Below are 55,570 nucleotides of genomic sequence, written 5' to 3'. Positions count from 1 at the left end.
GTGGAGGGGCTTATGCTCGAACTCGCCGAGCAGAAGATGTCGATGATGATCGTCACCCACGACATGTGGTTCGCCAAGCGCATCGCCACCCGCGTGATCTTTTCCGCCGATGGCCGGATCATCGAGGACGCACCGCCTTCAAAGATGTTCACCAATCCCGCCGAGCCGCGCACCGCGGATTTCCTGAAAAAGGTTCTTCACGTCGAGACCATTTCCTGAGGAGTGGAGACGATGGGTCGTTATACCTGGGACTTCTCGGTCATCGCGGCGAACTGGGACCCGCTGATGGCCGGGCTCGCTGTCACGCTGCAGCTCACAGCGATCTGCGCCGTCATCGGCCTCGTCGGCGGCTTTCTCGTCTGCCAGATGGTGATGAGCCGCATCGCGCCGCTGCGCTGGGTGGCGATCGGCTTCATAGAGGTGTTCCGCTGCACGCCCGCGCTGGTCCAGATCATCTGGATTTTCTACTGCGTGCCGTTCTTCTTCGGGGTTTTCTACGATCCGTTCTACATGGCCATCCTCGCACTGGGCATGAACATCACGGCCTTCAATGCCGAGGCCTACCGCGCCGCGATCCAGGCCATTCCCTCTTCGCATTACGACGCCTGCACCGCGCTCGGCCTGTCTCCGCTGAAGAAGACACTGTTCGTCATCCTGCCGCAGGCGGTGCTGATGGCGATCCCCGTGCTGCTGACCAACACAATCGGCCTGCTACAGCAGACATCGCTGGTGGCGATCGTGGCGATTGCCGACCTCATGTATGAGGGCAAGACGCTGGCCACCCAGACCTACCGCCCGATCGAGATCTACACCACGGTCGCCTTCATCTATTTCGCGCTCTCGGTCCCTCTCTCGCAGGTCGTGGGCCTGTGCGAGCGGCGCCTGCGCTCGCGCCTGGCCTGAGGGGGAAGGACGACATGGATATCACCGCCGCCCTCGGCTTCCTGTGGGATTATCGCCTGGCCCTGTCCGTCGGCCTCGGCAACACGCTGCATTTCACCGCGCTCGGCCTCGTCTTCGGCCTCACCATCGGCTTCGTGGTGAGCGTGGTGCGCCAGGCCGGCCATCCGGTGCTGAAGGTGATCGTCACGACGTATGTGGAGATCTTCCGCGGCACGCCGGTGCTGATCCAGCTATTCTGGTTCTTCTTTTGCCTGCCGGCCATCCTCGGCGTGGAGCTGGGCAATGTGTTCTCCACCGTGCTGACCCTCTCTCTCTACATGGGCGCCATTTCGAGCGAGAGCTTTCGCGCGGCGCTCAAGGCCATCGGCGCGGAGCAGCGCGACGCCTGCGTCGCTCTCGGCCTGCCGGCGCGGGTGAGCGTGCCCTATGTGATCCTTCCGCAGACCGTGCTGCGCGCCGTGCCGACGCTGCTGTCCAATTGCGTGACGCTGTTCAAGGAAAGCGCGCTCGTCTCTGCCGTCGGCATGGCCGACCTGATGTATCAGGGCCAGATGATCGCCGACGCCACCGCCCGACCGATCGAGATCCTGACCGCCACGGCGTTGATCTATTTCGTCATCGCCTTTTCGGTGACGCGCATCGTTTCCTTCTACGAGCGCGGCTATCTCGCCCGCATGCGGCTGTAGATGCTCTCCCAAGCGCCGCCTCCCCGGCGAGCCGGCTTTCAGTCATGGCTAACTAAGCCGTTCCGCCCCGAACGGCGAAGCCGGCATCGACGCGCTGGACGATTTCCTCGATGCTGAGGAGCAGATTTTCCCGTGCCGCCATGAAGCTGTGCTCGTCTTCGCACCTGAGATAGGCGAAGACCTCGATATCCTTCGAGGAGGCGCCGTAGCCGACGAAGTGGACATAGGAAGAGTCGCCCACCACCAGCGGATCGGCGCTCAGTAGAGCGCGGATCTGGGTGAGCAAGAGGCGCATCTGCTCGGGCGCGGTGCCATGGCCGATATGCAGCAGGGTCTGCAAAAGGCGGGTGCGGCGCCCGGTGAAATTGTCGAGATGCATTTGCGAGAATTCGCTGTTTGGAACGGTGACCAGGCTCTGTTCCAAGGTGCGGATGCGCGTAGAGCGCAGCCCGATCTGCTCGACCGTGCCGAAATCGTCCCCGTAGCGGCAGAAATCACCAACCCTCACGGGCCGGTCGGCGAAAAGCGTCAGCCCGCCGATGATGTTCTCCAGAGTGGGCCGCACCGCCAGGGCGATTGCGAGACCGCCAGCGCCGAGACCCGCCACCAGGGGTGCGATCGGCAGGCCGATTCGGCTGGTCGCAGCGGCGACCAGCAGGATGATGAAAACAAGGCTGATCAGGCGGAACAGCATCCTTGTCATCGCGGCGTCGAGATGGGGGTGCCCGTCGGATCCGTTTCCCAGCCCGCCGATCGCGTCGGCGAGCCGGTTCGACAGCACGAAGACCAGCCAGGCGAGGCCCACCGCCTCAACGGCGAGGACCAGGAAGCTGATGATCTCCATAGGGAGTTCGAGAAGGCCGACGACATTCTCGGCGAGATTCTCAAACACCTCGGCCAGGCCGACGACGAGGATCAACGCGGCTGGCGTGCCAAAGCGGAGCCATGGGCTGGCCGAGCCTCGCCTGCCGTCCCAGTTGATGCCGGCCCGCATGATGAGCGCCACGAGCGGCAGGCACAGGGCCATCAGGACCGCCAAGGCTATCCATTGCCAGACGGCATGGCCGGCGGCGACGAAGATCGCCCAGGCAGGCAGCCTGTCGCGGAAGCTCTCGGGCACCCAGTCGCCTGGACTCGACAGCACGTCCTCATAGATGCCGACAAGAGCGTTGGGCCGGTAGGGAACGTCCTTGGCGAGGTCGTAATAGGTGCGAAGGTCCGCGACCGTTTCCTTCGAGAACAGATATTCGCCGGCGCGCGCCCCCTCGGTGATCTTCACGATCTCGAGCTTGGTATTGGGGATCACCCAACGCGTCAGTTCTTCGTCCTTGCCGGCCGCGAGATCGGCATCGCCGGGGATCTGCTCCAAGGGCGGGAGTTCGACCCGGTCGAGCACCTCGCTGAGCAGCGCCATGTCGATGAGGGTGGTGGCACTGTAGCCGAGTGTGGGAATCGCGCTGAAATCGATCGTGTCGCGTGCGCGCGCCAGTGCGCGGTCGATCACGTCACGGCTCTTGCCGCTGCGCCAGGCTTCCGCGCTGTTGCGAAAGTCCCGGATGAAGGTGCTCAGAGTGTCGCGTGGGCTGGACGTGTCGGCGGCCCGCAGCGGAAAGGACTCGTCGATCGCGTCCGGCGAAAAGGTCTGGGCCTCCGTCGAAGCGGTCTGGGCCGAAGTGACGGACGCTCCGCCAAGAACCAGAGCCCATACGATCAACACACGGCAGAACAGTCGCAGCCAGTTCAGGCCGGTCACATTATCTTCCGACTTGCGCCTGGAGGGCGCTTCCACATCCAGCTCTGGTCCGCGCCCCCGATGGTTCCGGCCGGCTTCCGGCACGGCCCCGGAGGCGACACACGCACACCGATCCTCCGCCGGCAGCACCGCCGCAACGATTTTGGATAACCGGCCGATTTGAGGGACACGAAGCGGCTGGATGTCGGCGCCGACCAGTCTCAATGCCGTGACCCCAAGGCAACGCTCACATTCCTTCATTGAAGAAGGCTGACCCAACCATCCGTTTTTTCGGCGGCGCCGGCAAGCATAGAGAGACCATCGGCGTTCCGAGGCCACGGGTGAACGTCGAAGAAGTGGGTCCAAGCCGACTATCTGCTTTCAGTCCGGCGCCGGCGCCTGGGAGTTCTTCCCGGGGCCAGGCACTCGGCAAGGCGTTAGAAAAGCGGGGTAAAATGAGGGGGCTGACGGCCGCGGCCGGCCGCTAATTCGTTATAGATCAATGCTTTGATAAAATATTTGGCGGAAGGGGTGGGATTCGAACCCACGGTGGGCTTGCACCCACGGCGGTTTTCAAGACCGCTGCCTTAAACCACTCGGCCACCCTTCCTTGCCTCGCACCGCCTCGATCGGGCCGGTCCGGGCGGCGATGCCGGTCGGGGACGGGCACCTGGGAGGTGCCGGGCACTCTCCCGGTTCCGGCCTGCGCCACGCCCGGTTGGGGCGGCGCTGGCCGGTGGGAGACCTGTCCTTCGATGGGCAAGCCCTGCCCGCTCGACCCCGCGCGCGATCGCTGGCGAGCCATGCCCCAGTCGGGCTCTGTTCGTCAAGATGGCGGGTGCCGATGGCGAGACTGGGCGCGGGCCGCGCGCCCTCAGTCCACCCGGCGGAAGACCATGCCGCCATGGTGCAGCGTGTTGGCGTCGACGAAGGTGCCGTCGGCGGTGAAGCCTGTGTCGTCCCAATAGTCGATATGCGTGCCACGCACTTCGTAGCGGCCGCGATAGGCGCTCTGCCGGGTGCCGCGCGCCTCATCATAGCGGCCATTGGGCAGGAGTTCGTGCCGGATATGGCCATCGGGCGTCACCCACATGCCGACATAGGGGTGGCTCTTGTCGGGCTGCGTCTGCGCGGCATGGGTCTGCGTCATGGCGGGATCGGCTCCGGCGAGGGACGGGAGGAAGGGTGACGCTATGAGCGCGGCGAGCAGCAGCGCCTGCGGAATTGGTTTCATCGCGTGCCTCCTCAGGTGCTGGCGGTGGGACGGACGACGATCTCGCTCACATCGACATCGTCCGGCTGTTCGAGCACGAAGCGCACCGCCCGGCCGATCGCATCGGGGGTCAGGGCGATGGCGCGATAGGATCTCATCGCCTGCGCGGCGGCGGGGTCGGTGATGGTGTCGGCCAGTTCGCTCTCCACCACGCCGGGATGGATGCAGGTGACGCGGAGCCGGTCGTTTTCCTGTCGCAGCCCGTCGGAGATGGCGCGCACGGCATATTTCGTCGCGCAATAGACCGCTGCCGTCGGCGCCACCGAGAGCGCGCCGATGGAGGCGATGTTGACGATGTGACCGGAGCCGCGTGCCGTCATTTCCGGCAGCACGGCGGCGATGCCGTAGAGCACGCCCTTGATGTTGACGTCGATCATCCGATCCCATTCCTCCACCTTGAGCGAGGCCATGAGCGAAAGCGGCATGATGCCGGCATTGTTGATGATGACGTCGACCCGTCCATAGCGCTGGCGGGCGGCCTCGACGAAGGCGGCGACGTCCTGCCGGTCGGTGACGTCGAGACGGCGGGTCAGCACCTCCCCGCCGATCTCGGCGGCCAGGGTGTCGAGGCGGTCGGTCCGTCGCGCGCCCAGCGCCAGCCGGGCGCCGGCCAGGCCGAGTTCGCGGGCGATGCCGGCGCCGATGCCGCTGGACGCGCCTGTAATCAGAACCACTTTATCGAGGCCCATCTCACTGCTCCTTTGTTGATCGCTTTCGCGTTGGTTTGGCGTTGGCAGGAAGGTAGCGAGTGGGCATTGTCGTGATAAGCCGCGCCTGTCGTGACACAGTGGAAAGGCTAACTTACCAATGACGGCGGATCTCAACGCGCTGGCGGTGTTCACCCTGGTGGCGCAGGAGCGCAGCTTCCGCGCCACCGCCGACCGTCTGGGCGTGACGCGCTCGGCGGTGAGCCAGACCATCGGTCGGCTCGAAGCAACGCTGGGCATGGCGCTCGTTCGGCGCACCACGCGCAGCGTCAGCCTCACCGAGGCGGGCGAGCGGCTCAACGCCGCGCTGGCACCGGCCATTGCCGAGATCCATGCCGCCGTGGAGGGCACGGGCGAGCTTGCCGGGCGGCCGCGCGGGCAGTTGCGACTCGCTGTCTCGTCCATCGCCGAACGGTTTCTCGCCGGGCCGCTGCTGGCGGGATTTGCCGCTGCCTATCCCGACATCCAGATCGACATCACGGTGACGGACGAGGAGTTCGACATCGTCGCCGAGGGGTTCGACGCCGGGGTGCGGCTAGGCGAGGTGATCGAGCAGGACATGATCGCCGTGCCGGTTTCGGGCCCGCAGCGCCAGACCGTGGTGGGCTCGCCCGGCTATTTCGCGCGCGCCGGCGCCCCCCAGCATCCGCGCGACCTCGCCGGGCATCGCTGCATCGGCTGGCGGCCGGCACCGAAAGTGGCGCCCTATCGCTGGGAGTTTACCGAGGGCGGGAAAGATTTCGCGGTGGCGGTGGCGCCGGAGATCACCACCAACGACATGGCGCTGATGATCAAGCTCGCCTTGGCCGGGGCCGGCATCACCTTCGGCATGGAAGAAACGTTCAGGCCCTTCGTCGCGCGGGGCGAGTTGGTGCCGATCCTGGATGCCTATTGCCCGCCTTTTGCGGGCTTCTATCTCTACTACCCCAACCGCGGCAATCTCGCGCCCAAGCTGCGAGCGCTGATCGATCATTTCAGGGAGAGAGGGGATTGAGGGCGTCGTTCCTCCCCTTTGCGTTCGCCTGCTGGCCTCGCGGCCGAGCCAGTGCCGGCGCGGTCAGCCGCCCTGGCGAGCGCCGGGCCAACTCGGCACTGCCCAGTCGGGAACAGACCAACTCGGCGCCGTCCACATCTTCGGCAGCGCTGGCACCGTTGCCCGGGGCGGCTGGGGGGTGGGTTCCGCCGCGCGGGGAGCGCGCGCCGTCTTGGGGGCCGTTCGTGCGACCTTCAGTCGGCTCGCTTTCCACTCGTTCATCCAACTGCCGGTTTCCTTCAGGATGAGCTCCTGCACCGCCGGGTGAGTGGGTAACTGCGCATGGTTGCGAAAGCGCGCGCCAGCGTCCCACGCGCTGATGTTGCGGGCGCCGCGCACCCGGGTGAAGCCGGGGCCGGCAATGTTCACGCAGCGCGGCACGGTGCAGGCCGGCGGGGCCGGCGCCGCGTCGATGGTGATGACCATTGGTGGCTTGTAGCCCGCGCGCGCCAGTTCGGTAGCGTAGCGCAAGGCCGTCTCGCCACCCATGGAATGGCCGATGATGACGTCGGGAACGATCCCCTTGGTCTTCATCATCAGATGCGAATCGGTGCGGGTCTGGAAGCCCTGGCGGGCCAGCGGTCGGGTCAGGGCGGAGACGCCGATATAGTCGCTCTCGACATAGACCCCGAGCCCGTCGAGCAACAGGACGACGGGCGGCGCGATGGCCGCGGGCGGCGCTTCGTCTGCATCTCCCGGCGGGACAGCCGGCACCGGCTGTGCCTGACGTCCCGGGGGCTGGCCGCCCGGAGACTGGGCGTGCGCCGGCAGGGCGACAAGGGTGGCGCCGACGGCAAGCGCGGCGAAGGCAGCAGTGACAGGCTTCAAGACGGTTGCTCGACGTTAAGAAACGCTCATCCCCGCTTGCACGCTTACCGCAAGGCTGCGGCCGCCGCCATCCGCTTTGGCGCGATGCGGGCGCGCGGGGAGCGCATAAGTCCCCCCGCCCCCGCCTGCGCAACCGATCCCCGCCTTACGCGGCCCGGCTCCAGTGACGCGCGTCATTGCGCAGATGGCAGGCCTCGGTCCAGGTGGAAAACGCGACCCAGGCATCGCTCTTCTGCTGCGGAATGCGGGCCGATTCCAGCTGCGTCAGCAGCATCTCCGCGAAACGGCCGAGCCGGTCGTTGCGCAGCGAGCGGATGAAGCCGATGGCGTCGTCCAGCGAGTCGATGGTGATGTCTTCCTGGCCGATCAGCACATGAACCGGCTCGGGGCGAAAGGCGGGTCCTTCAACAATGTTGGTCATGTAGAACCTCCCGTTTTCGGCCTTTTGTGAAACCCGTCGGGGTGGGGCCGTCTCCCTCCACGGGCAGGCACATCCTAGGCTGCCGATTTTGGCACTTAAATGACGCAGTCAAGAAGTATCTGGGCACGCTTGCGGCATAGGCTGCCGAATATGGCGTCTCATGGGGCGCACTTTTACGTGAAGGCGTGTTGTCCTCCATGAAGAATACGGAACATCGTACATGGAATGCGGCATTCCAGGATGCTGCCACTGGTAATCGCAGGGGCATCTCATCAGCTCAGATGCTTAGTGTTGCCGGTGGATGGTGTTTCTTCCCCTTCGTCACCCAAGGCGACCTTGATCGCGGCGACGGCGGTGCCAGGCGCGACTGGGAGGGGATGTGTATGTTGTCAATTACGGTTCTCTAGTAAAATCTATACTATAGTCGCTCGAAATATTTCGCTTGTGCGAATTCAGAGGATTATTCATGCTGCTTTGCAGCGTCGAATACCTCTTGCGTTTCCATCGTTACACCATGCTACGTTAGTCGTGGGCGGCAGAAGACCGTCCATGAGGAGGAAACGCCAATGAACATTCACAGCAGGTTCGTCGCGCTCGCCGCGGCGGCGAGCATTCTCAGTGTTGCCCCCGCCTTCGCGCAGGATGAGGCCGCGCATGTGAAGCCGGCGACGGCCTATGTGCAGAAGAGCATCACGCCCTGGCTCAGCGATCCGGTGGTGATCGCCGCCATCGTCGAGGCGAACAAGAAGCACAAGCGGCTGATGCAGGAAGACATCATCGCGCTGGACAAGGCGTGGGTCGCCAAGGACCCGGCGGTGGTCGATCCCGTTCGCAAGAACAAGCTGTCGGAATTCCTGATCGAGAAGAAGGAAGCGTCCGGCGGCGTGATCACCGAGGCCTTCGTGATGGACAATCGCGGCCTTAATGTCGGCCAGACCGACGGCACGTCGGACCTCTGGCAGGGCGACGAGGCGAAGTGGCAGAAGTCCTACGGCGTCGGCCCTGACGCCATCTTCGTCGACAAGGTCGAGGAAGATGATGGCAAGAAGATCGCCCAGGTCAGCGTCACCATTTCCGATAAGGACGTCGCGATCGGCGCTGTCACCTTCGGCATCGATGTCGACAAGCTGAAATAAGCCCTGTCCCGGAAGTGTCTCTCCAGGATATTGGCGGGCGGCGCGAGCCGCCCCTTTTTTTGTCTGTTCTTCTTCCGGCGTTCCGCCGCATCGACCTTGCGGGGCCATTGGGGTAAGTGTGCTGCGCCGGTCAACACAGGAGTGCGCCATGTTTCTCGCAATGAACCGCTTCAAGGTAAAGCTCGGGTCGGAAGCCGATTTCGAGACCGTCTGGCGTGAGCGCGACAGCCATTTGAAGACCGTGCCGGGCTTCAAGACCTTCCATCTGCTGCGCGGCGCCACCAAGGACGACCACACGCTCTACGCCTCGCACTCGCAATGGGCGTCGCGGGCGGATTTCGAGGCGTGGACGCGCTCCGAGGCATTCCGCAAGGCCCATGGCAGCACGGGTGCCAACAAGCCGCTCTATCTCGGCCATCCCGAGGTCGAACTGTTCGACAGCGTCCTCGCCCAATCGGTGGAAGATCAGGCGGCCTGAAAGCCCGCCTCGGGGGCGCGGCATGGCGGCCGCGCGCCCGGCGCAGTTGACGGATGGTGCGGCGTGCCGTAACGCCTCGCGATCCTGAAATGCCGGGTACCCTTCCGATCATGGTTGACATCGCGTCCCCCGACGCCCTCTCCCCCGCGCGCGGTGAGGCGCCGCGCATCTCCTTCGTCTCGCTCGGCTGCCCGAAGGCGCTGGTCGACAGCGAACGCATCATCACCAGCCTGCGCTCGGAAGGCTATGAGCTGTCGCGCCATCACCAGGGCGCCGACCTCGTGATCGTCAATACCTGCGGCTTTCTCGACAGTGCCAAGGCGGAAAGCCTCGCCGCCATCGGCGATGCGCTGAAGGAGAACGGCAAGGTCATCGTCACCGGCTGCATGGGCGCCGAGCCCGAGCAGATTCGCGACGTGCATCCCGGTGTGCTCGCCGTCACCGGGCCGCAGCAATATGAGAGCGTGCTGGCCGCCGTTCACCAGGCGGTGCCGCCGCAGCACGATCCCTTCGTCGACTTGGTGCCGCCGCAGGGCATCAAGCTCACCCCGCGCCACTATGCCTACCTCAAGATTTCCGAGGGTTGCAGCAATCGCTGCACCTTCTGCATCATCCCCAAGCTGCGCGGCGATCTCGTCAGCCGGCCGGCGGGCGATGTGCTGCGCGAGGCGGAACGGCTGGTGAATGCCGGGGTGAAGGAACTCCTCGTCATCTCGCAGGATACGTCCGCCTATGGCATCGATTTGCGCTACGCGCCGAGCCAGTGGAAGGACCGCCAGGGAGAGACGCGCGAGGTCCGCACCCGCTTCTTCGACCTCGCGCGCGAACTCGGCACGCTCGGGGCCTGGGTGCGGATGCACTATGTCTACCCCTATCCCCATGTCGACGAAGTGATCGGCCTGATGGCCGAGGGTGTCATCCTCCCCTATCTCGACATTCCCTTCCAGCACGCCTCCCCCACCGTGCTGAAGCGCATGAAGCGCCCGGCTTCCAACGAGAAGACGCTGGCGCGCGTCTTGGCCTGGCGGGCGGCCTGCCCGGACCTCACCCTGCGTTCCACCTTCATCGTCGGCTTCCCCGGCGAGACCGATGCCGAGTTCGAGGAACTGATCTCGTTCCTCGAAGAGGCGGAACTCGACCGTGTCGGCTGCTTCAAATATGAGCCGGTCGCCGGCGCTCCCGCCAATGAGCTGGGCGCGCAGATGGTCCCCGACGAGGTGAAGGAGGAGCGCTGGAAGCGCTTCATGGAAGTGCAGCAGCGCGTCAGCGCACGCCGCCTCAAGCGCAAGGTGGGCAGCCGCCAACAGGTCATCATCGACAAGGTCGGCCCCACCGTCGCGGTCGGCCGCTCCAAGGCGGACGCGCCGGAAATCGACGGCGTGGTCCATGTCGCGGCGCGCCGTCCGCTGCGCGTCGGCGAGATCGTCACCGTCAAGATCGAGCGCGCCGACGCCTATGACCTGCACGGCACGGCGGTGGGGTACTGAGCTCCCAGCGCTATCGCAGGAGGCGCCGCAGCAGGTCAGCGGCGCCCTCCCGTCTCACGGTTTCAGCAGATCCCGCAGCGTGGCTTCGATCACCTGCGTGGCGGCCTTGAGGTCGCTGATCCGCACATGCTCGTCGGCGGCATGGGCGTTGGCCTCCAGAATGGAGCGGGGCCCGGCGCCGTAGAGCACGGTCGGGATCCCCGCCGCCGTGTAGTGGCGTGCATCCGTGTAGAGCGGTACGGCGGTGGCCGGCGGTGTCTCGCCCAGCACCACGGCCGCGTGCTTCTGGATCGTCTCCACCAGCCGCTCGGTGCCCGGCAGCGTGCGCAGCGGCTCGGCGAGGATGATGCGGCGGCATTCGACCTCGATGCCCGCGCGGCCGGCGACCGCGCGTTCCACCAGCGCATGCAGTTCCGCCTCGACGCTCACCCCATCCTCTTCCGGCGTCAGCCGCCGGTCGACGCGCATGACGATGCGGTCGGGCACCACATTGGTGTTGATGCCGCCGGAGATCAGCCCCACCGTGATCTTGGGCGACCCGATTCCGGGCGTTGCGCTGGTGATGCCGTTGAGGCGGCGGCGCTCGGCATAGATCGCGTCGAGAATGCCGGTCGCGGCCTCCAGCGCGTCTGCCCCGGTCTCCGGCATCGCGGCGTGCGCCTGCTTGCCGCGCACCACGATTTCCAGGTGCAGGGCGCCATTATGGGCGATCACGACGGCATAGGAGAAGCCGGCCGAGATGGCGAGGTCCGGCTTGCTGATCCCGTGCTCCAGCAGCCATTGCGGGCCGACAAAGCCGCCGGCTTCCTCGTCATAGGTGAAATGCAGTTCGACCGTACCGTCGAGGTCTTCCGGCCGTTCCTTCAGCGCCAGCAGCGCGAAGGCATAGGTGGCAAAGTCGGATTTCGACACCGCCGCGCCGCGCCCGTAGATCGCCCCGCCCCGCTCTTCGGCGCCGTAGGGATCATAGGTCCAGCCCTCGCCGGGGGGCACCACGTCGCCATGGGAGTTGAGCGCGATCACTGGCCCGTTGCCGCTGCCGAAGCGCTCTCGGACGATGAGGTTGACGACGGATTTCATCCCATGCGCCAGCACATAGGGCTCCGGCACCGCGTGGCGTTCCACCTCGAAGCCCAGCTCTTCGAGCAGCCGTCCGGCAATCTCAGCATGGGGCGCGCAGTCGCCCGGCGGGTTGTCGCTGGGTACGCGCACCAGCGCCTTGAGGAAATCGACCTCGCGCGCCAGACTGTCGTCGTCGCCGGAACTGCTCACATTCGTGCTCCGCTTGTGCCGCCATTGAAAGGGGGCTGTTGAAATCGCTCGATGAAACGGATGAGCGCGGCCGCCGCCATCCCCATGTCCTCGGGCGACGCATATTCCGCCGGGTTGTGGCTGATGCCACCCTTGCAGCGGACGAACAGCATGCCGACCGGGCAGAGCTTGGCCATGGCCTGCCCGTCATGGCCGGCGCCGGAGGGCAGCAAGGGCGCGCGCTGGCCGAGCGTGGAGACGGCATCGCTCAGCCGCAGCTGAATATCCCGGTAGCACGGCACGGTCGCCACCTCGTGAAAGGCTGAAATGACCACGCCGAGGCCGCGCTGCTCGGCAATGCGGTGCGCGTCCCGCCCGAACTGCGTCAGCGCCGCGCGGCGGGAAGCGTCCGATGCCGAGCGCAGATCGACGGTGAATACCACGCGCGACGGGATGACATTGACCGAGCCGGGCTCGACATGCATGCGCCCGACGGTGGCCACCATGCCATCCGTGCCGGCGCGGGCGAGGCGCTCGATGGCGAGCGCCATCTCGGCGGCGCCGGCAAGCGCGTCGCGGCGCAGGCGCATGGGAACAGTGCCCGCATGGCCGGCCTCGCCGGTGACGGTGACGGACAGGCGCGAGGCGCCGGCAATGGCGGTGACGACGCCGAGCGGCACGCCCTCGGCCTCCAGCACCGGCCCCTGCTCGATATGCGCCTCGATATAGGCGAGCACGCGCGAGGGGTCATAGGCGCTCGCGGCGATGTCGTCGGGATTCGTGCCATAGGCCCGAAGCGCCTCGGCGAGGCTGATGCCGTCGCCATCCCGCGCGTCGAGGCTGGAGGGCAGGAACACGCCGGCGCAGGCGGCCGAGGAGGACAGCGTGGTGGGAAAGCGCGTCCCCTCCTCGTCGCCGAAGGCAAGCACGTCTATCCCATAGGCCGGCGCGAGCCCGCTCCGGGCGACGGCCTCGACGGCGAGAATGCCCAGAATGACGCCCAGCGAGCCGTCATACTTGCCGCCATTCACCACCGTGTCGATGTGCGAGCCGATGAGCAGGCGCGGCGCCTGCGGGCCGGCGGGATGCCAGGAGCCCCGCACCGTGCCGAGCGCATCCTCGCTGACCCCGAGGCCGGCCTCGCCCATCCAGCCGGCGACGAGATCTGCGGCGCGCCGGTGTTCGGGCGTCAGGAAGAGACGGGTGAGACTGTCCGGCGTCGAGGAGATCGCACCGAGCGCCTCGATCATCGCCGCCGCGCGGGCGCTGAGAGCCGCGATATCCACGGGGATCGTCATAGGGTCGACACTGCGCCTCCGGCCGCGCGGCCGGCCATGAGGGCCACGCTCCTGCACAAGCGCAATCGCATATGGCGCCACCTTTGGCAACGAGGGCGGCGTGGAGCCCACGCCGCCTGTCCGGTTCGAGTGTCAGGACCTGCTTAAAGGGCCTATTGGCCGGGCACCTTGTCATCGATGCCCTTCACGTACCAGTTCATTGAAAGGATGTCCTTGTCGGCCAGCGCCTCGCCTTCCTTCACCACAAGCGTGCCGTCCTGCTTGGAGATCGGGCCCTTGAAGGGGTGGAGCGTGCCCGCGACGATCGCCGCCTGCGTCGTCTCGGCCATCTTCTTCACGTCATCGGGCATGTTGGTGTAGGGGGCCATGACGACCTCGCCATCCTTGATCCCGCCCCAGACGTCGGAGGAGGTCCAGGTGCCGTCCAGCACCGCCTGCGTGCGCTCGATGTAATAGGGCGACCAGTCGTCGACGATGGCGGTGAGCTGCGAATCCGGGCCGAACTTGATCATGTCGGAGGACTGGCCGAACGCCACCACGTCGCGCCCCTCGGCCGCCTGCATGGCGGCGGGGCTGTCGGTGTGCTGGGCGATCACGTCGGCGCCCTGGTCGATCAGCGCCTTTGCCGCGTCGGATTCCTTGGCCGGGTCGAACCAGGAATTCACCCAGACGATCTTGATCTTCATGTCGGGATTGACCGACTGCGCCCCGAGCATCATCGCGTTGATGCCGGCAATGACCTCGGGGATCGGGAACGAGGCGATATAGCCGATCGTCCCGGTCTTCGACATCTTCGCCGCGATCTGGCCAATGATGTAGCGGCCCTCGTGGAACTTGGCGTTGTAGGTGGAGACGTTCTTGGCCCGCTTGAAGCCGGTGGCGTGCTCGAACATCACGTTGGGATGGCGCTTGGCCACCTTGAGAGTCGGCTCCATGAAGCCGAAGGAGGTGGTGAAGATCAGCTTGTTGCCGGCCCGGGCCAACTGCTCGATGACGCGCTCGGCGTCGGGGCCTTCGGCCACATTCTCGACGAACGTGGTTTCCACCTTGTCGCCCAGCGCCTTCTCGACCGCCTTGCGGCCCTGGTCGTGCTGGTACGACCAGCCGAAATCGCCGACCGGCCCGACATAGACCCAGGCCGCCTTCAGCTTTTCCGCCGCCTGTGCGGCTGGCAGGCCGGCACCAGCGAGGCCGAGCCCCGAGGCGATGGCCACCGCCATGGAGAGAATCTTGCGCATGAACGTCTCCGCTCCATCAATCGCGGCCGGAAGGATCACCAGCGTGCGCGACCGCCTCGCGCGCCGGGAGGCCGCCATGACGCGACCCGTATGTCGTGCTCAGCGATCGGGCACGAAAGGCACGCCGAGCGAGGCGGGAGCGCCCCGCCCATGTTTCAGCGCCGAGATGACGACCAGCGCGATGATCGTCGCCAGATAGGGCAGCGCCGACAGGAACTGCGAGGGAATCCCCAGCCCGAACCCCTGCACGTGCAGTTGCAAGATCGAGACCGCGCCGAACAGATAGGCGCCGGCCAGCAGCCAGAGCGGCCGCCAGGCGGAGAAGACGACGAGGGCGAGTGCAATCCAGCCGCGCCCGGCGGTCATGTCGCTGGCCCAGAAAGGGGTGTAGGCGAGGGACAGGTGCGCCCCGGCGAGCCCGGCGCAGGCGCCGCCGAACATCACCGCCAGCGTGCGGATGCCGCGCACCGGGTGGCCGAGCGCATGTGCCGCCGCGTGGTTCTCGCCCACCGCGCGCAGCACGAGGCCGATCCGCGTGCGCGCCAGCGTGTAGGCCACCGCCGCCAGCAGCAGGAACGAGACGTAGACGAAGGCGTCCTGCCCGAACAGCGCCTTGCCGACCACCGGCAACTCGGTCAGCCCGGCAATGTGCAACTGCGGGGCACCGTCGAGCTGGGTGCCGACGAAACCGGCGCCGATGAGCCCGGCGAGGCCGAGGCCCAGAATTGTCGTGGCGAGGCCCGACGCAACCTGATTGGTGGCCAGCCAGATGGCGAGGCCGGCGAAGACCAGCGACAGCGCCATGCCGGCCAGCACCGCCGCCACTGTCCCGAGGAGCAGGCTGCCTGAGCCATAGGCCGTGGCATAGCCGACCGCCGCCCCGACGATCATCATGCCCTCGACGCCAAGGTTCAGCGTGCCGGCGCGCTCGGCCACCAGTTCGCCGAGGGAGGCCAGCAGAAGCGTTGTCGCCGCCGCCACGACGCTGGCGAGAACCGCGCCTATGATCGCCGCGTCAAGCATGGGTCGTTCCCTCCACCCGGCGGATGCGGTAGCGCACCAGAATATCGGCCGCGAGGATGGCAATCAGCAGCGTGCCCTGGAACACCCGCGTCACGTCGAAGGGCAGCCGCATGGTGATCTGCGCCGCCTCGCCGCCGATATAGGTCAGCGCCAGCACCAGGCTCGCCACCAGAATGCCCACCGGGTGCAACCGGCCGAGCATGGCGGCGATGATGGCGGTGAAGCCGTAGCCGGGCGAGATGGTGGGCTGCAACTGGCCGATCGGTCCGGCGACCTCGATGATCCCCGCCACGCCCGCCAGCGCGCCGGAAACGGCGAACACGCCATAGGTCACGCGCTTTTCGTCAAAGCCCGCGAAGGCGGCAGCGCGCGGCGCCGAGCCGGCAAGTTCGATGGAAAACCCGATCAGCGTGCGGCCCAGCACGAAGGTGGCGGCGACCACCGCCAGCAGCGCGATGATGATACCGCCATGCAGTCGCCCCTCGCCCATCAGCAGCGGCATCAGCGCCACATCGTCGAAGGTGACGCTCTGGGGAAAGTTGAAGCCCTGCGGGTCGCGCCAGGGGCCACGCACGAGATAGTCGAGCCCGAGCTGGGCGACATAGACCAGCATGAGGCTGGTGAGGATTTCGCTGGCGCCGAAGCGCACCCGCAGGAAAGCGGGGATCAGCCCCCACAGCGCGCCGCCGATGGCCCCCAGCACCAGCATGGCCGGCAGCACCCACGGGCCGGCCTCGGTGCCCTGGGTGGCCAGCGCCAGCCAGGAACCCAGCACCGCCCCGGCGACATACTGGCCCTCGGCACCGATGTTCCAGCGGTTGGCGCGGTAGCAGAAGGCGAGCCCGATGCCGATGAGCAGCAGGGGCGAGGCCTTCACCACCAGTTCCTGCAGCATGTAGGCGTCGCCGAGTGGCTCGATGAAATAGATCGTGAAGGCGCGCAGCGGATCGTGCCCCAGCACGACGAACATCACCGCACCCACCACCAGCGTCACCAGCGCCGCGACGACAGGCGCCATCGCGTGGCGCAGCGGAGAGATGTTCTCCTGCCGTTCGAGCCTAAGCGGCATGGCTGCCCTCCCCGCCGGCATGGTGGGCGCCGCCCATGGCGAGGCCGATCGCCTCGCGCGAGGTTCCCGCCACCGGCACCGGCGTGGTCAGCCGGCCCTCGCTCATGACAGCGATGCGGTCGGCGAATTCCAGCAACTCGTCGAGGTCCTGGCTGATGACGAGCACCGCGCAGCCCTGCGCAGCGTGCTCGCGCAGCGTGGTGCGGATGAAGGCGGCGGCGGCGGCGTCCACGCCCCAGGTCGGCTGGTCGACGACGATAAGCACGGGGTTGCGCAGCACCTCGCGGCCAATGACGAATTTCTGCATATTGCCGCCCGACAGCCGGCGGGCCTTCGGGTCCTTGCCGCCGAAGCGCACGTCGAAGCCCTTTACGATCTCCTGGAAGCGGCCGAACAACGTCGCGCGCCGGATGATGCCGGCCTTGACGATGTGGCCGTCGCCATGGGTCGTCAGCAGCACATTGTCGGAGAGGCGCATATCCGGTGCGGCGGCATGACCCAGCCGCTCCTCCGGCACGAAGCCGGCCCCCAGGGCCCGCCGCTGCGTCGGGCTGAGACCGCCGGCCATCTCCCCGTCAATGACGATGCTCTCATGGTCCGTCACCTCGGTCTCGCCGGAGAGCACGTCGAACAGCGCTGTCTGGCCATTGCCGGCGACGCCGGCGATGCCGAGGATCTCGCCGGCATGCACCTCGAAATTGATGTCGCGCAGGGTCGAACCGCGCGAGCCGTCGCCGGCGACGTTGAGATGAAGCGCCAGCAGCCGCGGCGCGCCAAGGGCGTGGGCCGTCACCCGCGGGGTTCGGGGCACGTCGGCGCCAACCATCAGCCGCGCCAGGCTGCCGAACGTCTCCTGCTGGGGGTCGACTTCGGCAATGAACCTGCCGCCGCGCAGCACCGTCGCCCGGTGGCAGAGCCGGCGCACCTCGTCCAGCTTGTGGCTGATGAACAGCACCGCCCGCCCCTCGTCAGTGAGCAGGTCGACGGTGCGGAACAGGTTTTCCGATTCGTCGGGCGTCAGTACCGAGGTCGGCTCGTCGAGAATCAGCACGCGCGGGTCGCCGAGCAGGCAGCGCACGATTTCCACCCGCTGGCGCTCGCCAACGGACAGTTCGCCGACCCGCCGATAGGGTTCGACGCCGAGGCCATAGCGGCGGACGCAGTCGTCGATGCGCGCGGCAAGCACGGGCAGCGGCTGATGGCCGGGAAGCCCGAGAGCCACGTTCTCCACCACGGTCATCGCATCGAACAGCGCGAAGTGCTGGAACACCACGCCGACGCCCTTGGCGCGGGAACTGGCCGGGTCGTGGAAGACGATCGGCGTGCCCTCATAGAGCAGTTCGCCCGAATCGGCCTGCAGCAGGCCGCACATCATCTTCACCAGCGTGGACTTGCCGGCTCCGTTCTCTCCCAGCAGCGCATGGGTTTCGCCGGCGCGGATAGCGAGGCTGACCTGGTCGTTGGCGACCAGCGAACCGAATTTTTTCGTAAGCTTGACGGCTTCGAGCAGCGCGCGCGGCCGTTCCGGCACGTCCTCCATGCCGCTCACCCGCGCGGCCGCCGGCAGGCGCGGTCGCTGGCGCCTGTCGGATCGGAGTCTGGCCGGGAGCGGAGGGTCATGCGGACGACATTTCTGTGGCGGTACACCGGCAGAATGGCATGGACGATTGCGGGGGCAAGCCTAAAGTCTGGTCCATCCGGTCCGGAAATTGGCGCGTTTTGCGTCAGAATCCGGGAATGGGGTACCGTCACGGCAGGAGCACGGTCGACCCGGTGGTCCGTCGCGCCTCAAGGTCGCGGTGCGCGTCTGCGGCCTCCGAAAGGCGGTAGCGCTGGTTCACCGGAATCTTCACCACGCCGGAACTGACCACCTCGAACAGGTCGCGCGCATTGGCCAGCAGGTCGTCGCGCGTGGCGATATGGGTGATCAGCGTCGGCCGCGTCGCGTAAAGCGAGCCCTTCTGCGACAGAGCGAGCAGGCTGAAATCCTTGATCGCGCCGGAGGCATTGCCGAAACTGGCGAACAGGCCGCGCGGCTTGATGCAGTCGAGCGAGGCCGGATAGGTCGCCTGCCCCACCCCGTCATAGACGACATCGCACAGCGCGCCTTCGGTGATGTCCCTCACCCGCTCGACGAAGTTCTCCTCGCTGTAGTTGATGACATAGGCGGCGCCGCAGTCGCGGGCGATTTCCGCCTTCGCCGCCGAGCCCACCGTGCCGATGACGGTGGCGCCCAGATGCGTCGCCCACTGGCAGAGGATCTGGCCGACCCCGCCGGCGGCCGCGTGGACCAGAAGCGTGTCGCCCGCCTTCACCTTGTGGGTCTGGCGCAGCAGGTAGCGCGCCGTCATGCCCTTCAGCATCATGGCGGCGGCGGTCTCGTCGGCAATCGAATCGGGCAGTTTCACCAGCGGCGCGGCGGGCATGATCCGTTCGCTGCAATAGGCACCGAGCGCCGAGCCATAGGCGACGCGGTCGCCCGGCTTGAAGCCGCTCACCCCCTCCCCGACCTGCAGGACGATGCCCGCCGCCTCGTTGCCGGGAATGAAAGGCAGGCCGTTCGGCGGCGTGTAGAGCCCGCTGCGGAAATAGGTATCGATGAAATTGAGGCCAATCGCCGTATGGCGCAGCTTGACCTGCCCCGGCCCGGGTGCGCCGAGCGACACCTCTTCCAGGGTCAGGACCTCGGGGCCGCCCGTTTCATGGACGCGAATCGCCACCGCCATCGTGCTCTCCAGCCGTTTAGGGATGAGGTGAGGCGATCGCCGGCGCTCAGGGGCGCGGCTCGACCGCCCGCTTGCGGAAGGGGATCATCCCGAACAGGGTGAAATAAGCCGCGCAGGCGCACAACCCGACCGTCACCCACAGGCCCGGCCGCATGCCCTCCACCACCGCGACCACCGCCAGCACCGCCCAGAGCGCCAGCAGCGCGAGGGTAACGAGCCTCAGCCGCACGACCCGGAACGGATGGACGAACTTGATCGGCAGGAACGTGCCCACCGCCAGCACGGCGATAATGGCAGCGATCACCCAGGGACTGAGCGGGACCAGGAAAAAATAGAACACGACGACATTCCAGACCGCCGGAAAGCCCTGGAAGTACAGGTCGTCGGTCTTCATGGAGGTGTCGGCGAAATAGAGCGCGCTGGTAAGCAGGATGGTGGCGCTGGCCGCCACCGCCAGCCAGAACGGCATCAACCCGCCCGACGCCACGGCGAAGGCCGGCACGAGGCAATAGGTGAGGTAGTCCACCACAAGGTCCAGCGTGTCGCCCGACCAGCGCGGCAGCACCTCGCCCACTTTCGCCCGCCGGGCCATGGTGCCGTCGATGCCATCGACGAAAAGCGCGAGGCCGAGCCAGGCGAACATGATCGCCCAATTGCCATCGACCGCCGCCATCAGCGCCATCAGCCCGCACACCGCACCGGAGGCGGTGAAGATATGCACGGCAAAGGCAAGCGTGCGACGTCCGGCCGGACCCGCGCTGAGCGACTTGGTTGTCATCGCCACCGGCTTATCTCCCCCGACCGCGCGTCCCGAAGGATCGCCGCCTGCCTCTTCTGCATCTGACATATACATGTGCCCGCCGCGATCCGCATTGCCAGACCACGCCGGGCTGCTTATCCCACACTACAGGTCCGGCTTATAGTCCCGCTGATGCACATGGAGGTTCACATGTCATCCGAACTACACACAGGACAGATGGCGGCGGTGGTCGGCAGCGGCGCGAGCGGCCTTATCGCCGCGCTGGCGTTGGCGGCGGGCGGTGTCGCCGTCAGGCTCGTTGCCCCCCCGCGCACGCCTGATCCGCGCACGACGGCGCTGATGGATGGCTCGGTCCGGGCGTTGCTGGCGCTGGGTGTGTGGGAGACGCTGCGCCCGCACGCCTCCCCGCTGCGGGTGATGCGGCTCGTCGACGATACCGGGCGGCTCATCCGTGCCCCGGAGGTCGAATTCCGGGCCGGCGAACTCGGGCTGGAAGGCTTTGCCTGGAACGTCGAGAACGAAGCGCTGCTCACCGCCCTCGACGCGGCGGTGGCGGGATCGCCCGGCATCGAGCGCGTCTCTGCCCGCGTCATCGGCGTGGTCGATGGGGCCGAGCACGCCACGCTGGAACTGGAGGGCGGCGGCAGCCTCGCCGTGTCGCTGGTCGCGGCGGCGGATGGGCGCAATTCGCCCTGCCGGCGGGCGGCGGGCATCGAGGTGAAGACCCGCGCCTATCCCCAGGTCGCTGTCACCGCCACCCTCGCCCACAGCCGCCCGCATCGCGATGTCTCCACCGAGTTCCACACCCGCACCGGGCCGTTCACCCTCGTGCCGCTGCCGGAGAATCGCTCCAGCGTCGTCTGCGTCGTCTCGGCGGCGGAGGCCGAGGCGCTGGCGGGGCTGGACGATGACGCGTTCGCCCTCGCCATGGAGCGCAAGGCGCATTCCCTGCTGGGTGCGATGCGTCTGGTTTCGCCGCGCGGCAGCTTCCCGCTCAGCCAGCGCACCGCCGCGTGCTTCGCCAAGGGTCGTGTCGCGCTGGTGGGCGAGGCCGCGCACATCCTTCCGCCGATCGGCGCGCAGGGGCTCAATCTGGGCATTCGCGACGCCGCCACCCTGGCGGAGATCGTCGGCGATGCCGGCCGGGCCGGGCGCGATATCGGCGGCACCGAAGTGATGGAGGCTTATGAACGCCGACGGCGCGCCGACGTCGCCTCGCGCGGCTTCGCCATCGACCTGTTCAACCGCTCGCTGCTGACCGATCTGCTCCCCGTCGCCGGCCTGCGCGGGCTCGGCCTGTGGATGCTCGGCCAGTCGCCGGGGCTGCGACGCCTGGTGATGCGCGAGGGGGTCGGGCCGACCCGCGACGTGCCGCGCCTGCTGGCGGGCGAGCCGGTCTGAGCTACTGCAGCAGCCCGTGCGGCAGCATGTCGTGCTGGATGGCGTAAAGCATCGCCGTCACCGTCGCCACCGATACCACCGTGCCGACCAGCACCCCCCCGGAAGCACCCGCGACATAGGTGTCGTACTGCTTGGCCATGATGAACGCGTTCAGCGCCGGCGGCAGGCTGGCCATCAGCACGGCCGTGGCGACCCACACCGGGTCGAAGCCCCCGACCAGGCTCAGCACCAGCCAGACCAGCGCCGGGTGGATCACAAGCTTGATCGCCAGCAGCCACGGCACTTCGCTTTGCATCTTCCCCATCGGCCGCAGCGCGACCGAGACGCCGAGCGTGAACAGCGCGCAGGGGGCGGCGGCGTTGCGCAGGAATTCCAGCGTCTTGTCCAGAGCGGCCGGCGGCTGGAATTCGAGATAGGCCGACAAGACCCCGAGAAAGGTGGCGATATTGAACGGGTGGGTAACGACGCGGCGCACCACCAGCAGCAGCGTGTGGCCCAGTCCGCGCTTGTCGCGTCCGCCCATCGCCATCAGCACGGGAACGATGGTGAAGAAGAACAGGCTGTCGAAGACGAAGATCAGGGCCGTGGGCACCGAGGCACCGGCGCCGAGCGCGCCCAGCGTCAGCCCCGGCCCCATATAGCCGACATTGGAGTAGGAGCCGACAATGGCAGCGATGGCGGCCTCGGGCAGGTTGCCGCGCCGCAGCCACAGTCCCACCAGCAGCGAGAGCGTGAAGCACACCGCCGTCGTCGCGGTCGTCGCCAGGATGAAGGAGCCGTTGGTCAGTTCGTGAAAAGGCGTGCGCGCCACCAGCGAGAAAAACAGTGCCGGCAGCGCCAGATAGATGATGAAGAAGCTGAGCCAGGCGAGGCCGCTTTCTGGGATGCGCGCCAGCCGGCCGCATCCCAGCCCCAGGAAGATCACACCGAAGAAGGGAAGCGCGAGCGCGAGGACCTCGTCCATGACGGCTCGCTACCGGCTCGCCTCGTTGCGGTCAATCGCCATCTTTGGCCCTTGTCGCGGCCCTGTGGTCGCGGCGTGCGGGCATGCGCGTTGCATGAGCGGCGGTTGACAGGCTCTGGCGTCGCCCGCTACGGGGGCGCCAACCTTCAAGGCGGACGAGTTCATGATGAAAGAGCGGAACGCCAAATACCGTATCGGTGAGGTCGTCCGGCACCGGCACTATCCGTTTCGCGGCGTGGTGTTCGATGTCGACCCCGAATTCGCCAACACGGACGAATGGTGGGAATCGATCCCGGAAAATATCCGCCCGACCAAGGACCAGCCGTTCTATCACCTGCTGGCTGAAAACGCGGAGACCGAGTACGTCGCCTACGTGTCCGAGCAGAACCTGGAACTCGACACCACAGGCGAGCCGGTGCGCCATCCCCAGGTCGCCGAGATGCTGGCGGCCGATGGCGATGGCGGCTGGCGGGTGCGCAGCGAACGGCTGCAATAGACGTCGCCGCCTTCCCCGCCTTTAAACGAAAACGCCCGGCTCATCGCCGGGCGTTCGCAATCTGCAAAGTGCCTGACCTCAAAGAGGTCTGGCCCCGGAAGGCGTCCGGCGTCACTGCGCCGGCGCGTTCTTCAGCTTCTCGGCACCGAGCTTTTCAAGGCCGGCCTTGGTCTGCTGCTCGCGCTGCTCGGCTTCGGCCTTGATCTGCTCCTGGCGACCCTTCACCTGCTCCTGGATCTTGGCGATCTGCGCCTCGAACGCCTTCGGGTCGGTCTGCGGGCCGTCATAGACCTTGGCGAAATCGCCGAGCCCGATCGGGTAGGAGATGAGGCGGCCCACCGCATTGGCGACCTGCAGGGTCAGGCCCGGGGCCTTCTTCATGCGATCGACGAAGCCCTGGTCGACCTGGATGTCGCCACGGCAGAAGCGCTCGTCGCACATCACGAAGGTGCCCAGGATCGGCTGCTCATTAGCCAGCGCCACGCGGAAGCCGTTGCGCAGCAAGAGACCGGTCGGGAAAGCGACGGTGAACGCTTTCTTGGGGTCGTCCTGCACTTCAAAGACGCCGAAGCGGACGAGGAACTGCCCGGTATCGGTGATGATGGTCTGCTCAAGCTCGCAGACTTCCTTGTTGATCGAGGCTTCCTGCCGGCAGCGCTTCATCCACGGGATCGGGATCGCCGGAATCTGCTGCGGAGCGGCGGCCTGCTGGCCAGCGGCGGGTGCCGGCTGGGCGGCCGGGGCCGCCGGCTTGGCGCCGGGCTTGGCGGGAGCCGTCTGGGCGAGCGCAGCGCCGCCCGCAAGGGCCAGCGCAAGTGCGGCGCCGGCAAGGCTGCGCGCAAGAGTGGAGCGATGGATCATGTCGAGTTCCTGTCGAGCGAACCGGATAGAGAGAACAGCGGACGCTTCGCCGCCATAACGCGATCGTGGGGCTGTCTCAAGCGCAATTGAGGCGACAGAGTGACCCCGGCACATATCGGTGTCTGGTTCATGCTAGAAGTCGGCGGCAAACACGATCCGAATCGCAACCAGGAGCCGATGCGTGAGCGGTATCACCCGGCGGGCCTTTGCGCGCAACGTCTTAATTGCTGGCGGAACGGCATTGGGCTACCCGCGCGTTACGCCCGTATGGGCGCAGGCGAGCGTAGCCCCACCGGATCTGGCCGCTCCTGCCGGCCAGGGAATCGCCCTGCCCCGGCATGGCATCGCCATGCATGGCGCGCCTCTGCATCCGGACGGCTTCGCCCATTACAAAAGCGTCAACCCGCTGTCCCCGAAGGGGGGGCGGCTTGTCCAGGGCGCTGTCGGCACCTTCGACAGCCTGAACCCGTTCATCGTCCGCGGTACTGCCCCGCCCTTCGTCCGCTGGAACATCGTCGAAAGCCTGATGGCGCGGAGCCCGGACGAGGCGTTCACCTGCTACGGGCTGCTGGCGCGCAGCGTCGAGACGGACGCGGCGCGCTCCTATGTTACCTTCGGGATCGACCCGAGCGCCCGCTTCTCCGACGGCACGCCGGTAACGGCGGACGATGTACTGTTCTCGTTCGAGCTGCTGCGCGCCAAGGGACGACCGAACCACCGCACCTATTATGGCAAGGTGGCGAAGGCCGAGGTGACGGGCCCTCTCGCCATCCGCTTCACCTTCGGCGTGGTCGACCGTGAACTGCCGCTTATCCTCGCCCTCATGCCGGTGCTTGCCCGCCACGCCACCGATGCCGACAGCTTCGAGCAGACCAGCTTCAAGGCGCCCCTCGGCAGCGGTCCCTATGTCGTCACCGAGGTCAAGCCGGGCGAGTCTGTGCTGCTGGCGCGGGCGCCCGCCTATTGGGGCGTGGACTTGCCGGTCAATCGCGGCAATTTCAATTTTGACAGTCTTCGCTACGACTTCTACCGGGATGTGAATGCACAGTTTGAGGCCTTCAAGCGCGGGCTCTATGACATTCGCTACGAGACCGACCCCGGCCGCTGGAAGACCGGCTACGACTTTCCCGCCGTGCGCGACGGCCGCATCGTCACCGAGGATGTCGCCACGGGCACGCCGAAACCCTATTCGGCACTGATCTTCAACATGCGCCGCCCGCTCTTCGCGGACGCACGGGTGCGGCAGGCGATGGTGGCGCTGTTCGATTTTGAATGGGCCAACCAGAACCTTTATTTTAGTCTCTACCGCCGCAATGGCAGCTTCTACGACGATTCCGAGCTCTCCTCGCTCGGCCGCGCGGCGGATGCGCGCGAGCGCGCCTTGCTTGCCCCCTATGCCGACGCCGTGCTGCCTTCGGTGATGGACGGCACATGGCACGCCCCGCGCTCGGACGGCTCGGGCCGCGACCGCACGCAGCTGCGTCAGGCGCTGGAGCTTTTCAAAGCCGCCGGCTGGGAGCTGAAGGCCGGCATGCTGGCCAACCGTGCAAGCGGCCAGCCCTTCGCGCCTGAGCTTCTCGTCGGCACCAAGGATCAGGAGCGGCTCGCCCTCGCCTATCAGAACATGGTGCGGCGGGCGGGCATCACGCTGAACATCCGCCTCGTCGACAACGTGCAGTTCGAGGCACGCAAGCAGACCTACGACTACGACATGGTGCCTTATATCTGGGACCAGTCGCTCTCGCCGGGCAACGAGCAGGCGTTCTATTTCGGCTCCGCTGCCGCCGACACCCCCGGCACCCGCAATTTCATGGGCTTGAAGAGCTCGGCGGCGGACGCGATGATCGAGGCGCTGCTGGCGGCGCAGGCGCGAGAGGATTTCGTCTCGGCGGTGCGTGCGCTCGACCGGGTGCTCATCTCAGCGCAATTCTCGGTGCCGCTGTTCTACACCCCGGGCCAGTGGATCGCGCGCTGGCGCAAGGTGGAGCGCCCGCAGACGCTGGCGCTTTCCGGCACGCTGGCGGAAAGCTGGTGGCAGGGAAAGGGCTAGCCGGGCACCGTCCGGAGCAACGAACCTTCGCGCCACAGACGGCCAAAACCGCGTCATCGCCTATATGAAGCGCTGGACAGCCGCGCCGGAACGCGGTCCTTAAGGGCAGTGCGCGCGGCCAGCCTGCAAAGGCGGGGCCGGCCTCGTTCGATTGAAGTGCTGGAGCCAAGTCCATGCGTTACGCCGTCCTTTCCGTCGCCGCCCTCCTCGTCGCAGGGCTGGCGCCTGCCAGCGCGCAGCAGCCGATCGAGGTGCATCCGAGCAAGCCGGCCGGGGGCGGGCTGGAAATCACCATTCCGCCGATCAACAACCCGAACTATCTCGACTACGGCCCACTGCCGGATCATCCGGGAGCAGATAAAAGCCAGGACTACATGGACCAGGCCGGCGGCAATTACGAGAACCTCAGCGGCCCCGGCTCGGATGTCGATGCCGACGTGATGCCCGACAGCGACGGCGCCTATGAGAGCCCGCTGGACTGAGCGCAAGCTCTGAGGGGCCGCCAGCCGGGGCCCCTCTCTCCTGCGTCATCCCGGAAGGACCGCAGGTCCTATCCGGGATCGCGCCCCCATCCTGGGAACGATCCCGGCCCTCCGCCGTCGGCTGCGGCCGGGATGACGGCTGGCCCAGCGAGGCGGCCCGCTTACGCCGCCTTCGCCGCGAGGCAGCGGCTACGCCGCCTTCGCCGCGAGGCGGCGTCTACGCCGCCTTCGCCCCCTGCTCGGCGATCTTCGCCAGTTCCTTGAGAATGCCGGCGCTGCCCTTGAGCCGCGCATTGGCGCTCGGCCAGTCCTCCGAGAACACAACCTTGCCGTCGGGCCGCATCTTGGCCACCACATGCGGCTTGCCGACATAGGCGATGAAGCCGGCAGGGTTGCCGAAGCGCCCGCCGCGGAAGGTCAGCACCATGCCGCGCGGCCCGGCATCCACCTTCTCGACATTGGCGCGGCGGCACAGCGCCTTGATGCCCACCAGCTTGAGCAACTGCTCCACCTCTTCCGGTAGCGTGCCAAAACGGTCGACCATTTCCGCGCCCATCGATTCGATCTCGGCGTCGGTTTCCAGATCGGCAAGGCGGCGGTAGAGGCTGAGGCGGACATGCAAATCCGTCACATAGTCCTCCGGGATCAGCACCGGCGTGCCGATGGAGATGGTGGGCGACCATTTGTCGGCGACCGGCGCGGTGATGCCGGCCTTGAGGTTGGCGATCGCCTCCTCCAGCATCTCCTGGTAGAGCTCGTAGCCGACCTCCTTGATATGGCCGGACTGCTCGTCGCCCAAGAGATTGCCGGCGCCGCGAATGTCGAGGTCGTGGCTGGCGAGCTGGAAGCCCGCCCCCAGCGTATCCAGCGACTGTAGAACTTTCAGCCGGCGTTCGGCCTGCGCCGTCACCTGCTTCTGCACCGGCAGGGTGAAGATGGCATAGGCTCGCGTCTTGGAGCGCCCCACCCGCCCGCGCAGCTGGTACAGCTGGGCGAGGCCGAACATGTCGGCGCGGTGGATGATCAGCGTGTTGGCGGTCGGGATGTCGAGGCCGGACTCCACGATCGTCGTCGAGAGCAGCACGTCGAACTGCCCGTCATAGAAGGCGGACATGATCTCTTCGAGCTGGGTCGCCGCCATCTGGCCATGGGCGACAGCGACCTTCACCTCCGGCACGGCCTTGTCGAGGAAGTCCTTCACCTCGGCGAGGTCCTCGATGCGCGGGCAGACATAGAAGCTCTGGCCACCGCGGTAGCGCTCGCGCAGAAGCGCCTCGCGCACGATCAGCGGATCGAACGGGGTGATGAAGCTGCGCACCGCCAGCCGGTCCACCGGCGGCGAGGCGATGATGGACAGTTCGCGCACCCCGGTCATGGCGAGCTGCAGCGTGCGCGGAATCGGCGTCGCTGTGAGGGTCAGCACATGCACCTCGGCGCGCATCTGCTTCAGCCGTTCCTTGTGGCCGACGCCGAAATGCTGCTCCTCGTCGACAATGACGAGGCCGAGGTCGCGGAACGAGATCGCCTTGCCCAACAGCGCATGGGTACCGACGACGATATCGACGGTGCCGTCCGCGAGGCCCTTCTTGGCCTCCGTCATGTCCTTGCCCGTCACCAGCCGCGACAATTGCCGCACCACGACCGGCAGTCCCTTGAAGCGTTCGGAAAAGGTCTTGAAGTGCTGGCGCGCCAGCAGCGTGGTCGGCACCACCACTGCCACCTGCTTGCCGTTCAGCGCCACGGCGAAGGCCGCGCGCAAGGCCACCTCGGTCTTACCGAAGCCGACATCGCCGCACACCAGCCGGTCCATCGGGTGGCCGGAGCCGAGATCGTCGAACACCGCCTCGATGGCGGCTTCCTGGTCCTCGGTCTCCTCATAGGGAAAGCGAGCGCGGAATTCGTCATAGATGCCGGGGGCCGGCACCAGGCGCGGGGCTTCCTGCGTCTGGCGCTGCGCCGCCACCTTGATCAGCTCTGCCGCCATCTCGCGAATGCGGCTCTTCATCCGCGCCTTGCGCGCCTGCCAGCCGCCGCCGCCCAGCCGGTCGAGCTGCGCCTCGGTATCCTCCGAGCCGTAGCGTGACAGCAGTTCGAGATTCTCCACCGGGAGGAAGAGCTTGGAGCCTTCGGCGTAGTGGATTTCGAGGCAGTCGTGCGGCGCGCCCATCGCCTCGATGGTCTTCAGCCCGATGAAGCGGCCGATGCCGTGGTCGACATGCACCACGAGGTCGCCGGCGGTGAGTGCGCCCAGTTCCGCGATCACGTCCTGCGGCCGGCGCGCCTTGCGCTTGGGTCGCACGAGGCGGTCGCCGAGAATATCCTGCTCGCCGATGACGACGAGGGAGTCGGTCTCGAAGCCGGCCTCGATGCCGAGCACCGCCAGTGCGATCGTGCCCTTGGGCAGCGCCTCGGCTGCATCGCGCGAGCCGACCGTCTGGGTACCTTTGAGACCGTGATCGGCCAGCACGGTGGAAAGCCGGTCACGCGAGCCGTCCGACCAGGCGGCGAGGATGGTGCGCTTGGACTTTGCCAACTCGCGCAGATAGGTGGCGGCAATGTCGAACAGCGCCGCTTCCGGGTCCGCCCGCTCCGGCGCAAAGGAGCGCGCCGCGCGGCCGTCGAGGTCGATCACGTCCTTCGATTCCGGCAGCGCGTAGGCGGAGAGCGCGAGATTGCGCGCGCCCTCGCGCCGGGCTTTCCACTCCTCCGCCGTCAGGTAGAGCGCATCCGGCGGCAGCGGCTTGTAGGGTACGGAGGCGCCCCCATGCTCCAGCCCGTGCCGGCGGGCATCGTAATAGTCGGCAATCTGTTCGAGCCGCGAGGAGGCAGCCTCGTCGCCCTGCGCCTCCATCACGACGGGCGCGTCGGGAGCGTAGTCGAACAGCGTGTCGAGCCCTTCGTGGAACAGAGGCAACCAATGTTCCATGCCGGGATAGCGCCGTCCCTCGCTCACCGCCTCATAGAGCAGGTCGCCGCGCGGTGCTGCGCCGAAGGCGGCGACATAGGCCATGCGGAAGCGCTTCATCGTCTCGCTGGTGAGCTGCACTTCGCTCATCGGCACGAGGTCGAGCGCGCGCATCTGCATGGCGGTGCGCTGCGTCTCGGGGTCGAAGGAGCGGATCGATTCCAGCGTGTCGCCGAAGAAGTCGAGCCGCACCGGGGTCGGCATGCCCGGGGGAAACAGATCGACAATGCCGCCGCGCACCGCATATTCGCCGGTGTCGCGCACGGTGGAGGTGCGCTGGAAGCCGTTGATCTCGGCCCAGCCCACCACCTCGTCCAGCGAGAGCGCATTGCCCGGCGCCGCCGAAAAGGACTGCGTGGCAATCAGCGCGCGCCGGGGTACGCGTTGCAGCGCGGCGTTCACCGTGGTCAGCACGATGGTGCCGGCCTCTCGGCCCTTCACCCGGGCGAGGCGCGCCAGCGTGGTCATGCGGCGGGCGATGATCGCGCTGTTGGGCGAGGCGCGGTCATAGGGCAGGCAGTCCCAGGCCGGGAACGGCAGCACCTCGACACCGGGGGCGAAGAAGCCGAGCGCCCGCTCCAGCTCCGCCATCCGCTCGCCATCGCGGCAGATGACCAGGAGCGTCGGCCAGGGCGCGTCCTCTTGTGCGGCGAGCGCCCGGGCGAGATCGGCGACGACCAGCCCCTCCATGCCGGCGGGCACATTGGCGAGAGTCAGGGTGCGGCCGGGGGCAAGCCGTTTGGTCAGGGAGGCAAGGGGCGTCTTCATGTCGTCGGCGTCTTCATGGCGTGGTCGGCTTCATATCTCGGGAACACCCTCTCCCGACAGGTGGAACTGGCGGAAGCGGTGGAAAAGCGGGGTGTCAAATTCCGGCGTCGGCACGCCGCTGCCGAGCCAGCCATAGAGGTCCGGGTCCTCGACCTCGATCAGTTCCTCGAAGGCGGCGACGTCGTCCTCGCTCAGTTCGCCGATGCAGGCATCGGCGAAGCGGCCCATCAACAGGTCCATCTCGCGCGTGCCGCGATGCCACGAGCGGTAGAGAATGCGGCGGCGGCGGGCATCGAGGCCGGCGCTGGAGCGCGTGGTGCCGGTCATGTGTCGACCTCGGTGGCGGAGGCGCCGGAATGCGACGCTGGGAAGGCGGTGTATCTAACGCGCGCGGGCGCCGCTGTCAGGTGGCTTATGGGCATGGCTGGTGCGATGCCTGACAGGACGATTGCGCCCCGCCCGCCCATCGTCCACCTTCCCGGCATCATGCGGCCCGACATCCTCAATCCCTATTTCGCCGAAATCACCGGACTGCCCGGCATCGGCCCGAAGCTCGCGCGTCCGTTCAACCGCCTTCTCGGGCGCGAGGAAGGCGCGCGGGTGCTCGATCTCCTGCTGCACCTGCCCTCCTCCACCATCGACCGGCGGGCGCGGCCGACGCTTGCCGAGGTGGCGCCCGACACCGTGGTGACGGTGGAAATCCATGTCGACCGCCATGTCGCCCCGCCGCGCGGTTCCCGCGCCCCCTACCGGGTCTATGGCCATGACGCGACCGGCGACCTCGGGCTCGCCTTCTTCAAGGCCGAGCGGAGCTGGATGGAGCGCCTGCTCCCCGTCGGCGAGACGCGCTGGGTGTCCGGCACCGTCACGCTTTACGACGGCATGGCGCAGATGGTTCACCCCGACCGCGTGGTGGATGCCGCCGGCCTTGCCAAGCTGCCGCCGATCGAGCCGCTCTATCCCCTCGTCGAGGGGCTGGGACAGGGCCATGTGCGGCGCGCCGTCGAGGCCGCCCTCGCTCAGGCCGGCGATCTGCCGGAATGGCGGGCGGAGGCGCCAGAAATCGGCTTCCTCGCCGCCCTGCGCAAGGTTCACCAGCCGCACGATACGCTGGACGCCAGCCCGCTCGGCCCGGCCTGGCAGCGGCTCGCCTATGACGAACTGCTCGCCGGCCAACTCGCCCTCGCTTTGCTGCGCGCCAGCACGGTGAAGCAGGCGGGGCGACCGAGCCTTGGCGACAGGAAGGTATCCGACCGCATCCTCGAAGCCCTGCCCTTCTCCCTTACCGGCTCGCAGGTCGAGGCGCTGACGGCCATTCGCGCCGACCTCGCCTCGCAGGACCGCATGCTGCGCCTGCTGCAGGGCGATGTCGGCTCGGGCAAGACGGTGGTGGCGCTGCTGGCGGCGGCCACCGTCATCGAGGCCGGACGACAGGCGGCGCTGATGGCGCCGACCGAAATCCTCGCCCGCCAGCACATGAAGACCATTGCCCCGCTGGCGGAGAAGGCGGGCCTTCGCGTCGCGCTGCTCACCGGCCGCGAGAAGGGGCGCGCGCGGGCGGAACTGCTCGCCCGGCTGGCGGCTGGCGAGATCGACTTCGTCATCGGCACCCACGCTCTATTTCAGGAAGGCGTCGCCTTCCGCGAACTGGCGCTCGCCATTGTCGACGAGCAGCACCGTTTCGGCGTCCACCAGCGGCTGGCGCTGGCCGCCAAGGGCGATGCGGTGGACGTGCTGGTGATGACCGCCACGCCCATCCCTCGGACGCTGGTGCTGACCTATTTCGGCGACATGGACTCCAGCGAACTGCGCGAGAAGCCGGCGGGCCGCCAACCCATCGACACCCGCGCCATACCCTCCGACCGCATCGACGAGGTCGTCGCCCGCCTCGGCCGGGCACTGGAGGAGGGCCGCCGCGCCTACTGGATCTGCCCGCTGGTGGAAGAGTCGGAAACCTCCGACCTCGCGGCAGCCGAAGCGCGCTTCGGCGAGTTGCACGCGCATTTCGGCGCCCGCGTCGGCCTCGTCCACGGCAAGATGAAGGGTGCGGAAAAGGACGCGGCCATGGCCGCCTTCGCCGCCGGAGAGACCCAGCTTCTCGTCGCCACCACAGTGGTGGAGGTGGGAGTCGATGTGCCGGAGGCCAGCATCATCGTGATCGAGCATGCGGAACGTTTCGGCCTCGCGCAGCTTCACCAGTTGCGCGGCCGGGTCGGGCGCGGGTCGGAGGCCTCGACCTGCGTGCTTCTCTACCGCCGGCCGCTGGGCGAGATCGCCCGCCAGCGGCTGGAGGCGCTGCGGTCGTCCGAGGACGGGTTCTTCCTCGCCGAGCAGGATCTGAAACTGCGGGGCGAGGGCGACGTGCTCGGCACACGACAGAGCGGCTTCCCCGGCTTCAAGCTGGCGCAGCTGGACGTGCATGGCGACCTTCTGGTGCAGGCACGGGCGGAGGCGCTGGAAACAGTCAAGAACGATTCCGATCTTCAGGGCCCACGTGGCGCGGCTCTGCGGCTGTTGCTACATGTTTTCGAGCGGGACGTGGCGGTGAAGCTGCTGAGCGCGGGTTGATGACTACAGGATGAGGCTCGAACGACTTGGCGATGCGGTGATGCACCCCTGCATGACGGAGCCTGAGCGAAAGACGTCTTCCGTTGCGGCACCTTTGCGCTGGGCGATGTTTGCCCTTGCCTGGGTGTGCGTCGGGCTGGGCGTCATCGGCATCGTCACGCCTGTGATGCCGGGCACCGTGTTTCTCATCCTCGCGGCCTGGCTGTTCACCCGCTCCTCGCCGCGCTTCGAGCGCTGGCTGCTCACCCATCCACGCCTTGGCCCCTCGGTGGTGGCATGGAGGGCAAATGGCGTCGTGCCGCGCTGGGCCCAGTTTACTGCTGCCGGCAGCATGGCCGGAAGCTTCGCGCTGCTGGTGTTCATCGGCCTGCCCGTGCCGGTGCTGGCGATCATCGGGGCGATTTTCATCGGCGTGTGCGCCTATCTGCTGACCCGGCCGACCGCATGAATCCCGCCGGCCCTGCTGGCCTCATCCTCGCCGGCGGCCTGTCACGGCGCATGGGTGGCGGCGACAAGGGGCTGCAAAAGCTGGGCGGGCAAACCATTCTGGCGCGCATCGCCGGCCGCCTTGGCCCGCAGGTGTTCCCGCTGCTCCTGAACGCCAACGGGCCGGCGGAGCGATTCGAGCTCGGCCTGCCTGTCGTGGCGGACACCCTCCCCGGCCATCCCGGCCCATTGGCCGGCATCCTCGCCGGTCTCGACCATCTGGCACGGGAGGCGCCAACCACCCGCTTTCTTGTCACCGTGCCGAGCGACTGCCCTTTCCTGCCCCGCGACCTCGCCGCGCGGCTGGTGGGGGCGGCGCAGGCTTCGGGGGCCGCCTATGCCGTTTCCGGCGGGCGGGAGCATCCGGTGGTCGGGGTGTGGGAGGTGGCTGCCCGGGAAGCTTTGCGGCGCCTGCTGGTGCAGGAGGACGAGCGCCGGATGATGCGCTGGGCACGCCATAGCGGTGCCGTGCCGGTGGAATGGCCGGCCTTGCCGGTCGACCCGTTCGTCAACCTCAACACCCCCGAGGATGTCACGGAGGCCGAGCGCCTGCTCGCTGCCTATCCCACGCTCTGATCCGCCGAGACACGCCAGGCGATGCCGGCGACCGGCGCGGCGTGCTGGTCGGCGAAATCGGCAATGGCCTCAATGTCGTCGAGATCGATCACCGGGCGCGGGCAGCCCGGCACCGCCCGGTCGCAGGCGACACCGACGATGAACGGATCGTCGGGATAGAGGAACGGCTTGCCGACCTCCGCCCGGTGGATCTCGATCTTGGGATGGTGGTCACGCTTGAAGCCTTCGACCAGCACGAGATCGACCGGCGACAGCCGGGCGACGAGTTCCGGCAGGTCGGGCTCGTCGGAACCGCGCAGCTCATGCATCAGCGCCCAGCGATTGGCCGAAGAGATGAGCACCTCGCTGGCCCCGACCGTGCGGTGGGTGTGCGAATCCTTGCCCGGCTTGTCGACATCGAAATTGTGGTGAGCGTGCTTCACCGTGGAAACGCGGTGCCCGCGCGCCACCAGAACGGGAATCAGCCGCGCCAGCAGCGTGGTCTTTCCCGCACCGCTCCACCCCGCAAATCCGATCAGCCGCATGCACGTCTCCCCTGCCCGTCTCGACGCTGGAGCACGCGCCGATCAGCTTGCGTCGCAAGCTGATCGGTAAATCGCCCTCTAGCGTGCGGCACTTCGCGTCCCGCCGCCCGCCGCGTCAAGCCGGGAGGCGGGATGACCCGATCACGCTTTCCGCTTGCCCGCCGCGCGCGCCCGTCCTACCCCGGCGCGGGATGGTGCCATGGATCACGACGACGCGCCGCTGCGACTAGACCTCAAGGGGCTGAAATGCCCGCTGCCGGCGCTGCACACGAGGCGGGCGCTGGCGCGCGTGGCGCCGGGAACGGTGATCCTCGTCGACTGCACCGACCCGATGGCGGCGATCGACATTCCCCATCTTGCCCGCCAGGACGGCCATACGCTGGAGAGCGAGGCACGGCAGGATAGCGTCCTGTCCTTCCGCATCCGCAAGGGTGAAACCGCGTCGGGATAGGCGGCTCAGGCCGCCTGCCAGTCGAAGGGCAGCGGCGCTTCGCGGAAGGCGAAGCGGTCGAGATGCCGGGAGACGACGCCTTTCATCTGCTCCAGCGTCTGCGCGTCGGGCGCCTCGATCCGCACCGCGAGCCCGTCCGGTCCGGCCTCCATTGTGGCGACCGTCCCCTCGGGAAAGGTGACGACGCCCCGCTCTGCGGTGAAGTTCACTTCAAGCTTGTGCGCCCAATGCTTGCAGAGCTGCTGGAGATAGCGGCTGGCGTGAGCAGTCGGGATTGTGGCAGTGGTGCTGGGCATGGCGAATTGACCTAAGGGGATGGAAAAGTACCGGGAAACCGTTCTATCTATCCGAGCCTACCAAAGCCTCGGGGTCAAAAATGAAACTGCCACGCCGCCTGTTCACTCTCATCGCCCTGACCGCTCCCATCGTCCTCCTCACCGGCCCCATCGGGCACGCCAATCCGGCCCATGTGCCGCATCACGGACAGAGCGCCGCCGCGCCGCTGCCGTCGCGGGCCGACACCCATGTCTACCTGCTGCGCGGGCTGTTCGGCGTGTTCTCAACAGGGCTCGACGCACTGGCCAAGCAATTGAAGGCGCAGGGCTATCACGCCGAACTCTATGGCTGGGACGAGGCGCAGCAGGTCATCGACCTGATCCGGCGCCGTGAGCAGCAAGGCCATGAGGGTCCGACGATCCTGATCGGTCACTCGCTCGGCGCCAATGCGGTGATCACAGTCGCCGAGAGCCTGAACAAGCGGTCCATCGCGGTCGATCTCGCTGTCACCTTCGATGCGACCGATCCCGATCCGGTGCCGCAGAATGTCGCGATTCTTATCAATTTCTGGGCGGATGACGGCTTCGGCGTGCCGGTGACGGCGGTGCCCGGCTATACCGGCGACCTGCAGAACATCGATCTGTCCGACGAGCCGGGCATCGACCACACCAGCATCGATACGATGGACCCGTTCCACCAGACCGTGATCGCCCGGCTGGAAAGCATCACCGGAAACTGACGCGCCGGCCGCCCGGACGGGAGCCGGCGCGACGCCTCACTTCAGGGCGGCGTCGACCGCACCGCGCACCCACGCTTCGGGGGTGACCTTCGCAGCGGCGGCCTTGGCGTTGATGTCGTTCAGCAGTGCCGGCGGGAAGGCGACGTCGAGGATCACCGCATCGGCGCTGTCGAGCGAATAGACGGTGCGGGTGACGCGCGAGGCGAAGGACGCGAGCTTGGCGGTCTTGGCGCTGTCGCTCAGCCCGGCCTGCGTTGCGATGGAGGGGCAGTAGGCGGCGATCACGCCATCAATGATGAGCCCCGAGCCGATTCCCTTGGCGCGCAGCGAATCAACGGCCGCGTCCAATGCATCCGGCGCGTCGAGCCCGTCGCCGGCCGGCAGCGCCGCCTTGATGGTGGCCGCCTGGGAGGCTTCGAGCGTGCTCGTGGGGCACTCGAAAGCACCCGCCGCCAGCGCCGGGCACGCGGCGGCGACAGCAAAAGCGAAGGCCGTGGCCGGGAGAAACTTTGCGTATGACATCTCAACACCCGCTTCTGAAAACGGCTTCAGGAACAACGCCTTTGCGCGTGGTGAGCCCGCTGGGACTCGAACCCAGGACCTCATGATTAAAAGTCACGCGCTCTAACCAGCTGAGCTACGGGCCCCCACGGGAATGGGGCTTAAGGGTTTCGCTCGGCGAAGGCAAGCCGCAGAGGCCATTCATGCGCATGGTTTCCGGAAGGCCACCCGTGCCATGAGATCGCTTGCTCGATTGCACGAATGCAAGAGCGCTCCGTCTATCATGCCGCTTCCGCCGCGCCGCCGGCCGCACTAGCTTCGCCCCAGGATTTCAAGCGGGACCGGGCGTTCCGCAACCGAGGAGCGGAACATGGCGAAAGTCCTGGTGCTGTATTATTCGACCTATGGCCACATCGAGACGATGGCGGAAGCCGTTGCCGACGGTGCGCGCGAGGCGGGCGCCGAGGTGGTGGTGAAGCGCGTGCCGGAAACGGTGCCGGAGGAGGTCGCGAAGGCGGGCTATTTCAAGCTCGACCAGAAGGCGCCGGTCGCGACCGTCGACGAACTCAAGGATTATGACGCGATCATCTTCGGCGCGCCCACCCGCTTCGGCACGGTGGCCTCGCAGATGCGCAGCTTCATCGACCAGACCGGCGGTCTGTGGTTCGCTGGCGCTCTGGTCGGCAAGGTGGGGTCGGTCTTCACCTCTTCCGCGACCCAGCATGGCGGGCAGGAATCGACCATTCTCGGCTTCCTGCCGACCCTGCTGCATCACGGCATGGTGGCCGTCGGCCTGCCTTACGCCTTCCAGGGCCAGATGGGCGTGGACGAGATCAAGGGCGGCTCTCCCTATGGCGCCTCGACCATCGCCGACGGCGACGGCTCGCGCCAGCCTTCCGAGGTGGAACTCGCCGGCGCCCGCTTCCAGGGCAAGCATGTCGCCACCATCGCCGGCAAGCTGCACGGGTGAGCTTGATGAAGACGGCGTCATCCCGCCGAAGCGTAGCGCCGGGATCGCTCTCCCCCAATCGGCGCGATCCCGGATCGGCCTTCGGCCATCCGGGATGACGTTGCATCCTGGGGTCAGCGCGCCGGGATATCCCCGCGCGCCCAGCCTTCCTTGACCTCGGCCTTGAACGCCTCGAACCGTCCCTGCGCGATGGCGGCGCGGATGCCGGCCATCAGGCTCTGGTAATAGGCGAGGTTCACCCAGGTCAGCAGCATCGACCCCAGCATCTCCTCGCAGCGCACGAGGTGATGGAGATAGGCGCGGGAATAGTCGCGTGCCGCCGGACAGTCGCTTTCCGCATCCAGAGGGCGCGGATCGTCGGCGTGGCGGGCATTCTTCAGGTTGATCTTGCCGAAGCGGGTGAAGGCCTGCGCGTGGCGGCCGGCGCGGGTCGGCATCACGCAGTCGAACATGTCGACACCGCGCGCCACGCTCTCGATCATGTCGTCCGGCGTGCCGACGCCCATGAGGTAGCGCGGCTTGTCCACTGGCAGGATCGGCGTCACCACCTCCAGCATCGCCAGCATCACCGCCTGCGGCTCGCCGACCGCGAGGCCACCGATGGAATAGCCGGGGAAGTCGATGTCGATGAGCCCGCGCGCGGATTCTATGCGCAGTTCCGCATCGTCGCCGCCCTGCACGATGCCGAACAGCGCCCGCTCCTTCGGCTGCGCCTCGAACGCCTTCTTCGAGCGCTCGGCCCAGCGCAGCGAGAGCTGGAGGGCCCGGGATATCTCATCCTTGCTGGCCGGCAGCCGCACGCATTCATCGAGCTGCATCTGGATGTCGGCGCCGAGCAGGCCCTGGATCTCGATGGAGCGCTCGGGCGTCAACTCGTGATAGGCGCCGTCGATATGCGAGCGGAAGGTGACGCCCTTCTCGCTCATCTTGCGCAGCCCGGCGAGCGACATGACCTGGAAGCCGCCGGAATCGGTAAGGATCGGGTGCGGCCAGCGCATCAATTCGTGCAGCCCGCCGAGCCGCGCCACCCGCTCGGCGCCGGGGCGCAGCATCAGATGATACGTGTTGCCGAGCAGGATGTCGGCGCCGAGGTCGCGCACCTGCTCGGGATACATGCCCTTCACCGTGCCGGCGGTGCCCACCGGCATGAAGGCGGGCGTGCGGATGACGCCGCGCGGCGTGACGACCTCGCCATGGCGGGCCGCGCCATCGGTGGCGTGCAGGCGGTAGTGGAAGTCGGTCTGTTCGCGACGGTCAGGATTGTTCATGGCCGGGCTTTTGGCAGCAAAAGGCAGGCATCGCCATAGGAATAGAAGCGATAGCCCTGCGCGATCGCGTGGGCATAGGCGCGCTTCTGCGTGTCGTGGCCGACAAAGGCCGCCACCAGCATGACCAATGTCGAGCGCGGCAGGTGGAAATTGGTCAGCATGCCGTCGATGAAGCGGAAATCGCTGCCCGGGGTGATGAAGATGTCGGTCTCTCCCCGCCACGCGGCGAGCCGCCCGGCCTCCGACGCTGCGCTCTCGATCAGCCGCGTCGCCGTGGTGCCGACCGTGACCACCCGTCCACCGCGCGCCTTGACGGCATTCAGCGCGGCGGCGGTGTCGGCGGAGACCTCGCCCCATTCGGCGTGCATGCGATGGTCGCTGGTGTCGTCGGCCTTGACCGGCAGAAAGGTGCCGGCACCGACATGCAGCGTGACGCGATGGGTTTCGACGCCCCGCGCCGCCAGCCGTGCGATCAGTTCGGGGGTGAAATGCAGCCCGGCGGTGGGGGCGGCGACCGATCCCTCATGCGCCGCGAACATGGTCTGGTAGTCGGCGCGGTCCTGCGCGTCGTCCGGGCGCTTGGCGGCAATATAGGGCGGCAGGGGGATGTGGCCGATGGCGGCGATGGCGGCATCGAGCGCCGGGCCGGACGCCGCGAAGCGCAGCGTGACCTCGCCGCCCTCGCCCTTCCCTTCGATATGGGCGGCGAGCGTGACGGCACCCTGCGCGGCGGAAAATTCTATCCTGTCGCCAACCGCCAGCCGCTTGCCCGGCCGCGCCAGGGCCAGCCAGCTATCGGGACCGAGCCGCTTGTGCAGCATCGCCTCCACCTGCACGCCCTCCCCTTGCGAGGCGGCGCGGCGGCGAATGCCGTCGAGGCGAGCCGGAAACACGCGTGTGTCGTTGACGACAAGCGCATCGCCGGGCGCCAGCAGATCGGGAAGGTCGCGCACCTGCGCGTCCGCCAGCTCCGGCGTGGCGCCGGGACGCACGACGAGCATCCGCGCCGCATCGCGCGGCGAGACGGGCCGCAGCGCGATGCGCTCGGGCGGCAGATCGAAATCGAACAGGTCGACGCGCATCCGGCTAAGCCTGAAATAGCGATCCCGGCGCGCGCAGCAGCGCGGCCGGGATGACGCAGGGTCTCAAGGTGACGAGCGATCAGGCGGAGACGGTCGCCTTGACGATCTTGTCCGGGTTCTGCACCGGCTCGCCGCGCTTGATCTTGTCGACGTTGTCCATGCCCTCGGTCACTTCGCCCCACACGGTGTACTGACCGTCGAGGAAGCCGGCATCGCCGAAGCAGATGAAGAACTGGCTGTCGGCCGAATCCGGGCTCTGGGCGCGGGCCATGGAGACCGTGCCGCGCACGTGGCGGCCCTTGTTGAACTCGGCCTTCAGGTTCTTGCCCGAGCCGCCACGGCCGGTGCCGGTGGGGTCGCCGGTCTGGGCCATGAAGCCGTCGATAACGCGGTGGAAGACCACGCCGTCATAGAAGCCCTGCTTCGCCAGCTCGGCAATGCGCGCGACATGGCCGGGCGCCAGATCGGGACGGAAGCGGATGGTGACCGGCCCCTGCGTCGTTTCGAGCAGCAGCGTGGTTTCAGTGGTGTCGGTCATTTTACTCTCCTTGCAAGTGATAGTGGTGGCGCGGCGTTACTTGACGTCCTCGCGGCGTCACTTGACGTCCTCGCGGCGTCATTTGACGTCCTCGCGGCGTCATTTGACGTCCTCACGGCGTCACTTGACGTCCGCAGCGACCTTCATCGAAACGATCTTGTCGGGGTTCTGCACCGGCTCGCCGCGCTTGATCTTATCGACGTTCTCCATGCCCGAGACCACTTCGCCCACAACCGTGTACTGGCCATTGAGGAACGAGGCGTCGCCGAAGGTGATGAAGAACTGCGAGTTGGCGCTGTTCGGGGCGGAGGAGCGGGCCATGCCCACCGTGCCGCGCTTGAACGGCACCTTGGAGAACTCGGCCGGCACGTTGGGGTAGCGCGAGCCGCCGGTGCCATTGCCGAACTGCCCGTCGCCGGTCTGGGCCATGAAGCCCTCGATGACGCGGTGGAACGGCACGTTGTCGTAATAGCCCTCGCGCGCCAGCGTCTTGATACGCTCGGCGTGCTGGGGGGCGAGATCGGCGCGCAGCACGAAAACCACCGGACCCTTGGTGGTCTGCATGATGATGGCGTTCTGCGGGTCGACATTCGGCGGCAGCTTGGGCGCCTGCGCCGATGCCGGCGCAACGGCCATGACGGCCAGCACGCAGGCGGCGGAGAAGGCGGCGAGAAGGCGTCGGATCATGGGCAGGAACTCCGTTGAGCGATGGCGGGCGCCGCCCGCCGCTAGGCCTTGCGCCCGAACCGTCCGCTGAGGCGGGCCAGCACGGCGCTTGGCACGAAGGCGGACACATCGCCGCCCATGGCAGCGATCTGCCGGACCAGAGTGGCGGTGATGGGGCGGGCAATGGGGGATGCAGGCAGAAAAACGGTCTGCACGCCGGGCTTCAGCGTCGCATTCATTCCCGCCATCTGCATTTCATAGTCGAGATCGGTGCCATCGCGCAGGCCGCGGATCAGCAGGATGGCACCGTGGGCCTGCGCCGCATCGACCACCAGATTATCGAAGGTGACGCAGTCGAGATGAGCGCCCTCTTCCCGCGCGATCGGCTCGAACACCTCGCGCAGCATCTCCAGCCGATCGGCCGCAGCGAAGAGCGGCGTCTTGCCGGGATGGACGCCGACGCCCACCACGAGCCGGTCCACGAGCCGGGCGGCCGCGCGGGCGACCTCGACATGGCCGTTGGTCGGCGGGTCGAACGAGCCGGGATAGAAGGCGGTGCGCATGGCGCTCATCATGGGCCTCAAGAGTGCGCGGCAAGCGTTAGCGGCCTCCTGCGGCGGACGCAAGCGCCGGGCGGGTGATGAATGCCCTCACCGGGCTCCCAGCGAGGCGTCGAGGAAGCCGGCGATCTCGTCCGCCACCTGATGGTGGATGGTGGCACGCGCGGCGCCATCGGCATCCCGGCAAACCCTGCCGTCCCCGGGGACTTCCTTTTCCAGCAGCTCGCTGCCGCCCGGCTTGCACAGGTTGAGGAAGCTGAAATGGGTGGCGCCGGGAACCCCGATATAGCGGGTCGCGCTCTGCGGCAGCCCACTGGCGAGATGACGGGATTCCAGTTCGGCAGGCAGATGCGCGTCGCCACCATCGGCCGCCATCACCAGCACAGGCACGTGCAAACGGCTGAGGCTTTCCGGCTCAAAGCCCCGCGCCAGCCCGAGATCGAGCGACACCACTGCCTTGACGCGCGGGTCGGACAGATCCTGTCCGAGAGCGGCGCGGGCCTCGCTGTCGGCGCCGGCGCCAAGCTGACGGTAGACGTCGCAGGCTGCGAGCGCCGTGTTCACGCGGCAATCGGCGTCAAACCGTGCCGCGTCGAACCGCGCGCCGGCGATTTCCATCACCGTCCAGCCGCCCAGCGAATGACCGATAACCGCGACTTTGTCCGGGGAGACCACGCCGGACCATGCGGGAGCGCGGGTCAGTTCATCAATGACGTGGGAGATGTCGCGCGGGCGCTCCCACAATCGGCTGCCGATCCTCTCGTCCATATTTCGCGTCGTGGTGCCGGGATGGTTCACCGCCGCGACCACATAGCCGCGTCGGGCAAGATCAACCGCCAGCCACGCCTGGTTGAGCAGGTTTCCGCTGAAGCCGTGCGACAGCACCACGAGCGGATGCCTACCGGGCTCCGGCGGGGCGTCCGGCAGAACCGACTGGCCAACAAAGACCACGTTGTCACCGATAAGCCGAGCCTCGCCGCCCGCCTGCGTCGGGTACCACACGGCGACATCCAGTTTCCGGCTGCCGTCGCTCGCTGAAATCTGGAACTGGCGAAACCCGGTCGCACCACCGGCATGGGCGGGCGTGCCCGTGTGACACGTGACGAGGAACCAGGCCACGGCGACAAGCGCGATGCGCATCATGCTCTCTCACCTGAGCTGGACCCGCGCGCAGGCGCCAGCCCCGAACGAAGGGCGGCGCGGGATGTCTCCGCGCCGCATCTATGGAAGACGCGCCGCTACACCGGAGCCTCGCCGGCCTCGCCCTCACCCTCGCCGGCGATCACGGCCTCTTCGGCCTCTTCCTCGCTGACCCGTTCGACCGACACCACCTTCTCGTCTTCGGCGGTGTCGAACACGATCACGCCCTGGCTGCCGCGCCCGACGGTGCGGATGCCCTTGACCGGGCAGCGGATGAGCTGGCCGCCATCGGTGACGAGCATGATCTGGTCGGCCTCCTCCACCGGGAACGAGGCGACCAGCGGCCCGTTGCGGTGATTGACCGCCATGGCGACGATGCCTTTGCCGCCGCGCCGCGTGGTGCGGTACTCATAGGACGAGGTACGCTTGCCGTAGCCATTCTCCGACAGGGTGAGGATGAACTGCTCGGCGGCGCCCATGGCGACATAGTGCGCCTGGTCGATCTCGGCCGGGGCGGCGACGCCCTCCTCGGCCTCGGCATCCATGATCTCGGCCTCGACGATCTCCGCTTCCTCGGTCCCCGTCCCGGCCTCGTTCTCCGCGCCGTTCTGGCTGCGGCGAATGGCGTTGGCGAGCTTGATATAGGCAGCGCGCTCCTCGGCCGTGGCATCGACATGGCGGATGATGGCCATGGAGATGAGCCGGTCGCCCTCTTCCAGCTGAATGCCGCGCACGCCCATTGAATCGCGGCCCTTGAAGACGCGAACCTCGGTGGTGGGAAAGCGAATGCACTGGCCGCGCGCGCTGGTGAGCAGCACATCGTCCGTGACGGTGCAGAGCTGCACGCCGGCGATCGATTCGCCCGCTTCCAGCTTCATGGCGATCTTGCCGTTGCGATTCACATTGGTGAAATCGGAAAGCTCGTTGCGCCGCACCGTGCCGGAATTTGTGGCGAACATGATCTGAAGCCGGCTCCAGAACTCTTCGTCCGGCAAGGCCATGATCGACGTGATGCGCTCGCCTTCCGTCAGCGGCAGGATATTCACCAGCGCCTTGCCACGCGATTGCGGGGCGGATATCGGCAGGCGCCAGACCTTTAGCTTGTAAACTTGGCCCTTGGAGGAGAAGAACAGCACCGGCGCGTGGGTGGAGGCGACGAAGATCCGGGTGACGAAATCCTCGTCCTTCGTCTGCATGGCCGAGCGGCCCTTGCCGCCGCGCCGCTGCGCACGGTAGGTCGAGAGCGGCACGCGCTTTACATAGCCGGCATGGGACACGGTGACGACCATGTCCTCGCGGGCGATCAGATCCTCGTCCTCGAAGTCGCCCTCAGCCTCGATGATCTCGGTCTTGCGCGGGGTGCCAAACTCGGCCTTCACCGCCAGCAACTCGTCCTTGACGATAGTGCGGATGCGTTCGCGGCTACCGAGAATGTCGAGATATTCGCGAATCTCGACGGCGATCTTATCGAGCTCATCCGCTACCTCGTCGCGGCCGAGCGCGGTAAGGCGCTGCAGGCGCAGCTCAAGAATGGCCCGCGCCTGCTCGGCCGAAAGCCGATAGGTGCCGTCTTCCGCCAGACGGTGGCGCGGATCGTCGATCAGCGCGATGAGCGGCGCGACGTCCATGGCCGGCCAGTGGCGGGTCATCAACGCCTCGCGCGCCGTCGCCGGGTCGGGCGAGGTGCGGATGGTGTGGATGATCTCGTCGATATTGGCGACCGCGATGGCGAGGCCCACCAGCACATGGGCGCGGTCGCGCGCCTTGCGCAGAAGGAATTTGGTGCGCCGGCTAACCACATCCTCGCGGAAGGCGACAAAGGCGGTCAGCAGGTCCAGCAGGTTCATCAAGGCGGGCTTGCCGCCATTCAGCGCCACCATATTGGCGCCGAACGACGTCTGCAGCGACGTCATGCGGTAGAGATTGTTGAGCACGACGTCGGCCTGCGCGTCGCGCTTGATCTCGAACACGACGCGCATGCCTTCGCGCGACGACTCGTCGCGCATCTCGGCGATGCCCTCCAGCCGCTTGTCCCGCACCAGTTCGGCGATGCGTTCGATCATCGTCGCCTTGTTCACCTGATAGGGAATGGCGGTGACGATGATGGCGTCTCGGTCCTTGCGGATCTCCTCGATCGTCGCGCGCGAGCGCATGACGATGGAGCCACGGCCGGTGAGATAGGCCTGGCGGATGCCGCTGCGGCCGAGAATGAGCGCGCCGGTGGGAAAATCGGGGCCGTGTATGTAGTCGAGCAGTTTTTCGATATCGAGCGCGGGATCGTCGATCAGCGCCACGCAGGCATCCACCACCTCGCCGAGATTGTGCGGCGGGATATTGGTGGCCATGCCGACGGCGATGCCGCCGGCGCCGTTGACCAGCAGATTGGGGTAGCGGGCCGGAAGAACCGTCGGTTCCTGCTCGCGGCCGTCATAATTGGCCTGGAAGTCGACCGTGTCCTTGTCGAGGTCGTCCAGAAGGGTCATCGCCGGCTTGGCGAGGCGCACTTCGGTATAGCGTTCGGCCGCCGGAGGATCGCCGTCGACGGAGCCGAAATTGCCCTGGCCGTCGATCAGCGGCAGGCGCATCGAGAAGTCCTGCGCCAGCCGTACCAGCGCGTCGTAGATCGCCTGGTTGCCGTGCGGATGGTACCGGCCCATCGTGTCGCCGGTGACGCGGGCGGATTTGTTGTAGGGCCGCTCCGGCGTGTAATTGTTCTCGCGCATGGAGAACAGGATGCGCCGATGCACCGGCTTGAGGCCGTCGCGCACGTCGGGAAGCGCGCGCGAGACGATGACGCTCATCGCGTAATCGAGATAGCTGCGCGAGAGCTCATCGGTGATGGAGACGGGCCGGATATCCGAAGGACCGCCGCCCTCCGGGTTCAAAGTATCGGAATCGGACAAGGAATCGTCTTTCCGTGGTTGCGGAACATGTTCGTCTGTTTAGCCGATTCCGCCCGGAAAGGCCAGCAAAGGAGGTTTTTCGGCGCCGCGAAAAACGCTGTTAAGTCAGAAACTTACAGGCGCATTTCCGCAGCATCGCCGGAACGTGGCGCCCGCGTGGCGGCGAGGGCCGTCCGGCGGCGGTGACGAGCCCCTTGGCAGCGCGTCGCGCAGGCGATCTTATAACGCGATACCGCACCGCGACTGCGCCGGCAGAGGGCGATCGACCGGCGGCGGGCGGCCGGAGCAGCAACGGGGGCGCGCGCCTTGATGGACTATGTGTTCTCGGCGATCGTCACCATGCTCGTGGTGATCGACCCGATCGGCCTAGCGCCCCTGTTCCTGGCGGTGACCTCGGACCTGACCGGCGCCGAGCGGCGGCTCGTGGCGCTGCGCTCGGCCGCGATCGCGCTGGCCATACTGGTTGCCTTCGGGCTCGTCGGGGCGCCGCTGCTGGCGGCGCTGGGCATCACCCTCCCCGCCTTCCGCATTGCTGGCGGGCTCCTGCTGTTCGCGATTTCGTTTGAAATGGTGTTCGGCCGCCGCACCGAGCGCAAATTCGACGCCTCGGAAGTCGCGCAGCGCGACAAGCTGCTGCGCACGCTGGCGGTGTTCCCGCTCGCCATCCCGCTCATGGCCGGCCCGGGTGCCATCACCGCCATGCTGCTGCTGGCCGGCGAGGCGCGGGGCGACCTGCGGCTGCTCGCACTGCTCTTCATCATCACCGCACTGGTGATCGGCAGCTGCCTCGCCGTCTTCCTCGCGGCCCGCCATGTGGACAAGCTGCTTGGCATAACCGGCAACGTCATCCTCTCGCGCCTGCTCGGCATCGTGCTGGCGGCGCTGGCGGTTCAGTTCGTCATCGACGGGATCAGGGCGTCGTTTTTGGGGTGAGCCCTTGGCCGTGAGATTTTAGCCAGACGCCCGCATCTTGCTCACCCCCCGAACAGCACCTCATGCATGATGCGGCCGGGCCAGAAGGTGAAGAGGCCGGCGAGCACCAGTCCGCCATAGAACAGGCCGGTCATGCCGGCCGCATGGCGGGGAATGTCGCTGCGGTGGGCGCGCAGCAGCGCCATCGGCAGGGCCCAGAGCACGTAGAGCGAGAGCAGGTGGATCGGGCCGAACGGTCCGAACCAGCGCATCTCGTTGATCCAGAACGACGACACCGCCACCGTCGCCATCAGCCCCGACCACAGCCAACCGAAGGTTCGGTGCGGCAGCGTGCCCTTTGGCGCAACGAGCTGCACCGTGCCAAGCGCCAGCGCGGCGATGGCGCTGAAGGCGTGCAGCCGGATGGCCGGCGAGGCGTCGAGCAGCGGGGCAAGATCCACTTGTCTGGTCCCCGCCTTCTCCTCCCCCGCGCGCCTTCAGAACGGGATTTCGTCGTCGAGGTCGCCGCCGCCCGAGCCCCCGCCGAACTTGCCGCCGCCGCCCGCACCGCCGCTGACGGGGGCCGGCTTGCGCTCGCTGCCGAAGGAGCGCCCGCCGCCCGCACCCGCGCCATAGCCGCCACCGGAGCCGAAATCGCCGCCGCCGGCGCTGTAGTCATCACCGCCGCCGCCCTCGGAACCACCGCCGCTGCGGCTGTCGAGGATGGTGAGCTCGCCGCGGAACTGGCGCAGCACCACTTCGGTGAAATAGCGCTCCGGCCCGCCGGACTGGTCGCTCGCCTTGCGGGTCTCAAGCTGGCCTTCGATATAGACCTTGGTACCCTTGCGCAGATATTGCTCGGCCACGCGCAGCAGGTTCTCGTTGAAGATCACCACGCTGTGCCACTCGGTGCGCTCCTTGCGCTCGCCCGTGGCCTTGTCGCGCCAGGTTTCCGAGGTGGCGATGCGCAGATTGCACACCCGCCCGCCATTCTGGAACGTACGCACTTCCGGATCGCGGCCGAGATTGCCGATCAGGATCACCTTGTTGACGCTGCCCGCCATCTTGTCCTCCGAAACTGCCGGACGCGCGCCATGGCGCACATCCGTGAAAGGGACCGCACTTTAGACCAAACGGCACTGCACCGCGCCCCGCTTGCGCAAAGGCCCCGCTTTTGTCCACCATTATGGCGCCGTCGCTTTATCCACCATCAAGGCGGCTGTCGCGACGTCGCCAATATGTTCTTGGTATGTTCCTAACATTACGGCTAAGCTGTCGCAAGTCGTCGAGTCGCACATTGCGAAGTGCCGGAGCCGGACTATGTTTACCCTGTGTTCTCAGAGGGAGCCTGTCCCATCATGACCCAGTTGTCCCGCCGCCCGCGCGCCCGCGCCATCGCCATCCGTGCCGAGGAGGCCCGTCAGGCGCTGATCCGCCGCGCCATCCTTGCCGTAGTCGGCGGCATGGTGGTGGCGGCCGGCCTCATCGCTGTCGTCAACGGCGGCGGTGGCTGACCCCCTCGCCGGGCGGTCCGTTTCTCGGGATTGCGCCGCTCCGGATGTAAAAATGCTGGCGCAACTGCCCGTTAAGATACCGGCGAGAGAAGAGTTGGAATGAAGGACCGCGTGGATATCCCGCGCCGCGACGCCCGCACAATTGCGATCCGCGGCGCGCGCGAGCACAATTTGAAGAATGTCGATCTGGAGATCCCGCGCGACAGCCTGGTGGTGTTCACCGGCCTGTCGGGCTCGGGCAAATCGTCGCTCGCTTTCGATACGATCTATGCCGAGGGCCAGCGGCGCTATGTCGAGAGCCTCTCGGCCTATGCGCGCCAGTTTCTGGAGATGATGCAGAAGCCGGATGTCGACCAGATCGACGGTCTCTCCCCGGCCATTTCCATCGAGCAGAAGACGACCTCGAAGAATCCGCGCTCGACAGTCGGCACGGTTACCGAGATTTACGACTATATGCGCCTGCTCTGGGCGCGCGTCGGCGTGCCCTATTCGCCCGCCACCGGCCTGCCGATCGAGAGCCAGACGGTCAGCCAGATGGTCGATCGCGTGCTGACCCTGCCTGACAAGACCCGCCTCTTTCTGCTCGCTCCCGTGGTGCGCGGGCGCAAGGGCGAGTACCGCAAGGAACTGGCCGATTTCCAGAAGAAGGGGTTTCAGCGCGTCAAGATCGACGGCGAATTCCATGAGATCGCCGACGCGCCGGCGCTCGACAAGAAGTTCAAGCACGATATCGACGTGGTGGTAGACCGCCTCGTGGTGCGCCCGGACATCGCCAGCCGGCTGGCGGATTCGTTCGAGACCGCGCTGGGGCTTGCCGACGGCATCGCGGTCATCGAATTCGCCGACGAGAAAGAGGAAAGCGGCGAGGCGCGCCGCATCGTGTTCTCGGAAAAATTCGCCTGCCCGGTTTCCGGCTTCACCATCGCCGAGATCGAGCCGCGGCTGTTTTCCTTCAACAACCCGTTCGGCGCCTGCCCCACCTGCGACGGGCTCGGGCATGAGAGCAAGATCGACCCCAACCTTATCGTGCCGGACCACTCCCGCACGCTGAAGCAGGGCGCCATCGCGCCCTGGGCGAAATCGACCTCTCCCTATTACGGCCAGACGCTGGAGGCGATCGCCCGCCATTATGGCGCGAAGCTCACCACGCGATGGGCGGACCTGCCGGAGAAGGTGCAGAACGTCATCCTGCACGGCTCCAAGGCCGAGACGATCCGCTTCGTCTATGATGACGGCATGCGCGCCTATGAGACGGTGAAGACCTTCGAGGGCATCGTTACCAATCTGGAACGGCGCTGGCGCGAGACCGAGAGCGACTGGGCGCGCGAGGAAATCGGCAAGTATTTCTCCGCCGTGCCCTGCGCCGCCTGCAACGGCTATCGCCTGAAGCCCGAAGCGCTGGCGGTGAAGATCGCCGGCCGCCACATCGGCCATGCGGCCGAGCTTTCGGTGCGCCACGCGCTTGACTGGTTCGCCACCCTGCCCGAGCAACTCACCGACAAGCAGAACGAGATCGCCGCGCGTATCCTCAAGGAGATCCGCGAACGGCTGGCCTTCCTACTAGACGTCGGGCTGGACTATCTCACGCTGGCGCGCGCCTCCGGCACGCTGTCGGGCGGCGAGAGCCAGCGCATCCGCCTCGCCTCGCAGATCGGCTCGGGCCTCACCGGCGTGCTCTATGTGCTGGACGAACCCTCCATCGGCCTGCACCAGCGCGACAATGAGCGCCTGCTCGGCACGCTGCGGCGGCTGCGCGACCTCGGCAACACGGTCATCGTGGTCGAGCATGACGAGGACGCCATTCTCGCCGCCGATTATGTGGTCGATGTCGGCCCTGGCGCCGGCGTGCATGGCGGCCGCATCGTTGCGCAGGGCACGCCGAAGGAAATTCTCGCCAACCCGAACTCGCTCACCGGCAAATATCTGACCGGCGAGATGGCCGTGCCGGTGCCCAGGCGCCGCAAGCCGGACCGCAAGCGGCTGCTCCGCGTGGTGAATGCCCGCGCCAACAATCTGAAGAACGTCACGGCCGAGATTCCGCTCGGCCTGTTCACCGCCGTCACCGGCGTTTCCGGCGGCGGCAAGTCGACCCTGCTGGTGGATACGCTGTACCGCGCCGTGGCGCGCCGGCTCAACGGCGCCTCGGAGCCGCCGCTGGCCCATGATGGGCTGGAGGGGCTGGAACATCTCGACAAGGTGATCGACATCGACCAGTCGCCGATCGGCCGCACCCCGCGCTCGAATCCGGCGACCTATACCGGTGCCTTTACGCCGATCCGCGAATGGTTCTCCGGCCTGCCGGAAGCCAAGGCGCGCGGCTATGGGCCGGGGCGCTTCTCGTTCAACGTGAAGGGCGGGCGCTGCGAGGCGTGCCAGGGCGACGGCGTCATCAAGATCGAGATGCACTTCCTGCCCGACGTCTACGTCACCTGCGATGTCTGCAAGGGCAAGCGCTACAACCGGGAGACGCTGGAGGTAACCTTCAAGAACAAGTCGATCGCCGACGTGCTCGACATGACGGTCGACGAGGGTGCGGAGTTCTTCAAGGCAGTGCCGGCGGTGCGCGACAAGCTTGAAACGCTGGCCCGCGTCGGGCTCGGCTACATCCATGTCGGCCAGCAGGCCAACACGCTGTCGGGCGGCGAGGCGCAGCGCGTCAAGCTCTCCAAGGAGCTTTCCAAGCGAGCCACCGGGCGCACGCTCTATATCCTCGACGAGCCGACGACAGGCCTGCATTTCCACGACGTGGCGAAGCTGCTCGAAGTGCTCCACGAACTGGTCGAGCAGGGCAACACGGTGGTGGTGATCGAGCACAATCTCGAAGTCATCAAGACCGCCGACTGGGTGATCGACCTCGGCCCCGAGGGTGGCGATGGCGGCGGCGAGGTGGTCGCGGCCGGGCCGCCGGAAGTGGTCGCCAAGGCGGAGCGCAGCCACACCGGGCGATTTCTGGCCGACGTGCTTGCCCGCCGACCGCTCAAGCCCCGCCGCGCGGCGGAGTAAGCGGCACGCGGATCGCGTCCCGCACGGTCATTCCGCCACGTCATCCCGGACGGTCCGCAGGACCGATCCGGGATCTCCCCCCGTCCCTGCAGTCGGTGCATCAACCCGCCGGAAGGCGGCCGAGTTGCAGCTTGACGTGGCAGCAGCGATTGCAGCCACCGGGGGCGAACCTTAGGCGCCCTCTTTCAGCCGCACCAGATTCACCGTCACCGCGATCAGCACGAGGGTGGCGCCGAACTGATGCGCCAGCGCAAGGTCGATCGGCACCTGGTAGACCAGCGTCAAGATGCCGATGGCGGCCTGCGCGATCACCAGAGCGAGGATGATGAGCGCCCGTTGCGCGACCTTTCCCTTGACCCGCCGCGCGCTGAGCCAATGCCCGACCGCTAGGGCGAAAAGGACATAGGCGAACAGCCTGTGATTGAACTGCACGGTGAGCACGTTCTCGAAGAAGTTCCGCCAAACGGGTTGCTGGACCAGCAGATTTTCCAATGGCGGCACAAGGTGCCCGTCCATCAGCGGCCAGGTCGTGTAGGTGAGCCCGGCGTCCAGTCCGGCCACGAGCCCACCGAGGAAGATCTGGATCAGGACGGCGATGAGCAGGATTCGCGCATAGCCGCGCAGCCAGTCGGGCGAGGCCCGCTTCTCCCGTGCCGGCTTCAGCGAGACAGCCACCGCCACCGTGGCAGCGAGGATGATGCAGGCCAGCGTGAGATGGGTGGCCAGCCGGTACTGGCTGACGTCGACCCGGTGCACCAGCCCGGAGGCCACCATCCACCAGCCGACCGCGCCCTGTGCACCGCCGAGAACAAAAAGGCCGGTTAGTTTCCAGCCGAGCGGGCGGTCTATCAGCCCGCGCCAGAGGAAGAAAAGGAACGGCAACAGGAACGCAAAGCCGATCACGCGCCCCAGCAGCCGGTGCCCCCATTCCCACCAGAAGATGTACTTGAACTCGTCGAGGCTCATGCCCCGGTTGATCTGCTGGTACTGCGGAATCTGCCGGTACTTGTCGAACTCGGCCTGCCAGGCTGTGTTGGAGAGTGGCGGAAGCGTGCCTGTCACCGGCTTCCACTCGGTGATCGACAGGCCGGATTCGGTGAGGCGCGTGGCGCCACCAACGACGACCATCAGCACTACGAGCGCCGCGACGAAATAGAGCCACAGCCTCACCGGCCGTAGCTTGTCGCGTTCGACCGGCCCGTCAGCGTGCGGGACATCGGCGTCGGCGGGGACGCGAGCGACGACGTGATCCTTGACCATAAAGTGGGCGCTCCCTTTAGTGGCGGCCGCCTGCCCCGCCGGCCACCCGCGCCGGGTGGCTTCCTCCCGGGCGCGGCGACCGATATAGAGGCGCGCGCGTGCGCGCAACGGGACTCATTGTCTCGCGCCCGATCGTCCAGCCCGGAGTCGCCTATGTCAGACCCCCGTCCCGGCCTTTCGGCCCGCTCGCGCAAGTTCGTCGGCACGGTTCTGATGGTGTTTCTGGTGCTTGGCTGGGCACTGGTGGCGATGGCGCTTGCCCAGGGCCGTGTCACCACCCTGCCCGCCTTCTGGCAGTTCCTCGCCTATGTCGTCCTCGGCATCGGCTGGATCGTGCCGGCGGCCGTGCTTATCCGCTGGATGCAGCGCCACGATCGGCGGCCCGACACTCTCTAAGGTCGGGAAACTCGCCGAAAACATCCACAAATCAATCTGTTGCGAAACTCGCCGTTGATCGCCGGCATCCGCTCAGGCCGCGCGTGAGAATGTCTTTTCGTCCGCTTCCGGCGTGAAGGTGATCATGGCGATCTCGCCGAAGCCGAGGGAAGCAAGAGCGTCAAAGGCTTGTACCGCGTCGGTCGCCGGGCCGCCCGGCTGGGTGACGAGGATGGTCGTCGGGCTCAGTGCCGCGAGGCGCCCGGCGCCGGGCATGCCGCCCAGCGGCGGCGCGGCCACGATCACGTGATCATAGGTCTGTTTCAGCGCAGTAAGAATCAGCGGCAATCGCTCCGCCGTAACAAGTCCATCCGCCTCGCGCGCCCCTCGCCCGGGCGGAATGACGTGGCAGCGCGAGGCGCTCTCCCGATGAATCGCATCGGAGAAACCGCACACGCCGGTGAGAAGGTCGGTAAGGCCCGGCGCGCGCGGGTCCCCGGTCAGTCCGTCGAGCGCCGGGGAGGCCACATCGAGGCAGACGACCACGACCCGCCGCTCGGCCGCTTCGGCCAGCGAGCGCCCGAGCGCGAGGGCGCAGCGGGCAATCGATTCGTCGGGACGGCCGCCAGTGACGGTGACAAGCCGGGCCGCAACGCCGCGCAGTTCGATCAGCCGCGAGAGATCGGCGTGCTCGCGCTCCCGCGACAGGAGACGCAGCGAACGCGCCATCTCGGCGCCGACTTCCTGTTCGCCGGTCGCCGCGCCGATCCAGGGAAGGTGCTGGAGCGGGTGCGGTGTCGTCTCCGGCATCGGAACGGCGCCGAATTCATGCCCGGCGGCCCCCTGGCGCCGGCGGACCCAGCTCTGGAATCCGAACACCAGCAGGAAAGTCGCGATGCCAGCGACGAGGCTGGTCAGCAGTGGGGTCGGCCAGCGTGCTGTGCCGGCCGGCACGGCGGTGGCGATCACCCGTGCCGGGGCAGCGCTTGGCCCGACCGCAGCCTGCGGGTGGAGGTCGCGCGTCTGGCGCAGTTCAACATAGGTCGCCGCGAAGGCGTTGGCGACGTCGGCGGAGAGGCGCGGGTCGGGCGAGGTAAAGTCGATCGCCACCTGTCCTCCGCCCACCTGCCGCACGTCGAGGCCCCGTTCCACCGTTCGCAGAGCCAGGGTCTCACGCGACACCGGCGCGGGGTCGGGCAGCACGCTGAAACCGGCAAGGTGCAAGGCGGCGCCCGCGAGTGCCCCGCCGCTCCCGCCAGCCGGTGCGGCCAGACGAGTGGCCAGATGGCGCGTCTCTATGACCTGCCGGGCGAAATCGCGCGAAGAGAGAACCTTAACGCCGTCGCGCCCGGCTGCCGCATCGCGCCCGTCGATCCACAGCCGGGCGCGGGATTCATAGCGCGGGACGGTGATTTCGCCGAAGGCGGCAGCGATGGTGAGCCCCGCGAGGGCCGGCACGAGCAATCTGCGCAGGAGGCGCCGATCCGACGCAGGCTGAATCCGCCAGCCCGGCGCTGTCACCTGATCGGCGGTGCAGGCGGCCGTCTGCGCAGAACTTTCGCACGGGTCCATCATGGAGCCTATTAGGCACCGTCATGGTTTCCACCGTGTTAAAGCAGAATGTGTTTCGGGGAGAGAGCCACCGGCCACATTGGGGGCGCCGGTGAAAATGGTCGGAGCGAGAGGATTTGAACCTCCGACCCCTAGTCCCCCAGACTAGTGCGCTAACCGGGCTGCGCTACGCTCCGACGCCGTGAGGCGCCGTCTGTCTAGCCATTTGCCGTCCGGTATGCAAGCCGGCGCGCACCCTGTGGATGACGGATACGGCGCGCGTGCGGATAAAAGGCTATGATCTGAGCTCACCCAAAGGATGCGTTCCCATGAACCACCCCGCGCATGGGCACGCCCCGCCCGACGATTCCATCCCGGCCGAGCCGCTCGACCGACCCGCCAGCGCGGAGATGCTGGAACGCCTGGAGACGCGTCGGTCCTCGACGCTGCGTGGGCTGTTGGAGCCCGGGCCTTCGGAGGAAGAACTGGGGCGGATGCTGCGGCTCGCCATTCGGGTGCCAGATCACGGAAGGCTCAGCCCCTGGCGCTTCATCGTGCTGTCGGGTGACGCGAGGCGGATCGTTGGGGAACGGCTGGACGCGCTCTATGCTCGGCAGAATCCCGGCTTGCCACCCGCCAAGGCCGACATGTGGACGCTGTATCTCCTGCGCGCCCCGGTGACAGTCGTGCTGGTCAGTCGGCCGGACAGGGCGGCAAAGGTGCCGGAATGGAATCAGGTGCTCTCGGCCGGCGCGGCGGGCATGGCGCTTACAGTCGCCGCCTCGGCAATGGGCTTTGCCACCCAATGGCTGCTGAAATGGCCGGGCCGAGACGCTGAGGCCGCGGCGCTGCTCGGCGTTGCGGCGGGGGAGCGGGTCGCCGGATTTATCCATATCGGCCGGCCGTCGGCCGTGAGCGAGGACCGGCCACGGCCGGCCCTCGACGACGTGGTGCGCTTCTGGTCGCCCGATCAGTCGATGTCGAACGACACGCCCTGAGCGAGCGGCAGCGCACGGGAGTAATTGATGGTGTTGGTGGCCCGCCGCATATAGGCCTTCCACGCATCCGAGCCGGATTCACGCCCGCCGCCGGTTTCCTTCTCGCCGCCGAACGCCCCGCCGATCTCGGCACCGGAAGGGCCGATATTGACGTTGGCAATGCCGCAATCCGAGCCTTCGGCAGACAGGAAGGCTTCCGCCTCGCGCAGATCGTTGGTGAAGATCGACGAGGAGAGGCCCTGCGGCACGCCATTGTGCAGCTTGATCGCCTCCGGCAGGCCGGTGCAGCGCAGCACATAGAGGATCGGCGCAAAGGTCTCGTGCTTCACGACGTCGATCTGGGCGTCGAGTTCGACCAGAGCCGGGCGCACATAATAGGCCTCCGGCTGCTCCCCGACCGCGATGCGCTCGCCGCCATGGACCCGCCCGCCCGCTGCCCTAGCCGAGTCGAGCGCAGCCTGCATGGCCTCGAAGGCCGCCTTGTCGATCAACGGGCCGATCAGCGTGCCCGCCTCGCGCGGGTCGCCGATGCCGACCGAGCCATACGCCTTGGCAAGACGCGGCACCAGCGTGTCATAGACGCTCTCATGTACGATGAGACGGCGCAGCGTGGTACAGCGCTGGCCGGCCGTTCCCATGGCCGCAAAGGCGATGCCGCGCAGAGCGAGATCGA

General features: G+C 67.2%; 54 protein-coding genes and 3 tRNA genes (2 of these 57 only partly in view). 22 read left to right on the top strand and 35 right to left on the bottom strand.

Annotated features, from left to right (window positions below; all coding sequences use genetic code 11):
* The 3 genes in view from EV667_RS11400 to EV667_RS11390 are tightly spaced (at most 14 nt apart) and all read left to right on the top strand, a layout consistent with a single transcriptional unit that may run on beyond the window.
* Positions 1–219 carry the final stretch of an amino acid ABC transporter ATP-binding protein gene (locus tag EV667_RS11400; protein WP_207907742.1) on the top strand. It extends 558 nt beyond the left edge of the window, so 219 of the gene's 777 nt are visible here — the last part of the coding sequence; its start codon lies off the left edge, out of view; the stop codon is at positions 217–219.
* Between the two features lie 12 nt (positions 220–231).
* Positions 232–903, top strand: coding sequence for an amino acid ABC transporter permease (locus tag EV667_RS11395; protein WP_131835458.1), 672 nt, complete (start codon positions 232–234; stop codon positions 901–903).
* 14 nt (positions 904–917) lie between these two features.
* On the top strand, positions 918–1,589 hold the full coding sequence (locus EV667_RS11390) for an amino acid ABC transporter permease (RefSeq protein WP_131835457.1): 672 nt from the start codon (positions 918–920) through the stop codon (positions 1,587–1,589).
* Between the two features lie 52 nt (positions 1,590–1,641).
* Here EV667_RS11390 and EV667_RS11385 read toward each other — a convergent pair whose 3' ends face one another.
* The 4 genes from EV667_RS11385 to EV667_RS11370 all read right to left on the bottom strand — a co-directional run bounded on the left by EV667_RS11385 (position 1,642) and on the right by EV667_RS11370 (position 5,283).
* The gene (locus EV667_RS11385; protein WP_131835456.1) at positions 1,642–3,660 is read right to left on the bottom strand and encodes a mechanosensitive ion channel family protein; all 2,019 of its coding nucleotides are present in this window, start codon (positions 3,658–3,660) and stop codon (positions 1,642–1,644) included.
* Between the two features lie 181 nt (positions 3,661–3,841).
* Positions 3,842–3,931 (bottom strand) — tRNA-Ser (locus tag EV667_RS11380).
* Positions 3,932–4,195: 264 nt separating this feature from the next.
* Positions 4,196–4,555, bottom strand: coding sequence for an Atu4866 domain-containing protein (locus EV667_RS11375; RefSeq protein ID WP_131835455.1), 360 nt, complete (start codon positions 4,553–4,555; stop codon positions 4,196–4,198).
* A gap of 11 nt (positions 4,556–4,566) precedes the next feature.
* Complete coding sequence (locus EV667_RS11370) at positions 4,567–5,283, bottom strand: SDR family oxidoreductase (protein WP_131835454.1); 717 nt, start codon at positions 5,281–5,283, stop codon at positions 4,567–4,569.
* A gap of 118 nt (positions 5,284–5,401) precedes the next feature.
* Here EV667_RS11370 and EV667_RS11365 point away from each other — a divergent pair, with 118 nt between their 5' ends.
* Entirely contained in the window at positions 5,402–6,295 is an 894-nt protein-coding gene (locus tag EV667_RS11365; protein ID WP_131835453.1) for a LysR family transcriptional regulator, read from the top strand.
* A 63-nt stretch (positions 6,296–6,358) separates the two neighbouring features.
* Here EV667_RS11365 and EV667_RS11360 read toward each other — a convergent pair whose 3' ends face one another.
* Together EV667_RS11360 and EV667_RS11355 are read right to left on the bottom strand one after the other, a co-directional pair.
* Positions 6,359–7,162, bottom strand: a complete 804-nt coding sequence (locus tag EV667_RS11360; RefSeq protein ID WP_131835452.1) for a hypothetical protein — start codon at positions 7,160–7,162, stop codon at positions 6,359–6,361.
* Between the two features lie 145 nt (positions 7,163–7,307).
* A complete protein-coding gene (locus EV667_RS11355) occupies positions 7,308–7,583 on the bottom strand; it encodes a hypothetical protein (protein WP_131835451.1) in 276 nt (91 codons plus the stop codon).
* A gap of 566 nt (positions 7,584–8,149) precedes the next feature.
* On the opposite strand from EV667_RS11355, the gene EV667_RS11350 reads away from it, so the two are divergent.
* The 3 genes from EV667_RS11350 (at position 8,150) to rimO (ending at position 10,684) form a co-directional block, all read left to right on the top strand.
* Positions 8,150–8,719, top strand: coding sequence for a hypothetical protein (locus EV667_RS11350; protein WP_131835450.1), 570 nt, complete (start codon positions 8,150–8,152; stop codon positions 8,717–8,719).
* Between the two features lie 148 nt (positions 8,720–8,867).
* Positions 8,868–9,197: a heme-degrading protein HmuQ gene (hmuQ, locus tag EV667_RS11345; protein ID WP_131835449.1), complete on the top strand. Its 330-nt coding sequence runs from the start codon at positions 8,868–8,870 to the stop codon at positions 9,195–9,197.
* A gap of 110 nt (positions 9,198–9,307) precedes the next feature.
* On the top strand, positions 9,308–10,684 hold the full coding sequence (gene rimO, locus EV667_RS11340; RefSeq protein ID WP_131835448.1) for a 30S ribosomal protein S12 methylthiotransferase RimO: 1,377 nt from the start codon (positions 9,308–9,310) through the stop codon (positions 10,682–10,684).
* A gap of 54 nt (positions 10,685–10,738) precedes the next feature.
* Here the strand turns inward: rimO and EV667_RS11335 are convergent, their stop codons facing one another.
* From EV667_RS11335 to EV667_RS11300, 8 genes are all read right to left on the bottom strand, one after another.
* Positions 10,739–11,956 (bottom strand): ArgE/DapE family deacylase, encoded by a 1,218-nt coding sequence (locus EV667_RS11335; protein ID WP_131835447.1) that lies wholly within the window; start codon positions 11,954–11,956, stop codon positions 10,739–10,741.
* Positions 11,953–13,233 carry an allantoate amidohydrolase gene (locus EV667_RS11330; protein ID WP_131835446.1) on the bottom strand — a complete coding sequence of 427 codons (1,281 nt, stop codon included), beginning with the start codon at positions 13,231–13,233 and terminating at the stop codon, positions 11,953–11,955. The genes EV667_RS11335 and EV667_RS11330 overlap by 4 nt, the downstream gene beginning before the upstream one ends.
* Positions 13,234–13,385: 152 nt before the next feature.
* Positions 13,386–14,471, bottom strand: coding sequence for a BMP family ABC transporter substrate-binding protein (locus EV667_RS11325; protein ID WP_131835445.1), 1,086 nt, complete (start codon positions 14,469–14,471; stop codon positions 13,386–13,388).
* 99 nt (positions 14,472–14,570) lie between these two features.
* On the bottom strand, positions 14,571–15,494 hold the full coding sequence (locus EV667_RS11320) for an ABC transporter permease (protein ID WP_131835444.1): 924 nt from the start codon (positions 15,492–15,494) through the stop codon (positions 14,571–14,573).
* On the bottom strand, positions 15,487–16,563 hold the full coding sequence (locus EV667_RS11315; protein ID WP_131835443.1) for an ABC transporter permease: 1,077 nt from the start codon (positions 16,561–16,563) through the stop codon (positions 15,487–15,489). The genes EV667_RS11320 and EV667_RS11315 overlap by 8 nt, the downstream gene beginning before the upstream one ends.
* On the bottom strand, positions 16,553–18,103 hold the full coding sequence (locus EV667_RS11310; RefSeq protein ID WP_131835442.1) for an ABC transporter ATP-binding protein: 1,551 nt from the start codon (positions 18,101–18,103) through the stop codon (positions 16,553–16,555). Before EV667_RS11310 ends, EV667_RS11315 begins: the two co-directional genes overlap by 11 nt.
* 208 nt (positions 18,104–18,311) lie before the next feature.
* Positions 18,312–19,289 (bottom strand): quinone oxidoreductase family protein, encoded by a 978-nt coding sequence (locus EV667_RS11305; protein WP_131835441.1) that lies wholly within the window; start codon positions 19,287–19,289, stop codon positions 18,312–18,314.
* 46 nt (positions 19,290–19,335) lie between these two features.
* Positions 19,336–20,067 carry a CDP-alcohol phosphatidyltransferase family protein gene (locus EV667_RS11300; RefSeq protein WP_131836320.1) on the bottom strand — a complete coding sequence of 244 codons (732 nt, stop codon included), beginning with the start codon at positions 20,065–20,067 and terminating at the stop codon, positions 19,336–19,338.
* Positions 20,068–20,238: 171 nt separating this feature from the next.
* Here EV667_RS11300 and EV667_RS11295 point away from each other — a divergent pair, with 171 nt between their 5' ends.
* The gene (locus tag EV667_RS11295; RefSeq protein WP_131835440.1) at positions 20,239–21,450 is read left to right on the top strand and encodes a UbiH/UbiF family hydroxylase; all 1,212 of its coding nucleotides are present in this window, start codon (positions 20,239–20,241) and stop codon (positions 21,448–21,450) included.
* A 1-nt stretch (position 21,451) separates the two neighbouring features.
* Here EV667_RS11295 and EV667_RS11290 read toward each other — a convergent pair whose 3' ends face one another.
* On the bottom strand, positions 21,452–22,414 hold the full coding sequence (locus EV667_RS11290; RefSeq protein WP_131835439.1) for an AEC family transporter: 963 nt from the start codon (positions 22,412–22,414) through the stop codon (positions 21,452–21,454).
* 166 nt (positions 22,415–22,580) lie between these two features.
* Between EV667_RS11290 and hspQ the strand changes: the two genes are divergently transcribed.
* Entirely contained in the window at positions 22,581–22,910 is a 330-nt protein-coding gene (gene hspQ / locus EV667_RS11285; RefSeq protein ID WP_207907768.1) for a heat shock protein HspQ, read from the top strand.
* A gap of 111 nt (positions 22,911–23,021) precedes the next feature.
* Here the strand turns inward: hspQ and EV667_RS11280 are convergent, their stop codons facing one another.
* Positions 23,022–23,771, bottom strand: coding sequence for an invasion associated locus B family protein (locus EV667_RS11280; RefSeq protein WP_131835437.1), 750 nt, complete (start codon positions 23,769–23,771; stop codon positions 23,022–23,024).
* 349 nt (positions 23,772–24,120) lie between these two features.
* On the opposite strand from EV667_RS11280, the gene EV667_RS11275 reads away from it, so the two are divergent.
* Positions 24,121–25,821, top strand: a complete 1,701-nt coding sequence (locus tag EV667_RS11275; protein ID WP_131836319.1) for an extracellular solute-binding protein — start codon at positions 24,121–24,123, stop codon at positions 25,819–25,821.
* 173 nt (positions 25,822–25,994) lie between these two features.
* Positions 25,995–26,303, top strand: coding sequence for a hypothetical protein (locus EV667_RS11270; RefSeq protein ID WP_131835436.1), 309 nt, complete (start codon positions 25,995–25,997; stop codon positions 26,301–26,303).
* Between the two features lie 217 nt (positions 26,304–26,520).
* Here the strand turns inward: EV667_RS11270 and mfd are convergent, their stop codons facing one another.
* Complete coding sequence (mfd, locus tag EV667_RS11265; protein ID WP_131835435.1) at positions 26,521–30,036, bottom strand: transcription-repair coupling factor; 3,516 nt, start codon at positions 30,034–30,036, stop codon at positions 26,521–26,523.
* Between the two features lie 30 nt (positions 30,037–30,066).
* Positions 30,067–30,363 carry an FAD assembly factor SdhE gene (locus EV667_RS11260; protein WP_131835434.1) on the bottom strand — a complete coding sequence of 99 codons (297 nt, stop codon included), beginning with the start codon at positions 30,361–30,363 and terminating at the stop codon, positions 30,067–30,069.
* A 159-nt stretch (positions 30,364–30,522) separates the two neighbouring features.
* Between EV667_RS11260 and recG the strand changes: the two genes are divergently transcribed.
* The 3 genes from recG to mobA are packed head-to-tail and all read left to right on the top strand — an operon-like array spanning position 30,523 to position 33,666.
* The gene (gene recG, locus EV667_RS11255) at positions 30,523–32,604 is read left to right on the top strand and encodes an ATP-dependent DNA helicase RecG (protein WP_131836318.1); all 2,082 of its coding nucleotides are present in this window, start codon (positions 30,523–30,525) and stop codon (positions 32,602–32,604) included.
* A 10-nt stretch (positions 32,605–32,614) separates the two neighbouring features.
* On the top strand, positions 32,615–33,052 hold the full coding sequence (locus tag EV667_RS11250; RefSeq protein ID WP_245516115.1) for a YbaN family protein: 438 nt from the start codon (positions 32,615–32,617) through the stop codon (positions 33,050–33,052).
* Entirely contained in the window at positions 33,049–33,666 is a 618-nt protein-coding gene (gene mobA, locus EV667_RS11245) for a molybdenum cofactor guanylyltransferase MobA (protein ID WP_131835433.1), read from the top strand. Before EV667_RS11250 ends, mobA begins: the two co-directional genes overlap by 4 nt.
* Here mobA and mobB read toward each other — a convergent pair.
* Positions 33,651–34,190, bottom strand: coding sequence for a molybdopterin-guanine dinucleotide biosynthesis protein B (gene mobB, locus EV667_RS11240; RefSeq protein WP_131835432.1), 540 nt, complete (start codon positions 34,188–34,190; stop codon positions 33,651–33,653). The two genes, mobA and mobB, sit on opposite strands and share 16 nt — an antisense overlap.
* Before the next feature lie 199 nt (positions 34,191–34,389).
* Here mobB and EV667_RS11235 point away from each other — a divergent pair, with 199 nt between their 5' ends.
* The gene (locus EV667_RS11235; RefSeq protein WP_131835431.1) at positions 34,390–34,641 is read left to right on the top strand and encodes a sulfurtransferase TusA family protein; all 252 of its coding nucleotides are present in this window, start codon (positions 34,390–34,392) and stop codon (positions 34,639–34,641) included.
* Between the two features lie 5 nt (positions 34,642–34,646).
* Here EV667_RS11235 and EV667_RS11230 read toward each other — a convergent pair whose 3' ends face one another.
* Positions 34,647–34,937 (bottom strand): DUF2218 domain-containing protein, encoded by a 291-nt coding sequence (locus EV667_RS11230; protein ID WP_131835430.1) that lies wholly within the window; start codon positions 34,935–34,937, stop codon positions 34,647–34,649.
* A gap of 80 nt (positions 34,938–35,017) precedes the next feature.
* Between EV667_RS11230 and EV667_RS11225 the strand changes: the two genes are divergently transcribed.
* A complete protein-coding gene (locus EV667_RS11225) occupies positions 35,018–35,656 on the top strand; it encodes an alpha/beta fold hydrolase (protein ID WP_131835429.1) in 639 nt (212 codons plus the stop codon).
* 36 nt (positions 35,657–35,692) lie between these two features.
* On the opposite strand, the gene EV667_RS11220 is transcribed toward EV667_RS11225, so the two are convergent.
* Together EV667_RS11220 and EV667_RS11215 are read right to left on the bottom strand one after the other, a co-directional pair.
* Positions 35,693–36,178, bottom strand: a complete 486-nt coding sequence (locus EV667_RS11220; RefSeq protein ID WP_131835428.1) for a hypothetical protein — start codon at positions 36,176–36,178, stop codon at positions 35,693–35,695.
* A 48-nt stretch (positions 36,179–36,226) separates the two neighbouring features.
* A tRNA-Lys gene (locus tag EV667_RS11215) sits at positions 36,227–36,303 on the bottom strand.
* Positions 36,304–36,527: 224 nt separating this feature from the next.
* Between EV667_RS11215 and wrbA the strand changes: the two genes are divergently transcribed.
* On the top strand, positions 36,528–37,127 hold the full coding sequence (gene wrbA / locus EV667_RS11210; protein WP_131835427.1) for an NAD(P)H:quinone oxidoreductase: 600 nt from the start codon (positions 36,528–36,530) through the stop codon (positions 37,125–37,127).
* Positions 37,128–37,240: 113 nt separating this feature from the next.
* Here the strand turns inward: wrbA and tgt are convergent, their stop codons facing one another.
* The 7 genes from tgt to gyrA all read right to left on the bottom strand — a co-directional run bounded on the left by tgt (position 37,241) and on the right by gyrA (position 45,284).
* Complete coding sequence (gene tgt / locus EV667_RS11205; protein WP_131835426.1) at positions 37,241–38,395, bottom strand: tRNA guanosine(34) transglycosylase Tgt; 1,155 nt, start codon at positions 38,393–38,395, stop codon at positions 37,241–37,243.
* The gene (gene queA, locus EV667_RS11200; RefSeq protein WP_131835425.1) at positions 38,392–39,477 is read right to left on the bottom strand and encodes a tRNA preQ1(34) S-adenosylmethionine ribosyltransferase-isomerase QueA; all 1,086 of its coding nucleotides are present in this window, start codon (positions 39,475–39,477) and stop codon (positions 38,392–38,394) included. The genes tgt and queA overlap by 4 nt, the downstream gene beginning before the upstream one ends.
* A gap of 79 nt (positions 39,478–39,556) precedes the next feature.
* Positions 39,557–40,015 carry a peptidylprolyl isomerase gene (locus tag EV667_RS11195; protein WP_131835424.1) on the bottom strand — a complete coding sequence of 153 codons (459 nt, stop codon included), beginning with the start codon at positions 40,013–40,015 and terminating at the stop codon, positions 39,557–39,559.
* 120 nt (positions 40,016–40,135) lie between these two features.
* Positions 40,136–40,702 carry a peptidylprolyl isomerase gene (locus EV667_RS11190; RefSeq protein ID WP_131835423.1) on the bottom strand — a complete coding sequence of 189 codons (567 nt, stop codon included), beginning with the start codon at positions 40,700–40,702 and terminating at the stop codon, positions 40,136–40,138.
* Between the two features lie 41 nt (positions 40,703–40,743).
* Complete coding sequence (gene coaD / locus EV667_RS11185) at positions 40,744–41,244, bottom strand: pantetheine-phosphate adenylyltransferase (RefSeq protein WP_165901626.1); 501 nt, start codon at positions 41,242–41,244, stop codon at positions 40,744–40,746.
* An 87-nt stretch (positions 41,245–41,331) separates the two neighbouring features.
* Entirely contained in the window at positions 41,332–42,384 is a 1,053-nt protein-coding gene (locus tag EV667_RS11180; RefSeq protein ID WP_207907741.1) for an alpha/beta hydrolase family protein, read from the bottom strand.
* 95 nt (positions 42,385–42,479) lie between these two features.
* Complete coding sequence (gyrA, locus tag EV667_RS11175; protein WP_207907740.1) at positions 42,480–45,284, bottom strand: DNA gyrase subunit A; 2,805 nt, start codon at positions 45,282–45,284, stop codon at positions 42,480–42,482.
* A 306-nt stretch (positions 45,285–45,590) separates the two neighbouring features.
* On the opposite strand from gyrA, the gene EV667_RS11170 reads away from it, so the two are divergent.
* Positions 45,591–46,217 (top strand): MarC family protein, encoded by a 627-nt coding sequence (locus EV667_RS11170; RefSeq protein WP_131835421.1) that lies wholly within the window; start codon positions 45,591–45,593, stop codon positions 46,215–46,217.
* A 41-nt stretch (positions 46,218–46,258) separates the two neighbouring features.
* On the opposite strand, the gene EV667_RS11165 is transcribed toward EV667_RS11170, so the two are convergent.
* Together EV667_RS11165 and ssb are read right to left on the bottom strand one after the other, a co-directional pair.
* The gene (locus tag EV667_RS11165; protein ID WP_131835420.1) at positions 46,259–46,657 is read right to left on the bottom strand and encodes a DUF2306 domain-containing protein; all 399 of its coding nucleotides are present in this window, start codon (positions 46,655–46,657) and stop codon (positions 46,259–46,261) included.
* 36 nt (positions 46,658–46,693) lie between these two features.
* Positions 46,694–47,260, bottom strand: coding sequence for a single-stranded DNA-binding protein (ssb, locus tag EV667_RS11160; RefSeq protein WP_131835419.1), 567 nt, complete (start codon positions 47,258–47,260; stop codon positions 46,694–46,696).
* A 294-nt stretch (positions 47,261–47,554) separates the two neighbouring features.
* Between ssb and EV667_RS22580 the strand changes: the two genes are divergently transcribed.
* Positions 47,555–47,710 (top strand): hypothetical protein, encoded by a 156-nt coding sequence (locus EV667_RS22580; protein WP_165901598.1) that lies wholly within the window; start codon positions 47,555–47,557, stop codon positions 47,708–47,710.
* A 99-nt stretch (positions 47,711–47,809) separates the two neighbouring features.
* Positions 47,810–50,713, top strand: coding sequence for an excinuclease ABC subunit UvrA (uvrA, locus tag EV667_RS11155; protein WP_131835418.1), 2,904 nt, complete (start codon positions 47,810–47,812; stop codon positions 50,711–50,713).
* A gap of 171 nt (positions 50,714–50,884) precedes the next feature.
* Here uvrA and EV667_RS11150 read toward each other — a convergent pair whose 3' ends face one another.
* The gene (locus EV667_RS11150) at positions 50,885–51,973 is read right to left on the bottom strand and encodes a COX15/CtaA family protein (protein WP_131835417.1); all 1,089 of its coding nucleotides are present in this window, start codon (positions 51,971–51,973) and stop codon (positions 50,885–50,887) included.
* 153 nt (positions 51,974–52,126) lie between these two features.
* Between EV667_RS11150 and EV667_RS11145 the strand changes: the two genes are divergently transcribed.
* Entirely contained in the window at positions 52,127–52,369 is a 243-nt protein-coding gene (locus EV667_RS11145; protein WP_131835416.1) for a DUF2842 domain-containing protein, read from the top strand.
* A 72-nt stretch (positions 52,370–52,441) separates the two neighbouring features.
* Here the strand turns inward: EV667_RS11145 and EV667_RS11140 are convergent, their stop codons facing one another.
* Together EV667_RS11140 and EV667_RS11135 are read right to left on the bottom strand one after the other, a co-directional pair.
* Complete coding sequence (locus EV667_RS11140) at positions 52,442–53,806, bottom strand: tyrosine-protein kinase family protein (RefSeq protein WP_245516113.1); 1,365 nt, start codon at positions 53,804–53,806, stop codon at positions 52,442–52,444.
* A 212-nt stretch (positions 53,807–54,018) separates the two neighbouring features.
* A tRNA-Pro gene (locus EV667_RS11135) sits at positions 54,019–54,096 on the bottom strand.
* A gap of 132 nt (positions 54,097–54,228) precedes the next feature.
* Between EV667_RS11135 and EV667_RS11130 the strand changes: the two genes are divergently transcribed.
* Positions 54,229–54,897, top strand: a complete 669-nt coding sequence (locus tag EV667_RS11130; RefSeq protein ID WP_131835414.1) for a nitroreductase family protein — start codon at positions 54,229–54,231, stop codon at positions 54,895–54,897.
* On the opposite strand, the gene amaB is transcribed toward EV667_RS11130, so the two are convergent.
* Positions 54,870–55,570 carry the final stretch of an L-piperidine-6-carboxylate dehydrogenase gene (gene amaB / locus EV667_RS11125; protein WP_131835413.1) on the bottom strand. Its footprint extends 841 nt past the window's final position, so the window shows 701 of its 1,542 coding nt (coding positions 842–1,542); its start codon lies beyond the right edge, outside the window — the gene reads right to left on this strand; it ends in the stop codon at positions 54,870–54,872. The genes EV667_RS11130 and amaB overlap by 28 nt on opposite strands.

The sequence above is a fragment of the Ancylobacter aquaticus genome, assembly GCF_004339465.1.
In the GTDB taxonomy this organism is placed as follows: Bacteria; Pseudomonadota; Alphaproteobacteria; order Rhizobiales; family Xanthobacteraceae; genus Ancylobacter; species Ancylobacter aquaticus.
This window is presented reverse-complemented; position numbering and strand designations above follow the sequence as displayed.

Bases quoted from the DNA above. Each gene is read 5' to 3' on its own strand.
- EV667_RS11195 (WP_131835424.1), bottom strand. From the start codon at position 40,015: ATGACCGACACCACTGAAACCACGCTGCTGCTCGAAACGACGCAGGGG.
- mobB (WP_131835432.1), bottom strand. From the start codon at position 34,190: ATGCGGCTGATCGGATTTGCGGGGTGGAGCGGTGCGGGAAAGACCACG.
- EV667_RS11250 (WP_245516115.1), top strand. From the start codon at position 32,615: ATGAGGCTCGAACGACTTGGCGATGCGGTGATGCACCCCTGCATGACG.
- EV667_RS11225 (WP_131835429.1), top strand. From the start codon at position 35,018: ATGAAACTGCCACGCCGCCTGTTCACTCTCATCGCCCTGACCGCTCCC.
- tgt (WP_131835426.1), bottom strand. From the start codon at position 38,395: ATGAACAATCCTGACCGTCGCGAACAGACCGACTTCCACTACCGCCTG.
- EV667_RS11270 (WP_131835436.1), top strand. From the start codon at position 25,995: ATGCGTTACGCCGTCCTTTCCGTCGCCGCCCTCCTCGTCGCAGGGCTG.
- uvrA (WP_131835418.1), top strand. From the start codon at position 47,810: ATGAAGGACCGCGTGGATATCCCGCGCCGCGACGCCCGCACAATTGCG.
- EV667_RS11300 (WP_131836320.1), bottom strand. From the start codon at position 20,067: ATGACAACCAAGTCGCTCAGCGCGGGTCCGGCCGGACGTCGCACGCTT.
- EV667_RS11275 (WP_131836319.1), top strand. From the start codon at position 24,121: ATGCATGGCGCGCCTCTGCATCCGGACGGCTTCGCCCATTACAAAAGC.
- ssb (WP_131835419.1), bottom strand. From the start codon at position 47,260: ATGGCGGGCAGCGTCAACAAGGTGATCCTGATCGGCAATCTCGGCCGC.
- EV667_RS11295 (WP_131835440.1), top strand. From the start codon at position 20,239: ATGTCATCCGAACTACACACAGGACAGATGGCGGCGGTGGTCGGCAGC.
- EV667_RS11145 (WP_131835416.1), top strand. From the start codon at position 52,127: ATGTCAGACCCCCGTCCCGGCCTTTCGGCCCGCTCGCGCAAGTTCGTC.
- EV667_RS11230 (WP_131835430.1), bottom strand. From the start codon at position 34,937: ATGCCCAGCACCACTGCCACAATCCCGACTGCTCACGCCAGCCGCTAT.
- wrbA (WP_131835427.1), top strand. From the start codon at position 36,528: ATGGCGAAAGTCCTGGTGCTGTATTATTCGACCTATGGCCACATCGAG.
- hmuQ (WP_131835449.1), top strand. From the start codon at position 8,868: ATGTTTCTCGCAATGAACCGCTTCAAGGTAAAGCTCGGGTCGGAAGCC.
- hspQ (WP_207907768.1), top strand. From the start codon at position 22,581: ATGAAAGAGCGGAACGCCAAATACCGTATCGGTGAGGTCGTCCGGCAC.
- mfd (WP_131835435.1), bottom strand. From the start codon at position 30,036: ATGAAGACGCCCCTTGCCTCCCTGACCAAACGGCTTGCCCCCGGCCGC.
- EV667_RS11350 (WP_131835450.1), top strand. From the start codon at position 8,150: ATGAACATTCACAGCAGGTTCGTCGCGCTCGCCGCGGCGGCGAGCATT.
- queA (WP_131835425.1), bottom strand. From the start codon at position 39,477: ATGCGCGTCGACCTGTTCGATTTCGATCTGCCGCCCGAGCGCATCGCG.
- EV667_RS11190 (WP_131835423.1), bottom strand. From the start codon at position 40,702: ATGATCCGACGCCTTCTCGCCGCCTTCTCCGCCGCCTGCGTGCTGGCC.
- EV667_RS11320 (WP_131835444.1), bottom strand. From the start codon at position 15,494: ATGCTTGACGCGGCGATCATAGGCGCGGTTCTCGCCAGCGTCGTGGCG.
- EV667_RS11370 (WP_131835454.1), bottom strand. From the start codon at position 5,283: ATGGGCCTCGATAAAGTGGTTCTGATTACAGGCGCGTCCAGCGGCATC.
- rimO (WP_131835448.1), top strand. From the start codon at position 9,308: ATGGTTGACATCGCGTCCCCCGACGCCCTCTCCCCCGCGCGCGGTGAG.
- EV667_RS11315 (WP_131835443.1), bottom strand. From the start codon at position 16,563: ATGCCGCTTAGGCTCGAACGGCAGGAGAACATCTCTCCGCTGCGCCAC.
- EV667_RS11260 (WP_131835434.1), bottom strand. From the start codon at position 30,363: ATGACCGGCACCACGCGCTCCAGCGCCGGCCTCGATGCCCGCCGCCGC.
- EV667_RS11325 (WP_131835445.1), bottom strand. From the start codon at position 14,471: ATGCGCAAGATTCTCTCCATGGCGGTGGCCATCGCCTCGGGGCTCGGC.
- EV667_RS22580 (WP_165901598.1), top strand. From the start codon at position 47,555: ATGACCCAGTTGTCCCGCCGCCCGCGCGCCCGCGCCATCGCCATCCGT.
- EV667_RS11180 (WP_207907741.1), bottom strand. From the start codon at position 42,384: ATGATGCGCATCGCGCTTGTCGCCGTGGCCTGGTTCCTCGTCACGTGT.
- mobA (WP_131835433.1), top strand. From the start codon at position 33,049: ATGAATCCCGCCGGCCCTGCTGGCCTCATCCTCGCCGGCGGCCTGTCA.
- coaD (WP_165901626.1), bottom strand. From the start codon at position 41,244: ATGCGCACCGCCTTCTATCCCGGCTCGTTCGACCCGCCGACCAACGGC.
- EV667_RS11310 (WP_131835442.1), bottom strand. From the start codon at position 18,103: ATGGAGGACGTGCCGGAACGGCCGCGCGCGCTGCTCGAAGCCGTCAAG.
- EV667_RS11130 (WP_131835414.1), top strand. From the start codon at position 54,229: ATGAACCACCCCGCGCATGGGCACGCCCCGCCCGACGATTCCATCCCG.
- EV667_RS11390 (WP_131835457.1), top strand. From the start codon at position 918: ATGGATATCACCGCCGCCCTCGGCTTCCTGTGGGATTATCGCCTGGCC.
- EV667_RS11235 (WP_131835431.1), top strand. From the start codon at position 34,390: ATGGATCACGACGACGCGCCGCTGCGACTAGACCTCAAGGGGCTGAAA.
- EV667_RS11375 (WP_131835455.1), bottom strand. From the start codon at position 4,555: ATGAAACCAATTCCGCAGGCGCTGCTGCTCGCCGCGCTCATAGCGTCA.
- EV667_RS11280 (WP_131835437.1), bottom strand. From the start codon at position 23,771: ATGATCCATCGCTCCACTCTTGCGCGCAGCCTTGCCGGCGCCGCACTT.
- EV667_RS11305 (WP_131835441.1), bottom strand. From the start codon at position 19,289: ATGGCGGTGGCGATTCGCGTCCATGAAACGGGCGGCCCCGAGGTCCTG.
- EV667_RS11395 (WP_131835458.1), top strand. From the start codon at position 232: ATGGGTCGTTATACCTGGGACTTCTCGGTCATCGCGGCGAACTGGGAC.
- EV667_RS11355 (WP_131835451.1), bottom strand. From the start codon at position 7,583: ATGACCAACATTGTTGAAGGACCCGCCTTTCGCCCCGAGCCGGTTCAT.
- recG (WP_131836318.1), top strand. From the start codon at position 30,523: ATGCGGCCCGACATCCTCAATCCCTATTTCGCCGAAATCACCGGACTG.
- EV667_RS11220 (WP_131835428.1), bottom strand. From the start codon at position 36,178: ATGTCATACGCAAAGTTTCTCCCGGCCACGGCCTTCGCTTTTGCTGTC.
- EV667_RS11365 (WP_131835453.1), top strand. From the start codon at position 5,402: ATGACGGCGGATCTCAACGCGCTGGCGGTGTTCACCCTGGTGGCGCAG.
- EV667_RS11150 (WP_131835417.1), bottom strand. From the start codon at position 51,973: ATGGTCAAGGATCACGTCGTCGCTCGCGTCCCCGCCGACGCCGATGTC.
- EV667_RS11330 (WP_131835446.1), bottom strand. From the start codon at position 13,233: ATGACGATCCCCGTGGATATCGCGGCTCTCAGCGCCCGCGCGGCGGCG.
- EV667_RS11290 (WP_131835439.1), bottom strand. From the start codon at position 22,414: ATGGACGAGGTCCTCGCGCTCGCGCTTCCCTTCTTCGGTGTGATCTTC.